General features: G+C 46.8%; 31 protein-coding genes. 17 read left to right on the top strand and 14 right to left on the bottom strand.

Annotated features, from left to right (window positions below):
* Positions 1-526 precede the first annotated feature (526 nt).
* On the top strand, positions 527-1,192 hold the full coding sequence (locus ACTQ53_RS11925; RefSeq protein WP_441933139.1) for a B3/B4 domain-containing protein: 666 nt from the start codon (positions 527-529) through the stop codon (positions 1,190-1,192).
* Positions 1,193-2,053: 861 nt separating this feature from the next.
* Here the strand turns inward: ACTQ53_RS11925 and ACTQ53_RS11930 are convergent.
* From ACTQ53_RS11930 to ACTQ53_RS11940, 3 genes are all read right to left on the bottom strand, one after another.
* Entirely contained in the window at positions 2,054-3,688 is a 1,635-nt protein-coding gene (locus tag ACTQ53_RS11930) for a RagB/SusD family nutrient uptake outer membrane protein (protein WP_441933140.1), read from the bottom strand.
* A 21-nt stretch (positions 3,689-3,709) separates the two neighbouring features.
* The gene (locus ACTQ53_RS11935) at positions 3,710-6,913 is read right to left on the bottom strand and encodes a SusC/RagA family TonB-linked outer membrane protein (RefSeq protein ID WP_441933141.1); all 3,204 of its coding nucleotides are present in this window, start codon (positions 6,911-6,913) and stop codon (positions 3,710-3,712) included.
* A gap of 185 nt (positions 6,914-7,098) precedes the next feature.
* Positions 7,099-7,911, bottom strand: coding sequence for a Cof-type HAD-IIB family hydrolase (locus tag ACTQ53_RS11940; RefSeq protein ID WP_441933142.1), 813 nt, complete (start codon positions 7,909-7,911; stop codon positions 7,099-7,101).
* A 243-nt stretch (positions 7,912-8,154) separates the two neighbouring features.
* Here ACTQ53_RS11940 and ACTQ53_RS11945 point away from each other — a divergent pair, with 243 nt between their 5' ends.
* The 5 genes from ACTQ53_RS11945 (at position 8,155) to ACTQ53_RS11965 (ending at position 14,383) form a co-directional block, all read left to right on the top strand.
* Positions 8,155-9,063, top strand: a complete 909-nt coding sequence (locus tag ACTQ53_RS11945) for a FimB/Mfa2 family fimbrial subunit (protein WP_294971792.1) — start codon at positions 8,155-8,157, stop codon at positions 9,061-9,063.
* A gap of 170 nt (positions 9,064-9,233) precedes the next feature.
* Positions 9,234-10,742 (top strand): TolC family protein, encoded by a 1,509-nt coding sequence (locus tag ACTQ53_RS11950; protein ID WP_441933143.1) that lies wholly within the window; start codon positions 9,234-9,236, stop codon positions 10,740-10,742.
* 145 nt (positions 10,743-10,887) lie between these two features.
* Positions 10,888-11,871, top strand: coding sequence for an HlyD family secretion protein (locus tag ACTQ53_RS11955; protein ID WP_153122223.1), 984 nt, complete (start codon positions 10,888-10,890; stop codon positions 11,869-11,871).
* Between the two features lie 5 nt (positions 11,872-11,876).
* Positions 11,877-13,040 (top strand): ABC transporter permease, encoded by a 1,164-nt coding sequence (locus ACTQ53_RS11960; protein WP_294971785.1) that lies wholly within the window; start codon positions 11,877-11,879, stop codon positions 13,038-13,040.
* 77 nt (positions 13,041-13,117) lie between these two features.
* Complete coding sequence (locus ACTQ53_RS11965; protein ID WP_441933144.1) at positions 13,118-14,383, top strand: ABC transporter permease; 1,266 nt, start codon at positions 13,118-13,120, stop codon at positions 14,381-14,383.
* Positions 14,384-14,792: 409 nt separating this feature from the next.
* On the opposite strand, the gene ACTQ53_RS11970 is transcribed toward ACTQ53_RS11965, so the two are convergent.
* Entirely contained in the window at positions 14,793-15,893 is a 1,101-nt protein-coding gene (locus tag ACTQ53_RS11970) for an Mrp/NBP35 family ATP-binding protein (RefSeq protein WP_217761458.1), read from the bottom strand.
* Positions 15,894-16,054: 161 nt separating this feature from the next.
* Between ACTQ53_RS11970 and ACTQ53_RS11975 the strand changes: the two genes are divergently transcribed.
* The gene (locus tag ACTQ53_RS11975) at positions 16,055-18,181 is read left to right on the top strand and encodes a glycosyl hydrolase 115 family protein (RefSeq protein WP_441933145.1); all 2,127 of its coding nucleotides are present in this window, start codon (positions 16,055-16,057) and stop codon (positions 18,179-18,181) included.
* 458 nt (positions 18,182-18,639) lie between these two features.
* Here ACTQ53_RS11975 and ACTQ53_RS11980 read toward each other — a convergent pair whose 3' ends face one another.
* From ACTQ53_RS11980 to ACTQ53_RS12005, 6 genes are all read right to left on the bottom strand, one after another.
* Positions 18,640-19,089, bottom strand: a complete 450-nt coding sequence (locus ACTQ53_RS11980; RefSeq protein WP_441933146.1) for a PIN domain-containing protein — start codon at positions 19,087-19,089, stop codon at positions 18,640-18,642.
* Between the two features lie 3 nt (positions 19,090-19,092).
* Positions 19,093-19,326 (bottom strand): hypothetical protein, encoded by a 234-nt coding sequence (locus ACTQ53_RS11985; RefSeq protein WP_441933147.1) that lies wholly within the window; start codon positions 19,324-19,326, stop codon positions 19,093-19,095.
* 149 nt (positions 19,327-19,475) lie between these two features.
* The gene (locus ACTQ53_RS11990) at positions 19,476-20,492 is read right to left on the bottom strand and encodes a branched-chain amino acid aminotransferase (RefSeq protein WP_153079366.1); all 1,017 of its coding nucleotides are present in this window, start codon (positions 20,490-20,492) and stop codon (positions 19,476-19,478) included.
* 311 nt (positions 20,493-20,803) lie between these two features.
* Positions 20,804-20,998 carry an exodeoxyribonuclease VII small subunit gene (xseB, locus tag ACTQ53_RS11995; RefSeq protein ID WP_089544660.1) on the bottom strand — a complete coding sequence of 65 codons (195 nt, stop codon included), beginning with the start codon at positions 20,996-20,998 and terminating at the stop codon, positions 20,804-20,806.
* 34 nt (positions 20,999-21,032) lie between these two features.
* A complete protein-coding gene (gene xseA, locus ACTQ53_RS12000; protein WP_294972287.1) occupies positions 21,033-22,343 on the bottom strand; it encodes an exodeoxyribonuclease VII large subunit in 1,311 nt (436 codons plus the stop codon).
* Positions 22,344-22,587: 244 nt separating this feature from the next.
* Positions 22,588-24,045, bottom strand: a complete 1,458-nt coding sequence (locus ACTQ53_RS12005) for a S8 family peptidase (protein ID WP_441933148.1) — start codon at positions 24,043-24,045, stop codon at positions 22,588-22,590.
* Between the two features lie 247 nt (positions 24,046-24,292).
* On the opposite strand from ACTQ53_RS12005, the gene ACTQ53_RS12010 reads away from it, so the two are divergent.
* From ACTQ53_RS12010 to ACTQ53_RS12030, 5 genes are all read left to right on the top strand, one after another.
* Positions 24,293-25,666: an MATE family efflux transporter gene (locus ACTQ53_RS12010; protein ID WP_441933149.1), complete on the top strand. Its 1,374-nt coding sequence runs from the start codon at positions 24,293-24,295 to the stop codon at positions 25,664-25,666.
* Between the two features lie 26 nt (positions 25,667-25,692).
* Positions 25,693-26,310: a cytidylate kinase-like family protein gene (locus ACTQ53_RS12015; RefSeq protein ID WP_295346419.1), complete on the top strand. Its 618-nt coding sequence runs from the start codon at positions 25,693-25,695 to the stop codon at positions 26,308-26,310.
* A 4-nt stretch (positions 26,311-26,314) separates the two neighbouring features.
* Positions 26,315-27,496, top strand: a complete 1,182-nt coding sequence (gene purT, locus ACTQ53_RS12020) for a formate-dependent phosphoribosylglycinamide formyltransferase (protein WP_217761464.1) — start codon at positions 26,315-26,317, stop codon at positions 27,494-27,496.
* Positions 27,497-27,572: 76 nt separating this feature from the next.
* Positions 27,573-27,989 (top strand): sugar 3,4-ketoisomerase, encoded by a 417-nt coding sequence (locus ACTQ53_RS12025; RefSeq protein ID WP_294971634.1) that lies wholly within the window; start codon positions 27,573-27,575, stop codon positions 27,987-27,989.
* Positions 27,990-28,019: 30 nt separating this feature from the next.
* A complete protein-coding gene (locus tag ACTQ53_RS12030; protein WP_441933150.1) occupies positions 28,020-29,015 on the top strand; it encodes a GNAT family N-acetyltransferase in 996 nt (331 codons plus the stop codon).
* 135 nt (positions 29,016-29,150) lie between these two features.
* On the opposite strand, the gene ACTQ53_RS12035 is transcribed toward ACTQ53_RS12030, so the two are convergent.
* From ACTQ53_RS12035 to ACTQ53_RS12045, 3 genes are all read right to left on the bottom strand, one after another.
* The gene (locus ACTQ53_RS12035; RefSeq protein WP_264950661.1) at positions 29,151-29,729 is read right to left on the bottom strand and encodes a LutC/YkgG family protein; all 579 of its coding nucleotides are present in this window, start codon (positions 29,727-29,729) and stop codon (positions 29,151-29,153) included.
* A 63-nt stretch (positions 29,730-29,792) separates the two neighbouring features.
* Positions 29,793-31,166, bottom strand: a complete 1,374-nt coding sequence (locus ACTQ53_RS12040) for a lactate utilization protein B (RefSeq protein WP_441933151.1) — start codon at positions 31,164-31,166, stop codon at positions 29,793-29,795.
* Complete coding sequence (locus ACTQ53_RS12045) at positions 31,163-31,900, bottom strand: (Fe-S)-binding protein (RefSeq protein ID WP_294971626.1); 738 nt, start codon at positions 31,898-31,900, stop codon at positions 31,163-31,165. Before ACTQ53_RS12045 ends, ACTQ53_RS12040 begins: the two co-directional genes overlap by 4 nt.
* 293 nt (positions 31,901-32,193) lie before the next feature.
* Here ACTQ53_RS12045 and carB point away from each other — a divergent pair, with 293 nt between their 5' ends.
* The 3 genes from carB (at position 32,194) to porE (ending at position 40,311) form a co-directional block, all read left to right on the top strand.
* Positions 32,194-35,424 carry a carbamoyl-phosphate synthase (glutamine-hydrolyzing) large subunit gene (gene carB / locus ACTQ53_RS12050; protein ID WP_294971624.1) on the top strand — a complete coding sequence of 1,077 codons (3,231 nt, stop codon included), beginning with the start codon at positions 32,194-32,196 and terminating at the stop codon, positions 35,422-35,424.
* 511 nt (positions 35,425-35,935) lie between these two features.
* Positions 35,936-38,041: a DNA topoisomerase 3 gene (locus tag ACTQ53_RS12055; protein WP_441933152.1), complete on the top strand. Its 2,106-nt coding sequence runs from the start codon at positions 35,936-35,938 to the stop codon at positions 38,039-38,041.
* A gap of 194 nt (positions 38,042-38,235) precedes the next feature.
* Positions 38,236-40,311: a PorE family type IX secretion system protein gene (porE, locus tag ACTQ53_RS12060; RefSeq protein WP_441933153.1), complete on the top strand. Its 2,076-nt coding sequence runs from the start codon at positions 38,236-38,238 to the stop codon at positions 40,309-40,311.
* A gap of 69 nt (positions 40,312-40,380) precedes the next feature.
* Here the strand turns inward: porE and ACTQ53_RS12065 are convergent, their stop codons facing one another.
* On the bottom strand, positions 40,381-43,203 hold the full coding sequence (locus ACTQ53_RS12065; RefSeq protein WP_441933154.1) for a DEAD/DEAH box helicase: 2,823 nt from the start codon (positions 43,201-43,203) through the stop codon (positions 40,381-40,383).
* A gap of 290 nt (positions 43,204-43,493) precedes the next feature.
* Here ACTQ53_RS12065 and ACTQ53_RS12070 point away from each other — a divergent pair, with 290 nt between their 5' ends.
* Together ACTQ53_RS12070 and ACTQ53_RS12075 are read left to right on the top strand one after the other, a co-directional pair.
* A complete protein-coding gene (locus tag ACTQ53_RS12070; RefSeq protein WP_089542550.1) occupies positions 43,494-43,748 on the top strand; it encodes a hypothetical protein in 255 nt (84 codons plus the stop codon).
* On the top strand, positions 43,745-44,050 hold the full coding sequence (locus tag ACTQ53_RS12075) for a type II toxin-antitoxin system RelE family toxin (RefSeq protein ID WP_441933155.1): 306 nt from the start codon (positions 43,745-43,747) through the stop codon (positions 44,048-44,050). The genes ACTQ53_RS12070 and ACTQ53_RS12075 overlap by 4 nt, the downstream gene beginning before the upstream one ends.
* Positions 44,051-44,385 lie beyond the last annotated feature (335 nt).

The raw sequence follows: 44,385 nt of genomic DNA on the forward strand, positions 1-44,385 counted from the left end.
AAGCAATCGGTGTTTGTTGTCTGTACTTAGGACGAATATCCTTTTCGTTTATTGAAGCTTAGTAAACCTGACTTGTCAATTGCTTGACGGTTCGTTTCTTTTTACCCAGTCTCTTCATACTCCCTATTATAATTAAGGTGTAATCCAAAACCGCTTCTTGTACTACTTGTCTGTTTATGTAAAATCTTTCAAAGAACTCTTTCTTTAATGCTTGAGATATTGTATTTCTCAAAAGCGAGTGCAAAAGTACGAACATTTTCCGAAACCACCAAATATTTCCAAGAAAAAGTTTAGAAATTAACAGTATTTTAACACTTCCACTGTGTTTATCGTATTTTTTCTGATATTTCACTTTATTATATACATGCAGGCAATGCGCATGCGTGCGGGCGCACACTCATTGTCAGTATTCATCAAATGATACTTAAAAAATGACATTTCCTTGGTGATTACATATATTATTAGTAATTTTGCCGTGTCAAAATATAATGGAAGAACAGTACATATAAAAAATACAATTCAGAATATGAAGATAATAGTATCGGAAGAAATAGAATCAGTATGCCCTACCTTTGTAGGGGCATGCGTGGAAGCTAGAGTAGAAAATACTCCATACAGCAAAGAACTATGGGATGAAATCAATTCACTAGGTGAGAAATACAAAGAAACGCTCACCACAGAGTCTCTGAAAGAGATAAGCGGAATTGCAGCAACCCGAAAAGTTTATCGTGCTTGTGGCAAAGACCCATCCCGTTACCGTCCGGCTTCAGAAGCCCTTATCCGAAGAATGCTGCAGGGCAAGGAACTCTATCAAAGAGATACGCTGGTGGATTTGGTCAACTTGGCGAGTATCGCATACGGTTATAGCATCGGTGGTTTCGATGCCGACAAGTTTGAAGGAGATACGCTGACACTAGGTGTCGGGAAGGCAGACGAACCTTACGAAGGTATCGGCAGGGGTATGATCAATATCGAAGGTCTTCCTGTTTATCGGGACAAGATTGGTGGCGTAGGAACTCCTACCAGCGACAACGAACGCACAAAGATGACTATTGACACGACCCATCTGGTGGTTCTCATCAACGGATATGATGGAGATGAGCAACACGTGCGCGAGAATGCCGAGTTCATTCTGGACCTTCTGAAGAAATACTGTAAAAGCCACGAAGGGAGCTATTTTATTTACCAATAGAATAAAATCTCTCAGTAGCAGAGAAAATTACGTCGGGACGTTTCAATCTGCGCCCTTCCATGGCAAAACATTGCCCTTACTGGAGCAATATTTTGCCATGGAAAGGCACTTTTCGTTACATCGGGATACATTATATTCAATAACTACAAGGAAGAAGAAAGATACGGAAGAATTCCTCTAACACTCTTCACTCTTCACATTTTACTCTTAAGCACCTGTAAACCAGGCGATTCAATGGGTGAAGAGTAGGACTGTCTCTTCACCACTCTTCACCCACTCTTCACCCCGATGGATTTTCATACAGCTTAGCCGTGAGAATATCCTGAGCTTCTATAAAAACTGGAATAAGGCTTAAGTAAACTTTAATAGAGCCATAAGTAAAGTTTATCTAAGGCTCAAAACAAGTCCAAAGATAACTTATTCTAAAAACAAAAGAAACTTAAAACAAACCTAATAGAAGCTTAAAACAAAACACTAGAAAGGCTTAGAGTGAGCAATGATAGAAGCCAAAGGACAAGCCATGATAGAAGCCGCTTACTTTTAAAAGGTGAAGAGTGGTGAAGAGACAGCCCCACTCTTCACCTACCGATTTTCCTGATTTATAGCGACTTAAGAACTAAATGTGAAGAGTGAAGAGTATTTTTGAATTTTATTTTTTTTCAAATAGTAAAACAGGACAGCGGACAGCTATCCCCATACAACCGCAAAAAGGGGACCGGCCACCGCCAGTCCCCAAAGACGAGAGAGATATAAGTGTTGACTTGGTCAACAACGAGGCAAATCACTTTGCCTTATATCCTATAATTTACTTTATAGAATCATTCTATAAACACTATATATCATTCATTATTCACTTTAACCTTAGTCAGTAACTCCATCACGAAGTCCAGGATTCTGTCCTGCTTCAGGAAGAGAACCACCAGTATTATTAACGATACCCTTATTGTTATCAGTCTCAGACTGTGGGAATCTCATGTTCAACCATGGATCATCTGCGCTAATATTGAACTGGAATGCATCAGAAAGGTTAGACTCCTTGTCAGCATGGAACCGAACAATGTTCTTACCCAAACGTCTAGCATCAGCAACGAAGAAGCCCTCGCCCCAAAGCTCGACACGACGCTGGAACCAGATTTCGTCAGCCAAAGAACGGCCGCTGGCAGATACGCTGTAAGAAGGATCACGGTAAGTCTTGACAAAGTCCTCAAGAACCTGCTTAGCCTTAGCCTCATTACCACTCTTCGCAAGACCTTCAGCCTGGATGAGAATCATCTCTTCTACACGCATCAATGGCCAGTCGTTATTGTTCAAAGTACTGCCTATACCAGACTTCATACCAAACTTGATATTGGTATAAGCTGGGAATCCGACCTTGCTACCATCATCCAAAATCAATGATGCGATCTCATCACCTTTGGCACCACCCCAAGTAAGGTTAGCCCAGTTAGGAGAATGAAGGTTCTCATCAAGCCACCAGCCTTTACGAACATCGGTAGCTGGAATCTTATCATACAACAAATTGTTGATACACATATTAACACCACAGGCAGCAGCATAACCATCACCACTGAACGAGCTAGCCCAAGAAGCTGATGTTGCATAACCAGAACTAGAAACCTGAGCATCTGTAATATCAATGCCCCAAATCCAGTTGCCAGCCTCGATATCGTCGAAACCAGGAACACTTACATCAGCGATAGAAGCAGGAGTGAATCCCTGCATTGCCTTTTCTGCATCCTCGGCTGCCTTTGCGTATTCGCCCATTGCCAGATAGGCGCGGGCACGAAGACCGTAAGCCACCTGCTGGTTAACCTGAGCCTTATCTGTACGCTGATATCCAGCCAAGTTGTCAATAGCTATATTCAAGTCAGAGATTATCTGATCATAAACCTCAGCTACAGTAGCACGAGGGTTATTGGTAGCATCGCCGTCAGCCTTAATCATAGGTACGCAAGGCTGATCCTTGCAGGAAGCATAGTTGCCCTGGAAGTATGGAGCCAACGACATATAATCGAAAGCACGAATGGCATAAGCCTGAGCAGCCTTATACTTAGCAACATCCTCGGCAGTTGCCATATCTACAGAATTGATAATCTCATTAGCTACACCTATCTGACGATAAGGCATTGTATATCGCATATATGGATTGGCATAGTTTGGATTACGGGTTGAGTATGCACAGGCTGCAGAGAACCAGTTGTAACCATTGTTGGCAGATGTAGCATCAGCACCCTCCAAATCCAGAGAAATGGCAGCAGAGATAAAACCGAAATCGTCAGCACGGGCACTACGAGAACCATATACAGCATACGGAGCACCCATCATGGTGTACATACCAGAAAGCGTTGCATCCATACGAGAAGGTACCGCATCCTGAGATTCCTGCTTCTGGTCAGCCAGCAGATTACCTCCTTCTGGATATTGCTCGTCGATATCAGAACATGATGCTAATGTCAAGGCACCCAACAATAAAAGTGAAATCTTATCTAGTTTCATATTCAAAATCTTTTAAATTTGTTAGAATGTAAGTGAAATACCTGCTGTGACAGAACGCAATGAAGCATAACTACCACTTGACAAACCAGAACCATAGGTCATAGAACCCAAACCGTAGTTGTATCTTGGATCCAAGCCCTTACGCTTTGTCAGCACGAAGAGATTCTCGCCTGCAACATATATTCTAAGGTTGTTTAATGCGAGAGGACGAATCAATGACTTAGGGAATGTATAACCCAATGTCAAGTTGTTCAAACTCAAATAATTTGAACTGGTCAGGAAACGGTCCTGTGATGTCTGAGAGTCGAAACCTGCATCATCACCAGCAGCATTACTCAAACGAGGAATGTTAGAATTCTTATTATCCTCGCTCCAGGCATTCAACAAATCCTTATGCATTGCACTACCGGCAGAATAACCATTGTGCATCAAGCTCTGGTACATACCATCATAGATTTTACCACCCAACTGATAAGAGAACTGAGCAGACAGGTCGAAACCATAAGCAGAAAGGCTGGTACCGAAACCACCCACTACAGTAGGCAATGTTGTACCCAAATCATAAGATGTAGCCTCAGTAATATCTGTTGTAAGTTCCTGAGTTGTAACACCCTTATCATCAGTAACATCCTTATACCACTGTGCTTCACCAGTCTCATGGTTTACACCAGCATACTTCTTCATATAAGCCTCGTATACAGAACCACCTACCTTCAGGATCTGATAGCTATATTTCAAACCACCTTCATCGATAGAAGGGTCAAGTTCAGTAATCTCATTATGGTTGAATGTAGCATTGAAGTTCAAATCCCACTGAATATCATTGGTCTTGATAGGTGTACCCTGCAATGAGAACTCGAAACCACGGTTTACCACAGAACCAATATTAGTATAGTAAGAAGATACTGAAATACCTGAAGACAGTGGAAGAGTCTTAGCCAACAACAAGTCCTTTGTCTTCTGATGATAATACTCGATAGTACCACTCAAACGATTCTTGAAGAAGCCGAAATCAACACCAAGGTTCCAGTCGTCATGGGTTTCCCAAGTCAGTTTATCATTACCCTTCTGAGACATGGTGATAGAATACTGCTTGGTGGATTCGTTATACGATGTAGTATATCGATCAGCCCAATAGTAATAACTACCCAAGTTATCATTACCGACAGAACCGTAGCTTACCTTCAATTTCAAGAGGTCAATCCACTTTGCATCCTTCAGGAAGTTCTCCTTGTTCATCTGCCAAGCCACACCAATACTACCGAATGTACCCCAACGGTTACCTGGAGCGAAAGCAGAAGAAGCATCACGACGAAGAGAAGCATTCAAGAAATACTTATCATTGTAATCATACATCAAACGACCGAAGAAACCTTCTGTCATATAGTTGTCTGTGTAGGAAGAAACACTCTTCTGGCTTGTACCACATGCATTATCCAACTCACCGATAAATGGATCATAGAGGTGGTCATTGTATCCATAGAGATACTGGTACTTATATTTATACTGCTCATAACCAACCAGAATATTGAAATGATGAACCTCAGCCAAAGTCTTGTCATAGTTGGCAGTAAAACGCTGGTTATTGGTGAAGGTACGAGTTGCATTTACTGCAGTTCCACCATCAGTACTTAAGCTGGCACCGAACTGGCTATACAAACCATTCCAACGCATATTGTCAACAAAGACATTCAAGTTAGCATCCAATACCAATCCCTCAATAGGAGTAATCTGAGCATCCCACTGTCCCTGGAAGATATCCTTGAAAGTCTTACTTCTGTTGTATTCGTTATCACGAACAGCATTACCAATCACAGAAGGACGAACGAAATTTGTCTGGTTAGAATCATACACCTTACGTCCAGACTCCATCTTGATAGAACCATCAGCATTACGTACGTAAAGCGGATAGATAGGACCCATAGAGTTGGTTACATAGAACAAGTTACCAGAACTTGCCCATGAAGAATCATCATAGGAAGGAGACTCAGAATCAGTATGAGTATAGCTCAAACCGGTAGAAAGTTTCAACCACTTCTTTGCCTGATAGTCTACAGTTGCACGAGCAGTATAACGCTTCAACTCAGAGTTGTCAACGATACCGCCATCCTGCAAGTAACCACCACTGGCGAAATAATTCATCTTACCAGATGAACCAGTTACGTGAGCATTATATTCCTGGCGGAAAGAGTTGTGATAAGTCTCATCATACCAGTTATCAGGAGTATAGTAATAAGTACCGTCGCTGTAACCCAAGGTAGCATTAGGATTAATCTTGAAATCACGACCAATCAACTGCTCGCCGGCAGGTATGGTGTAAACCTGATAACCCAGACCCTTATTGCTAGTATTGTACAAGTTCTTGCAAGCGTAAGCATAAGCCTCATCAGCAGTCTTGCCATGATAATACTGAGAATTATACATAGCCTTGAAATGAGTCTCATAATACTGAGCAGGGTCAGAGATTACGTCGTACTGAGGAATCAAGCGAGAGTTAGAACCCCACTTAGCATCGAAAGTAACACGGGCATCCTGGCCATCACGTGCTTTCTTGGTAGTGATAATGATAACACCATTAGCACCACGGGCACCATAGATGGCACTTGCAGAAGCATCCTTCTGAACAGAAATGCTCTCGATATCAGCAGGGTTGATGTTAGAAATACCAGCTTCGTAAGGAGCACCATCCACAATATAGAGAGGTGCAGAGCTGGCACTGACAGAGCCAATACCACGAATACGGATTACAGGGCTGCTACCTGGTTCACCACAAGAAGATGTAGCCTGAATACCAGCAACCTTACCCACCAAGGCACTTGTTGCAGTAGAAGTAACGTGAGCAGAAATCTCATCAGATTTGATTTCAGCAGCAGAACCGGTAAAAGCTGATTTCTTGGTCTTACCATAAGCGATGACCAAGACATCATCCAAAGCCTGATTGTCCGGATCCAAGATAACCTTCATATTCTTGGCTATCTTCATCTTTTTTGGCAACATACCCAAGTATGTTACCTCTACAGTTGAATTTGCAGGCACATTCAAGGTAAAGTTACCATCAATATCAGTAACAGTACCTGTATTGGTACCAACTACCTTGATGGAAGCACCAACAACTGGAGAACCATCGTCTGCAGAAGTTACCTTACCTGTAACAGCAGTCTGCGCGAGAGCCATTCCTGTTGAAAGAACAAGCCCTCCCATTAACATGGTTAGTCTTTTTGTCATAATTTCTCTCTCTAAAAATTAAACAACTTACAATTATCGGATGCAAAGATACACTCTTTTTATAAAATAAACAAATTTTTAGCTAACAAAATGCAAGTCAAAGTGCACTTTTCCCTACTTTTTACATATTTTCTGCATATTTCCCAACTTTTAGATAGATTTTTATGACTAAAGACAACAAAATGTTAGTTTTCAGCAATAACACCATACTTGATGAGGGCATTCTTCACTCCATCTTCATCCACATGGGTGGTAATGAAATCGGCTACCTGCTTCAGATCTTCGCCGGCATTGCCCATTGCCACACCCACTCCAGCTTCCTTGATGATGGAGATGTCGTTGCCGCCATCACCGAAAGCCATGGTTTCTTCAATGTTCAAACCCAGATAATCAGCCATGGCATGAAGTCCCTTTCCCTTGTCGGCTCCACGCGCCGTGATGTCAGTAAAGGCAGGATGCCATCTGCCGGAAGTGCAGTTTTCGAGCGTAGGCATCAGGAGCGCTTCCTGCTCTACGGTACAGAAAGGAGTGACCTGCAGAATTGGCTCTTCGCCCAAATCGTTTACATCCGTAATGAAGATACTGCTATCCACTCCCAGTCCCTTGCAGAAAATCTCATAAACCTCGTCGGTATAATGATGGATGGCAAAACGGCTCTCGCTTACCACGATGGCAGGATAGTTGTCTCTATCAGCAGCATCGATGATCTTCTTCACATCCGAAGGAAGGATGGCATGCTGACTCACCACCGTATCCTGGACAAAACAGCGGGCACCATTGGTTGTGATGTAACCGTCGATGAGATGCTCTATCTGACCAAGATTATTGATAATCTGCTTTGGGCGACCTGTAGAAATATAAATCTCTACCCCATTCTTCTTTGCCTGTTCCAAGGCATCTACCGTGCTTTGCGGAATCCTGTGGGTTTTGAAACTCACCAAAGTGCCATCAATATCGAAGAACAAAGCCTTCACCTTTTTATTCTCTTTCTTATCCATATATCATACAATAATTTTCCTTTTATTATAATAATGCTATATATATAATAAGGTGTAATCATAAAAAAACACTTATTATCGGGTACAAAATTACAAAAAAACGGATAATTCACAAAAAATATAAAGAATTATTTGATTTTACTTGCAATCATCAAATAAAAAATGTAAATTTGCAATGACTTCCATGCACAGGAAAAATTCTTGATTCATGCAAAAGGAAGAAAGCTAACTAACAAGAAAACTATGAAGAAGGAATGCTACAAATTATTGGCAGCAATCATTTTGATGCTAGTAGCGACGTTCACTTCATGCGAAAAGTTTTCTCTCGATGAATCGGGCCAAAGCTCAACACATGACGCAAACGCCAACGTAACGGTGCGCATACACCAAGTTCAGAACCGCACTATCGGAAAAGTTACCAAGGCAACAACTTCGGGAACAGCTCTCCAGGATGTATGTTCCAGAGTTTCCTTTGTGGTCTTTGATGGCGAAGAGAAAATAGAGACCATCAACCAAACCAGCGATGACGCGAATTTCGGCATTGCCAGTTTCAGTCTGGATGAAGGCGAATACAGACTCGTTGTCATTGCCCATAGCGGCAAGGGCAACTGCACGATGAGTGTGCCCGAAAAGGTAAAATTCACGAGCAACAAGCTTACCGACACCTTTTATTATTATGGCAGATTGAGCATCAAGAGCGATAAGGTAGAGGCAGATGTGAAGCTGCAGCGAGCCGTAGCAGCCTTCAAGCTTCATATTACTGACGAAACGATTCCGGAAGAAGTCAGGAGCATCAAGTTCTACTATACCGGAGGAAGCAGTACGCTGGATGCAACCACGGGATATGGCTGTGTAAACAGTCGGCAGACGGAAATCTTCAATTTCACAGACAACAACAGAGACTTCACCGTATATACTTTCCCGCACGAAGAGAACAAGGCTATCAAGATGACCATCAGCATCTTAGATGCCGATGCCCATGCCATCAAAACCTTTACCAAGTCTGATTTAAAGATGAAAAGAAACGAAATCATCAAGACAGACATTTCGCTTACGAAATCATCAGGCGGAAGTTTAGATGAAGACGATGACAGAAATGTAGGCTTAACGGTTGATGCCGACTGGGGTGAAGAAACCGTTGTACGTTTCTGAGAAAAGGGAAAAAGTAACATGCATCATAGTAGGAAAACTATGATGTATGTTCCATTTTTCCACAATATAAGATTTTTTTTATTTCTTAAAGATTTCATAAATAAATTTTCTTTGATATTTAAGAATAATTCGATAATTTTGCATCCGATATTATATAATATTATATAAGGATGAAAAAAATAATAACTATTTTCATGATGATGGGAGCATTGATTCCTGCCGGGGCACAAGCGCAAGCGTTAAGTCTCGACAGTTGCCGTGCTATGGCTCTGCGCAACAACAAGCAGATCAATGCCTCGAAGCTCAAGAAAGACGTGGCGTATAACCTGAAGAAATCGGCACGCACGAAATACTTGCCTAAGGTGGACGCCTTGGGTGGATATGAATGGTTCAGCAAAGAGATTTCCCTGCTGAACAGTGATCAGAAAGCAGCATTCAGCAATTTGGGTTCCACTCTAGCTGGTGGAATCTCAGGGAATGCCAGCAATCTGATGGGACAGTTGGTTGGTCAGGGCATCTTGACGCCAGAACAGGCACAGAAGATAGGAGACTTGCTTTCTGATAAATTGGCTTCTGTCCAGCAGCAGGGCAATGCTATCGGACAAAATGTAGTGGATGCTTTCAAAACTGACACCCGAAACATGTGGGCAGGAAGCGTGATGGTAAGACAGCCTATCTATATGGGCGGTGCTATTATTGCAGCCAACAAGATTGCCGACATCGGAGAAGAAATAGCTGAGAACGATCTGGATCATCAGACCCAGCAGACTCTCTACGCCATCGACCAGGCTTACTGGCTGGCAGTTTCGCTCAAACAGAAGCATAAGCTAGCCACCAGTTACCGCGACCTGGTACAGAAGCTCAATGATGATGTTCACAAGATGATCAAGCAGGGTGTTGCGACGAAGGCTGACGGCTTGAAGGTAGACGTAAAGGTGAACGAGGCAGAGATGAAGATGACTCAGGCAGAAGACGGACTGGCTCTTTCCAAGATGCTGCTCTGCCAGCTCTGCGGAATCCCGATGAATCAGGAAATCACACTTGCTGATGAAGATAAGGAGACCTTGGCTCTTTCAGGAACACCTGTCGACACAGAACAGCAAAGAGTAGCAGCTGCCGACTCAGCGATGAATACCCGTCCGGAATTGAGAATGCTCCAGAATGCACTCGATATTTCCAAGCAGGCTACCAATCTGGTGAGAGCCATCTACATGCCACATGTAGCTCTGACCGGTGGCTACACCATTTCAAATCCTAATGTTTTCAATGGATTCCAGAAGAAATTCACAGGAGTATGGAACGTAGGAATCATCGTCCAGGTGCCAGTATGGAACTGGTTTGACTGCGCCTATAAGGTGAGAGCATCTAAGGCAACCACCAATATCGCCCAGATGAACCTGGATGATACGCGCGAGAAGATTCACCTTCAGATTGCGCAGAGCCAGTTCAAGGTGAAGGAAGCTCAGAAGAAGCTCAATATGGCGATGAGAAACATTGCCAGCGCTGAGGAAAACCTCAGATGCGCCAACCTCGGATTCAAGGAAGGCGTAATGGAGGTTACCGATGTGATGGCTGCACAGACTGCCTGGCAACAGGCTCAGAGCCAGAAGATTGACGCCGAAATCGACGTGAAGCTGACACAGGTTGGGCTCAACAAGGCGCTCGGTATCCTGCAATAACGGCACCGGGGGCAGAAATCCTGGGGGCGGAAATCCTGGGGGCGGAAATCCGATGGAATCGGATTTAACGGTGACTAGAGGGGGGATTTTTTCCTCAGTTTCATCTTTATAAAAGAAGTTTTTTAAAATTCAAATTCAGATAAAAATGTCTAAGAAATCACAGCATAACAACATATTACTCGCTGTCATCGGATTTACGGCGGTAGTTATCCTAGTGGGTGTCATCGGTTTCTTTACCTTGGAACAGAAGGACGACACCATCCAGGGCGAGGTAGAAGTTTCAGAATACAGAGTATCCTGCAAGTTGCCTGGCCGTATAGTAGAATTGAGAGTGAAGGAGGGCGACTATGTTCACGTAGGCGATACTCTCGCCATCCTCGAAGTTCCTGAGATGAAATCACAGGAGCAGATGCTTCAGGCAACCAATGCTGCGGCAGAAGCCATGAAGGATTTGACCGATGCCGGTGCACGCAAGGAGCAAATTCAGGGTGCTTATCAGCTGGTTCAGCAGGCAGAAGCTGCTGCAACCATCGCCAAGAAGACTTACGACCGCATGCAGAACCTCTACAACGAGGGCGTCATCAGCGGTCAGAAGCGCGATGAGGCTTTCGCAGCCTACAAGGCAACAGAGGCTCAGGTGGCTGCAGCCAAGAGCCAGTATGAAATGGCCAAGAACGGAGCACGTGAGCAGGAGAAGCGCATGGCTGCCAACAACACCCAGGCTTCCAAGAGCGCCGTGGATGTAGTGAAGAATCTCCTGAAGGAGACGGTTCAGATTGCCCAGTGCGAAGGCGAGGTAAGCAATGTCTATCCAAAGGTAGGCGAGCTGGTGGGTCTTGGTTCTCCTATCATGAGCATCTCTATCATGAGCGATATGTGGGGAACCTTCAATGTCCGCGAAGACCATCTCCAGGGCTTGAACAAGGGTGATGAATTTACCGCTTTCGTCCCAGCCTTCAACAAGGATATCAAGATGAAGGTTTATTACCTGAAGGACCAGGGTTCATACGCAACCTGGAAGGCAACCAAGGACAATGGCGATTACGACCGCAAGACTTTCGAGGTAAAGGCCCGTCCTATCACCAAGCTCGAAGGATTGCGCCCGGGAATGTCACTCATCATTAAATAACTTCTATGTTCAAGAGATTATATCATATTGCCCTCAGAGAATGCGGCATCATGTGGAAGAATCCTATCTATCTCTTCTGCATGGTCATCTTCCCCATCGTGGTGGTGATTTTCTTCACTACCCTGATGCAGGGAGGTGTGCCTACCGACATGCCTGTGGGCATTGTTGACCAGGACAAATCTCATACCTCCCGCCAGCTGGTGCATAAGCTCGACGCTTTCCAGACCACCAAGGTGGTGGCTCACTATGAGAACATAGCTGAGGCAAGACATGCTATCCAGAAGAACGAAATCTATGCCTTCCTGGTGATTCCTAACGGAACGGAGGCAGGATTGATGGCTCAGAAACAGCCTAAGATTTCCTTCTACTACAGCAGCGTGTCGCTGGCGGCAGGCTCCCTGCTCTTCCGCGACTTGAAGACCATTTCTACCCTGGGAGGAGCAGCGGCAGGAATGGCGAAGCTGTCGGCACTGGGAAAGACGAATGATGAAATCATGACCTTTCTGCAGCCTATTGCTGTAGATTTGCACATGATAGGCAATCCATATGCCAACTACAACTACTATCTCTCCACGGTGATGGTGCCGGGACTCATCATGCTGTTCATCTTCCTGATCACACCTTATTCTATAGGAACGGAGTTGAAATTCAACCGGGCAAAAGACTGGATGCGAATGGCGAACAACAATCCTTATCTCGCCATCGCCGGCAAGATGCTTCCTCAGACGCTCATCTTCCTGAGCATCTTCCTGCTGTTCGAGTTCTATATCTATCATGTACTGGATTTCCCTCATCCGGGCGGTGCGCTGCCTATCATCCTGCTGGGCATTCTGAGCGTATTATCCTGCCAGTGCTTTGGCATTTTTGCCTTCGGACTGATGCCTTCGCTCCGTATGTCGATGAGTATCTGTTCGTTGTGGGGCGTGGTTAGTTTCTCCATCTGCGGAGCCACTTATCCGCTCTTCGCCATGGATTCGCCTATCCAGGCCATCGGACAGCTCTTCCCTATGCGCCATTACTACATGATTTACCAGATGAACATCTTCAATGGTTTCCCGATGAGCGATGCAGTATTGCACTGGGGTGCGATGGTGCTCTTCTGTGCCCTGCCAATGCTCACTATCTGGAACATCAAGAAGGCAATGCTGGTTTACAAGTACCTGCCGTAGGAAAGTGAAGAGTGAAGAACGAAGAATTCAACAGCTTTACGAATCATAAAGTTCAATGTTCAAAGTTAAAGAGTTCAATGTTAAAAAGTAGTTTACTATATAAGATTATCAATGGTATCTGGGACATGTGCTTCATCTGGAAGACGGAAATGCGCAATGTGTTCCGTGACGAGGGTGTGCTCATCTTCTGTATCCTGGTGCCGCTGGGCTATCCGCTGCTCTACTCGTGGATTTACAACAACGAGGTGGTGAGAGAGGTGGATACGGCGATTGTCGACCTCAGCCACAGCCATACTTCCCGCGAGTTTATCCGCGATTACGATGCCTCTCCTGATGCCAAGGCAACGTATTACTGCAACAGTCTTGATGAGGCGAAGCAGCTGGTACAGAAGCAGGCTGTGCATGGAATCATCTATATTCCTTCCGATTTCGACACCAAGCTGAATCGTGGCGAACAGGCGCATGTGGGCGTTTATTGCGATATGAGTCTGATGCTTACCTATAAGGCAATTTATCAGACGGCGCAGGGCGTGGCAAGCCATATCAATTCGGGCATTCAGATTTCTAAAGGTGGCGGATTCACGAATAGAGACGATGAGATTACCACCGAGCCGCTGGCTTTCGATGAGGTTCCGATTTTCAACACAACCGGGGGATACGGAAATGCGATTCTTCCGGGTGTTCTGGTGCTGATTCTGCAGCAAACCATGCTGTTGGGCATCGGAATGGCGGCAGGAACATCAAGAGAAACGAACAGAAATCGCGAACTGATACCGGTAAGCAAGCATTATGGCGGTATTTTCCGCATCGTTTTCGGTAAGGCGATGGTTTATTTCATGGTTTATGCCGTGATGGGAATGTATCTTACGCTGGTAGTTCCGAAACTGTTCGGATTTGTCAGCATGGTAACGTGGACCACCATTCTTGGTTTCCTCTTGCCTTATATCCTATCGTGCATTTTCTTCGGTTTTATGCTGTCATGTCTGGTAAAATATCGTGAAAACGTGATGCTTCTGGTGGTATTTACCTCCGTTCCATTGCTTTTTATGACGGGAATTTCATGGCCACAGAGCAATATTCCGGGCTTTTGGCAAGGATTTTCGTGGGTTTTCCCATCCACTTTCGGCATCCGGGGATTCCTCAGAATCAGCAGTATGGGAGCATCTCTTGCTGATATTCTTCCGGAATTCAGGGCGCTCTGGATACAGACGGGCGTCTATTTCCTGGCTACCTGCCTGGTTTTCAGGCAGCAACTGCGTTCTGCAAGACTCAAGGCAAATCTTACAGCTGAAGTAGCAGAAGAAGAGGATGAGGCGGAAGAAATCGTTAATAATGTACAATGAATAATGTATAATTCATAATTTCGGGGTGACCATGCAAAAAACAGCTGTTAACTGTTAACCTGTTAACTCCTGAGAAAAAAGGGGGTGTCAAAAGCGCACCCCCGCCAGGCGTCCCGGCGGATTTGAAATCCGCCGTAAAAAAAGTTCGACCTATTAAAACCGGGGATTTACAATCCCCCAACATAAGGTAAAGCATACTCCTTTGCTGCGGATTGCAAATCCGCAGAGCCTAAATAGGTTAGGACATTTTTTAATGCCGGATTGCAAATCCGGCAGGACGCCAGGGGTGACCATGCAAAAAACAGCTGTTAACTGTTAACCTGTTAACTCCTCTGATAAAAATAAAGCTAGGACTGCTTGAGGGCAATCCTAGCTTTTTATTTTATACCCTTATCAAATAGGATATTTACTACTTGTGTGTACTTACAATCTTGGTTGGAGCCTTCTCGGCATTTCTGCGGTTCACCACTGTCACGATGCTCTGGGCAAGGCTCAGGAAAGCCTGACCGGTGATGGAATCAACCTTGGTTGCAGCAGGAGCACCATCATCTCCACCCTCGCAGATGCTCTGGACGATAGGAATCTGGGCAAGCAATGGCACGTTCATCTCCTTGGCAAGATTCTTGCAGCCCTCCTTACCAAAGATATAATACTTATTCTCAGGCAACTCAGCAGGAGTAAAGTAAGCCATGTTCTCGATAAGACCGAGGATTGGCACGTTCACCTTGTCATTCTGATACATGTCAATACCCTTACGGGCATCAGCCAGAGCCACCTGCTGAGGAGTACTTACGATAACCGCACCCGTGATGGCAAGCGTCTGGAGCAGAGTAAGATGAATATCGCTTGTGCCAGGAGGAGTATCAAGGATGAAGTAATCCAACTCGCCCCAGTCAGCATCAGCAATCAACTGCTTCAAGGCAGAGCAAGCCATACCGCCACGCCACAAAGTAGCCGTGGTAGGACTTACGAAGAAACCGATACTCAGGAGCTTAACGCCATATTTCTCGATAGGTTCGATGAGGTCTCTTCCGTCCTTGTGAACAGAATAAGGACGCTCCTCCTCAACACCGAACATCTTAGGCATGGAAGGACCGAAGATATCAGTATCGAGCAAACCCACCTTATAGCCCAGCTTAGCCAGGGCAATGGCGAGATTGGCAGAAACGGTACTCTTGCCTACTCCACCCTTACCGGAGCTTACAGCGATGACGTTCTTCACCTGTGGCAGCATCTTGCCCACCTCAGGACGAGGAGCCGACTTGAATTCAGTAACTATCTCAACCTCAACCTCCTTGGAGATATGATAATGGATGGCAGCCTCAGCCGCCTTCACGGTACTCTTCAGGAAAGGATCAGTATCACGAGGGAAGAGCAAGACCACCTTCACCTTCATACCATTGATGCTAGGCGTATCAGCCAGCATCTCGCTCTCGATGAGGTTCTTCTTCGTACCCGGGTAGATGACCGTAGCAAGAGCCTCTTCTATTAATTTCGGATATAATGTCATAATTCTTCTGTTTATTTGTGCAAAAGTAACAATAAATAATGTAATAAGCAAATAAAAACTAAATAATTTCAGATATTAAACACTTTTATGTATCTTTGCAGATTAGAGAAATGTGGAGATTTCACACTTATCCACGACCAACCCGTTTAAAACGCAAAGAAATGAACTATAAAAAGATTATTATAGGTGCTGCATTGACCTTGGCCTGCTTCTCTTGCCTTCCTGTCAATGCCCTAACCTCAAACAGAAGCAAGAAAACAGAAGCACAGACCGTTGCCCCAAAGGTTTACTGGACCGACAGCAACGGCAGAGTGACCTACTCCATCAACGCCACAAAGGCACCCGTGGTGAAAATAGCGCTCAGAGAGTTTGCCAACGACATGAAAGCGATTACCGGCTTAGAAGCTAGGGAGAAATCGAATGCTCCGATACAGATTTATCAGCTCGATTTACTTTCGAACAAGGAATTTTCAGCTGTTGAAAAACTCAAGATTCCGCTGCATCAGTTCATAACCGCCAAGGACGCCTTCTACATCGGAGTGAGGAAGAACCGCCTCATCGTGGTAGGAAGCAACGCCCGAGGCACCGCCTACGCCATCATGCAGCTGTCTCAGCTGGCTGGCGTCACTCCCTTCATGGCGTGGCACGACCTTCAGCCTCAGCCACACAGCTCCATCTCTACCCCTTCCAAGCAGGAATGGCTGGAGATTCCGAGAATAGAATTCAGAGGACTGGCGCTCAACGGAAGCCAATGGATGAACCCGAAGAACTATAGCCGCATCGCACGACTGATGCTGAGACTGAAATGCAACACCCTCTGGAAGGTAGACGGAAAGCACGATGCTGCCTATAATAAAGCCGTCGTAGACAGCTTTGACATCTGTCTGGCGGACAACTACAAGGTGACGGAACTGACGGGCAAAAAGCACAAGAAGAAGCGCAGAAAGACCATCGAGAACGTGAAGATGGTTTGCGACAACAGCCAGATGGAGATGGGACAAACGGCTCCGGGACTGCTGCTCGAAATGCTGAACAACAGGGATTACCTGGAGACCAAGAACGGTCATCGCAACAAATCGCACCGCTCTACAGTCCACAACGACGAGGATTGCGCCTGGATAGCCAACATATCCAATCCGCTGACAGCATCGCTGCAACTGTCGATGATGATGGATCTGGCATGGGATAAAAACGCGCTGACAAAGGATTGCAAGAGCTATCTGGACAATTGGCTCAGCAACCTTTTTGGAGCCGCTACAGGCAAGAAAATCGCGCCTCTGATGGAAGAATACTATCGCCTTACCAGCATCCGCCAGCCGGCTTATATGATCATGCCTTACGGCGATACAGAATTCCATTCGGGAGAGTTCGGCAATGAGCTGGAGCGCCATCTCTACTATTTCGAACAGCTGAAGGCGAAGGCTGTAGCCATCGAGCGTACCCTGCCAGCCGGTCAGAAAGACGGTTTCTTCGAGATTGTGAAGTATCCTATCTTCTCTGCAGCCCTTATCGCCGAGAAGGAATTAGAGGCGCAGGAAGCCCGCCAAATCGCCCGTCCGGGACTTTTCTACAAGGACGATGAAGCGAAGACAGCAGCAGCCGTCAGCCTCAACGCCTACAATACGCTGAAGCAGCTCAATGCCTATTACGCCAGGATTGGCAAGGGGAAATGGGCGAACTTCATCGACAACAAAGCCTCAGAGATGCAGGCTCCGCAGCTGCCGGGCACGCTCAGAGCCAACGAAATCAAATCGCTGATGGCAGATGCCTTCAACCGGAATACCGATTTCCTCGCGCTCTCTACCTACACCAACGACATCATCGCCAAGAATGCCTATGAGTGGCAAAAGGGCTATAACGCCCCTCAGAGCCAGGGAAAGGACGCTGAGCGCATCAAGTTGATTCCGCTCCTGGGACACAGCAACAAGGCCGTTAAACTGCCTAAGGGAGCCACGCTCAACTATACTTTCTATTGCAGAAAGAGCGGGGATGCGAGATTTACGCTGGCTGTAATACCAAGTTATCTGGAAAATGTGAAGAACATGAGGGTAAGCGTGAGCATAGATCGTGCCGAGCCGGTAGTGTGCCAGATGAAGGAAATTTTCAATTCAAAGGAATGGAAATTCGATCATTGGAGGGGTCAATCCCTCAAGAATTTCTATGTTACGCTGTCTAGCGGCAACCACACCATCGAAATCAAGGCATTGGATGATAACGTGATTATCGACCAGTGGGTAGTGGATTTTGATGTGGATAGAGAATATTATGTATTCCCAGTATCGAGATAAATACAAGCCTCTGCTTCAAAGCAGGGGCTTCTTTTATGGTCTAGGCTTGCCACAAATGATGACCAGGGCTTGCCATAAATGATGGCTAAGGCTCTACATAAGAGACGGTTAAACAGCGCTTCCGTTCCTGCTTACCAAGCAATAATAAAGGCAAAAATACATTAAATACACTAACTCATAGTTTCTTCCCTCCCATCTCTATGAGTTGACCATCAGGAAGCATAGAGTAAGCACGAAAGAGGGGCAGGGTTAACAGGGTTAACAGTTAACACCCCAAAAATGCATACCCCCACCCCTACACATATAAAAATAAGTATATATATATTTATTATTATATAAGGTACGCGAGGGGGAGGTAGGAAAAAACAGCTGTTAACTGTTAACTCTGTTAACCACCTCTCTTGCCTTAAAAAGAAAAAGCCTCTCAGCAAGGGGGAATGCTGAAAGGCTATGGTATTTTATTCGAGATACTTCTCAACAAATTCCTCAGGAGTCAAAACTTCCGGTCTTTGTCCTAATACGTTTTTATAATCTTTGATGTTGATAGTCAACAGAACATCACAATCATTCTGCAAGGCACAATGATACTGAAAACTATCCTCTATGTCGGTAAAGCGCTCGTCATTGATAGCTTCCAGAATTGTATTTTGAGAACAATCTATAACCTCAGCCAAATCGATCAAGCCATTAAGTCCAAATCTAACTTTTTCATTTAACTCCGGCTGATGAATATTTCTTTTCTTAAAGACACGAGTCAATAAATACGCAATAGTGTACATACCGCCAACAGAAACAGCAGCAGTGAATTTACCTTTTTTGATAGCCTCAAAAATAGTAAATGTTAGAGTTTCCTGCTTACGATGAGCCACAAACTCCATGAATATATTTGTATCTAAAAAAACTTTCATGAGCTATATTCCGTATTTATCCTCTAAATATTCATCCAACAATTCTTCGTCCGAAGCATCTGTCTGGGCGAATCCACGCAAAGCCTCAAAAGCGTAATGCTGTTTTTCAGCCTTAGCCTTTGCCTTAGGCTTAGCTTTAGCCACTAATTTCTTAGCATACTCTGTCAGCTCCTGCTTCAATGTATCCAACTGATAAGACTGAGGTACATCCAATGATATGTTGATAGTTGTCTGCATAATCTTTCCTTTCTTTTAAGAAGTTATATTTTCTGTGGGCAAAGATACGATATTTTTATGAAACTCCAAGGGAAAAAGCTAAAAAAAGCACTCCAAGAAGCGAAAACTCCTCAAAGTGCTCTGAACGAAATATTATCTCTTATTGGTTTTTACTCAATAACTACGGTTGTCCAACCGTGCTTGTCCTCGATGGTACCATACTGGATTCCACGGAGGGTATCATAGAGGTGCTTAGAGATAGGACCTGGCTTCTCACCGAAGTTGTAGCGCTTGCCAGTATCCAAGTCGTCAATGTAGCTGATAGGACTGATTACGGCAGCTGTACCGCATGCACCAGCCTCCTCGAATGTATCCAGCTCATCCTCAGGTATCTGACGGCGCTCTACCTTCATACCGAGATCCTCAGCCAGCTGCATCAAGCTCTTGTTGGTGATAGATGGGAGGATAGAGGTACTCTTAGGAGTAACGTATGTATTGTTCTTGATACCGAAGAAGTTGGCAGCACCACACTCATCCATGTATTTCTTCTCCTTGGCGTCGAGATAGAACTCGCAGGCATAACCCTTCTCGTGAGCAATATTGTTGGCTCTGAGGGAAGCAGCATAGTTTCCACCCACCTTATAGATACCTGTTCCGAGAGGAGCAGAGCGGTCGAAATCGCGGATGATGACGTATGGGTTGGTAGAGAATCCACCCTTGAAGTATGGACCCACTGGAGTTACGAAGATGAGGAAGCAATACTCCTTAGAAGGATGCACGCCCACCTGAGCACTTGTACCGATGAGCAGCGGACGGATATAGAGCGTAGCACCGCTCTCATAGGTAGGAATCCACTCCTGGTTGAGGCGGACCACCTTTTTCACCATTTCCTCGAACATTTCTGTAGGCACCTCTGGCATCAGAATGCCACGACATGTGCTCTGCAAGCGCTTAGCGTTCTCGTCCATGCGGAACACGCGCACCTTGCCGTCTGGGCAACGATAAGCCTTCAAGCCCTCGAAAGCCTCCTGACCATAGTGCAAGCAGGTTGCAGCCATGTGCAATTTCAAATACTCATCAGAGCAAACTTCTATTTCGCCCCATTTGCCGTCGCGATAGTAACAGCGAACATTGTAGTCAGTCTGGCGATAACCAAATGACAAATTAGACCAATCTAAGTCTTTCATAACATCTATATTTTTAATGTTCTACTAATATTTTGAATGCAAAAGTACAAAATATTCTATTAATCTGCAACTATTTTGCAATCTTTTTAGTGAAAACGTTATCATTTTATTCATTTCTGCCATATTAAGGCATAATTTTACCAAATTTATGGGCTATTTTATTCTTGCGCCGGTCCTTTTAGCGGATTACAAATCCGCAATAGTTACCTGTACGGCGGCGGATTGCAAATCCGCCGAAACAAGCGGGGGCTTCAATCCTCCGTAGGCGTTCCTGCGGATTTGAAATCCGCCGAAACTGGTGAGAGGGGGAATTAATCTTCGCTAAGGAGCTTCTTGATTTCCTCATCGGTCTTGGTGAGTTTGTCCTTGCAGAGTTTCACCAGGGTCTTGGCACGCTTCAACTGCTCGGAGAGCTGGTCGATATCGAGCTCATCATTCTCCATTCTTTCTACAATCTGCTCAAGCTCTCTTACGGCTTGCTCATATTTCATTTCTTCTTTTGCCATAATTTAATTTTGTTTGGAGTTAACAGGTTAACAGTTAACAGTGGATATTTTGCACTTCCGACTTCACATTGCCCTCGGCGAACCTCGTTTCAATGATATCGCCACTCTTCAGTTCTGAGGCAGAACGGATGCTCTTGCCATCTTTCAGCGTGATGCTGTAGCCACGTTTCAGCAACAACTCGGGGTCCTGCGCCTGAATGCGCTGAGAGAGGAGCTGCAGACGATGACTCTCGTTGAGCATTTTTCTTTCCAATACCGGCTGGATGTTCTGCGAGAGAATCTCCAACTTGCGCTGGGCATTCGAAACTTTCGACTGGACATTCGAACTGAGACGACTCATCAGACGGTCGAGATAAGCCCCCTGCCGCGTCTTTACCAGCGAGAACTGAACCGGAATGGTGTTGCTCAACCTTTCAAGTCTCATCTTCTCCACCTGCAGCCGGTGCTTCACGTTCTGCACGATAGCCTCCTGCGCATTCATCACCCGGGCATAGACCTCGGTAAGATGATTGATGAGGAAGGCAGCGGCAGCCGTAGGCGTCTTCACACGCTGGAAGGAAATCATATCAAGCACACTCTCATCCCTCTCATGTCCAATTCCCGTGATGATAGGCAGCGGGAAATTCGCCACATTCTCGGCAAGCGCCAGAGTATCGAAACCGGAAAGGTCGCTGGTGGCTCCTCCACCTCGGATGATGACCACGCAATCGAACTCCTCCCATTCGGCATTGATGCAGTCCAGGGCTGCGATGACACTCTGCTCCACCCCTTCGCCCTGCATCGTGGCAGGAAAGAGACGGGTGGTGAACTGCAAACCATAGTCGTTATCGGCAAGCTGATTGCAGAAATCGCCATATCCGGCAGCCGTGGCACTCGAAATGACGGCGATGCGCTGGCAGAACATCGGGAGCACCAGCTCCTTCTGGAGTTCGAAAACGCCCTCAGCCTTCAGCGTATTGATAATTTCCAACCGCTTGCGTGCCATATCTCCCATCGTATAGTTGGGGTCGATATCGTCTACAATCCATGAGAAGCCGTAGTTCTCATGAAACTGTGCATGAACCTTGAGGAGCACCTTCATGCCTGCATGAATGCGCTGTCCGGTGATCCGTTCGAAGTTCGGCTTGATGAGCATCCATCGGTTTCGCCAGCAGGCGGCGTGCGCCTTGGCTATCGGCGTATTGGAGCGCTCGTCCTTTTCGATGAGCTCCAGATAGCAGTGCCCACCATAGCCCTCGCGAGCCTCAGAGAGTTCCGCTTCCACCCAATAGCTGTCGGGCAAGGACATCGAAATGATTTCGCTGACTATCGAGTTTAATTCATAGAGAGACAATCTTTGCTTCATACTCTTATATTTTTGGCACTGAATTATTTTTGGGGCACGGTATTTTTTTAGGCACGGATTACACGGATTACACGGATTTTTTATCAGAGAACAAGGGCGCGAGCCTCCGTGTAATCCGTGCCTTATTCTTTTTTCTCAGTGCCTTATTCTTTCTTCTCCGTGCCTTATTCTTTTTTCTCCGTGCCTTATTCTTTCTTCTCAGTGCCTTATTCTTTCTTCTCAGTGCCTTATTTTTTCTCCGTGCCTACTTAATCGCTTTCCCCGTTTGATAAGCTTTCCAGAAATCAGGAACACCGTAGCCGAAGACATTATCGGGGTGCTGCTGGTTGTTGCCAGCCAATCTCACGAGCTTGATAATCTGCTTGGCAGTCTTGTGGGGGAGCGCCTGCCAGAGACAGGCCACCATGCCCGCAATCAGCGGAGAGGAGAACGAAGTACCGTTATCATTGATGATGCTTCCCCTGCCCGTAATCACCGCAGTAGGACTACCATACGCCATCACATCAGGCTTGATTCTTCCGTCAGCCGTAGGTCCTACGGCACTGAAAGCCGCATTCATCCCCATTTCGTTGATGCTTCCTACGGTAAGAATATCCTTGGCATCGGCAGGGAAATTAATCTTCTTCCAACTGCCCATACCGTCGTTTCCGGCAGAGTTGACGCAGACGATTCCCTTATCGGCACACATCGAAGCCGAACGCGAGATAAGGGCCGTATTTCCATCCTGCTCATAATAATGATGATTCATCTTCGCATCATCAAAACCATGATAACCCAGGGAGGAATTGATAATATCCACACCGCAGCTGTCAGCATATTCCGCAGCCTCAGCCCAGTAATCCTCCTCGGCAAGACTCTCCGTGCGCTCGTCCTCGCAACGCACCAGCAGATACTGCGCATCCGGAGCCACACCGATATAAACTTCAGGCAGATTGGCAGCCATCGTAGAGAGGACCATCGTTCCATGCTCCATCTCAGCAAAGACATTCTTTGATTCAGGCACCACGAAATCACGGATGCCTGCCAGATGAATGCCATGAAGCGCCGGAATCTTATCCACATTCATGAATCCACCGTCAAAGACAGCTATCATCAAGCCCTTGCCCCGATAGGCATTGGCATGGAGTTTCTCGCCATTCAGGGCTTTCAGCTGATCCTTAGCCGCACCGTATTCGCCGGAAGCATCGCTCGTCCAGTCGTTATTTCCCTTTCTAACAGAAGAACGCACACGCTGGGTAACGGAATCGGGCGCCTCAAAGACCTTCCGGGTCTGGGTGATGAAATCCAATCCCTCCAGTTTCCGCAGTTCCTTCTCCTTGTGGATGCGGACCAGCAGAGTATTGTTCCACTTGCTCTTGCCCACAATCTCAATGCCCGCATCGCTCACGGCCTTGAGATAGGCAGGAGCTACGGGCAGGTCGGTCACGTCGACGGGAAGCCCCTGACGCTTGCGGCGCTCTATGGAACGGGAAGAGAGAAACTCCTCCGGACGCTCTACGGAATAAGGCGTATTCATCAAATCCTTATCCTTGAGATAGAGACGATACATCATGCACTTGCCACCAGGGAAAGACACCATATCAGTCTCCGTGATGCGAGGCAACCGCATCATCTGCTCAAAATTTGTAACCCTGTCATCATGAGCCAGCAATGAAAGGGTGGTCATTAAGAATGCATATAGCATTAAATATTTTTTCATCATTATAGGTCAATCCGGCTTGATTCGCCGGCTGTCATTGTTTATTGTTATTGTTTATTCTAAAGTGCAAAAGTACAGAATTTGTACGAAAACTCCAAAAGAAAAGGGAAGTTTTTATCAGTAAATGCAAGTTTTTCTTATATATATAATAAGGTATCAGATATTTTTTGTACTTTTGCAGACAAGTAGTCGACGCTGCTGCTTTCTGAAAGCAGCAGGCGATGGGCTATGAGGCAAAAAACAGATATAAATGGAAAATAAACAAGCGACATTAGAATTAGGTACCAAGCCTGTGGGCAAGCTGCTGGTTCAATACGCCTTGCCGGCGATGATTGCCATGACAGCCTCTTCGCTCTACAACATCGTAGACCGAGTATTCATCGGTCAGGGTGTGGGAGCCATGGCCATCTCAGGACTTGCCATCACCTTCCCCTTCATGAACCTCACCGCTGCCTTCGGAGCCGGTGTGGGCGTAGGAGCGTCTACAGCCATCAGCGTGAAGTTGGGACAAAAGGATTATACCACAGCGCAGAACATTCTGGGTAACACGATTTCACTGAATCTCATCATCGGTATCGGACTGAGCATCATCTGTCTGCTCTTCCTCGACCCTATCCTGAGATTCTTCGGAGCCAGCGACCAGACACTCGTCTATGCCCACGAGTACATGGTCATCATCCTGCTGGGCAATGTGGTGAGCCACATGTATTTCGGCATGAACGCCCTGCTCAGGGCGGCGAGCAAGCCCAAGCAGGCAATGTACGCCACCATCTTCACGGTGGTGATGAACGTGATACTGGATGCCCTCTTCATCCTCGTGTTCAAATGGGGAATACAGGGCGCCGCCATCGCCACCATCCTATCGCAGCTGATGGCTATGATGTGGCAGTTCAAGCTCTTCAGCAACAAGAATGAGCTGCTCCACTTCAAGAAAGGCATCTACAAACTGAAGAGAAAACTCGTGGATAATATACTTGCCATCGGCATTTCGCCCTTCCTGATGAACGTATGCGCCTGCATCATCGTTATCTTCATCAACAACCAGCTGGTAAGATTCGGAGGCGACCTCTCTGTAGGTGCCTACGGAATAGCCAACGGTATTGCGATGGTGTTCGTGATGTTTGTGTTCGGCGTTAACCAGGGAATGCAGCCTATTGCAGGCTACAACTATGGAGCCCAGAAACTGGACCGACTGATGCGCGTACTGAACCTGAGCATCATTGCCGCCACCGCCATCATGGTGGTAGGATGGCTGATAGCGATGTTCCTGCCTTACTACTGCGCAAGAATGTTCACGACCGATAAGCAGCTGATAGACCTGGGCATCAAGGCAATCAGAGTGGTGATGTTCTGCTTCCCGGTCATCGGTTTCCAGATGGTTATCACCAACTTCTTCCAGTGCATCGGAAAGGTGAAGATCAGCATCTTCCTCTCGCTCTCGAGACAGTTGCTCATTCTTCTGCCGCTCCTGGCTTTCCTGCCGATGATATGGGATATTGACGGTGTATGGTACAGTATGCCTATCTCCGATTTCTCAGCCGCAGTCATCGCTGCCATCGTGATGGTGTGGTACATGAACAAGTTGAAAAGACAACATAGAGAAAACATGAAAGTTAACAGTTAACAGTTAACAGCTAAAATTTTATACTTATGACCAAGATTATCATAAACGTAGGTCGCCAGATAGGAAGCGGCGGCCATATCATCGCCGAGAAGCTGGCGGAAGAATTCGGTTGCAAATGCTACGACCGTGAGCTGCTGAACCTGGCAGCCAAGGAGAGCGGATTCTCCGAGAAATTCTTCGAGCAGAACGATGAGCAGAAGGGATTCTTCAAGTCTCTCTTCCATACTCATCTGCCATTCCTTAGCGATAACAACTTTTATCATAACGACTTCTCACAGGAAGGCTTATATAAATTCCAGAGCGACGCCATCAAGAAGGCTGCCGATCAGGGCAACTGCGTTTTCGTGGGCAGAACCGCCGATTATGTGCTCCGTGACTACAAGAATGTAATCAACATCTTCATCACAGCCAATATCAACGACCGCATCAAGGCAGTCTGCAAGCGAAAGGACATCGACAGAGCCTCCGCTCGCAAGTTTATCGAAAGCCACGAGGAGCAGCGCGCCTCTTACTACGATTACTATACAGGCAAGAAGTGGGGCCACAGCGAAAGCTACGACCTCTGCATCAACAGCAGCCATCTGGGAATCGAAGAGACAGCCAAGTTTATTGCAGAATTCATCAGAAAGAAATTTAACTTATAATATAATGAAGAAGATTATGCTTTTGGGCTCAGGCGAACTGGGCAAAGAGTTTACCATCGCCGCAAAGCGAGCAGGACAGTATGTCATCGCTTGCGACAAGTATGACAATGCACCAGCCATGCAGGTAGCCGACGAGCGAGAAGTGTTCTCAATGCTCGATGGCGACGCATTGACCGCAGTGGTAGAGAAACATCACCCAGACATCATCGTGCCTGAGATTGAAGCTATCCGCACCGAGCGACTCTTCGACTTCGAGAAGGAGGGCATTCAGATTGTACCTTCTGCCCGCGCCGTGAACTACACCATGAACCGCCGTGCTATCCGCGACCTGGCTGCCAAGGAACTGGGTCTGCGCACAGCCAAGTATTTCTACGCAAAGACCTTCGAGGAGTTCAAGAACGCAGCCGACGAAATCGGCTTCCCATGCGTAGTGAAGCCTCTGATGAGTTCAAGCGGTCATGGACAGAGCTATGTTCACAACGACGATGAGCTGAAGGAGGCTTACAAGGAGGCAATGGAAGAAGGTCGCGGTGACGTGAAGGAAGTTATCATCGAGGAATTCATCGACTTCGATTCAGAGTTCACCCTCCTCACCATCACCCAGAAGAATGGTCCTACCCTCTTCTGCCCACCTATCGGCCATGTACAGAAAGGCGGTGACTACCGAGAGAGCTGGCAGCCATTCCAGATTCCTGAGGAGGCTTTGAAGAAGGCTGAGCACATCGCAGGCGAAGTGACCAAGGCTTTGACCGGTGCCGGCCTCTGGGGCGTAGAGTTCTTCCTGAGCAAGCAGGGAGAGGTTATCTTCTCTGAGCTGAGTCCTCGTCCACACGATACAGGTATGGTTACTCTCGGTCACACTACCAACCTGAGCGAGTTTGAGCTCCACTTCCGTGCCGTGATGGGCTTGCCTATCGCCGGAATCCACCTGGAGCACGTAGGCTGTTCTGCCGTCATCCTCTCACCGGAAGAGAGCACAGAGCCATTGAACTACAACATGCTCGATGCCCTGAAGGAAGACCACACCCGCATCCGCATCTTCGGTAAGCCAGAGGCTCACGTGGGTCGCCGCATGGGTGTCGTTCTCTGCTACGGCGAGAAGGGCGATGACCTCAACCAGCTCCGCGACAAGGCAAAGCGCCTGGCAAAGACCGTATTGGGTACCGACCCATATATGAAGAAATAAACAATACATATAATATATAATAGGTACAGGAAATGGGGAAACTTCTGTTTTCTGTATCTATTATTTCCTTAGACGAATGAAAGAAATCGGAAAAATCATCGATCTACCCCTGGAAACAACTTCTACCGGTGAATTCGTATCTATTGACGACAAGAAGCAACAGATTCCCTTCCGGGTGAAACGGGCCTACTGGATATATGGAGTGCCTCAGGGAGAAAACCGGGGTGGACATGCTCACAAGCAGCTCCGACAGGTAATCATTGCTGCCAAAGGCTCCTTTACGGTCAATCTGGACGATGGACACGAGAAGAAGCAATACCATCTGACCCGTCCCGACCAAGGCTTGTTTCTGGATACGGAAATCTGGCGCACCCTCGACAACTTCTCGCCAGGAGCTGTCTGCCTTGTACTCGCCTCAGAGCCTTACGATGCCGATGATTATCTATATGAATATGAAGAGTTTCTGGATTACATCTCTTCCCGAAAGAGATAATCCGAGAATCCTATTTAATCCACTACAGGAATGATAACTGTCAAAAGATACACCCCAGAAAACCATCAGACTTGGAATGAATTCGTAAAGCAATCCCGACAGGGAACCTTCCTGTTTGATAGAAACTATATGGATTATCATCAGGATCGATTTCACGACCATTCCCTGATGATTTATTATAAGGACAAGCTCTATGCCCTGCTGCCAGCCAACGAGGTGGTTTCTGATTCCGGCAATAAGGTGGGTTCTGATTCTGACATTGAGATTTCTCTAAAAGAACTGGTTTCCCATCAGGGACTTACGTATGGCGGTCTGCTCACCTGCAACAAGATGACAGCAGCGCTTACCTGCGAAACCTTCGAAGCCATCGGAAACTATCTGAAGCAGGAAGGCTTTTCGAAACTCACCTATAAGGCAATCCCTTGGATTTATCACAAGATTCCATCCGAGGAAGATCTCTATGCCCTTATCCACACAGGCAAGGCTAGTCTCAGCACCAGGGAAATATCCACCACCATTCCGCTGCAGAACAAGCTCAGATTCTCTGAACAGAGAAGAAGAGGAATCAGAAAGGCAAAGAGAAACCAGCTCATCATCAGACAAAGTACCCCCGAAGATGTACTTGCCTTCTGGAACATCCTCGACAACAATCTGCAGCAGAAATATCATACCCGTCCCGTACACAGCAACGAGGAACTGCAGCTTCTGATGAGCCGTTTTCCGGAAAACATCATCGGCTATTCTGTTCTCAAGGACGAGGAAGTCATTGCAGGAACCATCCTCTTCATCACTCCACAAGTAATACACACCCAATACATCGGAGCTTCAGAAAAGGGGAAGGAAGAGGGAGCCCTGGACCTGCTTTTCGATTACATCATCAACCAGAAGAAATGGAACGCCCCATTCATCGACTTCGGTAAATCGACCGAAGACAGAGGAAACTACCTCAATGCCAACCTCATCCACCAGAAGGAAGGTTTCGGAGGAAGAGGAGTGGTTTATGATACGTATGAATGGAGATTATAAGAAAATATAAATCCCGAAATTCCACATCAGGAACTTCGGGATTTGTCTATAGAGTTAACAGGTTAACAGTTAACACCTGTTTTTTGCATACTTACCTACTATTATACTTTATTTATAAATGCAGCATTCTGCCTCTTACAAGAGTATAACAGTCACACCACGAGCAGCCTGCGCACCCATAACCAAAGCCTGCTCAATATCGGCAGTCTTGGAAGGACCACTGATGAAAGTACCGAAATTATACTTCGGATCCATCTCAATACGGGCATAAGCCTCATGCATATTGTTCACAATCTTGGATTTTTCGAGGAAAATTACAAGATATTCCGAGATGAAAAGCACCGCTTTCTCCTTCATGGTCTGAGGAATCCAGACGCAACCGTTCTCAGCCACGCCCACTTCACCACGAACAATACCCACATCGGTACCATTCAGGTCGTTGGCCTCAGCCACGGTATCAGGATTCTTCTGCGCGATGGTAATCTCAGGCAGATGAGAAGCAAAGACCTTGGCTTCCGGATAAGCCTTCTTCACCAGCTCATCCAGGCTCTCGCCTTCCTTCGCCTCTATCACGTGTCCACCCACAGACTCAGTCATCTCAATAAACTGCTTCAAGGTATCCTCATACTGGATTCCCTTGACATCTACGGCAGGCATATCGAATTGAACGTGCGTATTCTTACGCAACTTGTTCAGGAAATCTTCTTTATTCATTGAAATTTGAACTTTGAACTTTATAATCAGTAAAGCCGTTGAATTCTTCACTCTTCACTTAAATCACTTCACCTTTCCTTCTTTCCAAAGCTGATGGAAACTCTTCTTTGCAAACTCAGGCTTGGCGTGACCGATACCCCAGGCATTCCAGTGGCTGAAGTGCGTGCAGCACTCTGGAACCAGATTGACAAGCGGAGCAAACTTCAGGGCGGTAGTGTAGAGCGCAGGACGATCGAAGAGATATTTCATACCATTCGACATCGCCTTCTTCACAGAATCTGCCTTGCCCAACTTGTCCAGGCTCTGGCGCCAAGCGTAAATCTGCGAGCCAGGACCTACCTTGGAAGGGCAGACGTTATCGCATGACAAGCACAAGGTACATGCCGAAACATTGTCGCTGTACTTCTGCGGATTCTTCAGCATACCCAGGTTCACACCGATAGGACCCGGAATGAAATAGGTGTAACTGTAACCGCCCGAACGGCGATAAACCGGACAGGTGTTCATGCAGGCTCCACAGCGCATGCACTTCAAGGTCTGCCAGTGGTCCTTGTCGGCGAGAATATCGCTTCTGCCATTATCCACCAGAACCACATGCATCTCAGCACCCGGACGAGCCTGACGGAAATGAGAAGTATAGGTAGTGGTAGGCTGACCGGTTCCACAGCGGCAGAGCAGGCGCTGGAATACAGCCAGTGACTTATAGTCAGGAACCAGCTTCTCGATACCCATCGCTACGATATGGAGCTTAGGCATGGAAGTAGTCATATCGGCATTACCCTCGTTGGTGCAGACCACACAATCGCCGGTAGCAGCCACACCGAAGTTACAGCCGGTCATACCTGCTCCAGCTTCCATAAACTGGTCTCGGAGATGATGACGGGCACAGCGGGTCAGGTAAGTAGGATCGTAGTTTCCGATTTCCTTGGAGATTCCCTTCTCCTCGAACATCTTTCCCACTTCCTCACGCTTCAGGTGGATGGCAGGCATCACGATATGGCTAGGCTTCTGACCCAGAAGCTGGATGATACGCTCACCCAGGTCGGTCTCCACCACGTCAATGCCGTGCTGCTCCAGATAAGGATTCATCTCGCACTCCTCGGTGAGCATCGACTTCGACTTCACCATCTTCTTCACGTTATGGTCTTTCAGAATACCGAGCACAATCTCGTTGAACTCCTGTGCATCCTTTGCCCAGTGCACCTTCACCCCACGGCTCTCCAGGTTCTTGGAAAACATATCGAGGTAATCGGCAAGATGGGTGATGGTGTGCATCTTGATTTCAGACGCATGCTCGCGGAGGTCTTCCCACTCAGGAAGTTCCTGCGCCATCTTATCTCTCTTCTGACGAACAGACCAGAAGGTAGCATCGTGCCAGGTGGTCTTCTCTACGTTCTGCGTAAACTTCGCAGCTCTTTTGGAATGTTCTGTACTCATAGTCCTGCAGCTAAAATTTGAACAACATGGATAAACTTGATCGGCATATTCTCCTTCTTGGCAATACCAGCCATGTGCATCAGGCAGGAAGAATCCGGTCCGGTAACATATTCGGCACCCGTAGCCATGTGACGCTTGATCTTGTCCTCGCCCATACGGGTAGAAACGGCAGGCTCCTCGATAGAGAACATACCACCGAATCCGCAGCACTCATCCTTGCGCTCCGGTTCGTGGATGGTAATACCTTCCACCATATTCAACAGGTCGATAATCTTATTGAATGGCTTGATGTGTCGCTCAGAAGGAGACGATAATCCAAGCTCGCGCACACCATGGCAACTGTTGTGCACACTGACCTCATGCGGGAATTTGCCAGGCACATGATCAACCTTCAGCACATCGTGAAGGAACTCCACAACGTCCATAATCTTTTTAGAGGAAACACACTCGTGCTTACCCTCAAGAATCTTAGGGTAATACACCTTCACGTAAGCAGCACATGATGCAGAAGGAGCTACGATGTAATCGTAATCCTTGAACAGTTCATCAAATGTCTCAATGACCTTCTCCGACTTGTCCTGAAAACCAGCGTTTGCCATTGGCTGACCGCAGCAAGTCTGTTTTTCGGGATAACCCACGTCCAGTCCGTAATGCTTGAGCAACTTGTATGTAGCCACACCCGCTTCAGGGTATAAGGCATCTACATAGCAAGGGACGAATAATCCGACTTTCATTGTTGTATATTTATCTTGTTTGCTATTTTTTATTCTTTTTCTACATGACCAAAAGTCGCTGCAAAAGTAACAAAATAATTGCAAAAATACGACATTCTAGAGAAGAAATAATAATAATTGATGTTATTTAACTGTAAAGATTTGCAGAAAATTTGGAATAATCAAATAAATAGCGTAACTTTGCAACTCGAAATAGTGTGTCTACCATTTGTGAACTAACGCAAATACAGTTTAGTTGCTAAAAACATAAATAATAAGACATATAAAGAACAAACTTATAGTTATATAACATGATGAAGAAACAGCTTAAGAAAGTCCTCGTACTAGGTTCTGGTGCTTTGAAGATTGGCCAGGCAGGTGAGTTTGACTATTCCGGTTCGCAGGCTCTCAAGGCCTTGCGCGAGGAGGGTATTAGTTCCGTCCTCATTAATCCAAATGTTGCTACAATTCAGACAAGTGAAGGTATTGCTGACAGGGTTTATTTCTTGCCGGTGACACCTTTTTTTGTAACTGAAATTATCAAGAAGGAGCGCCCTGACGGCATTATGCTCGCTTGGGGTGGACAGACTGGTTTGAACGTTGGTACAGAACTTTACCTCAACGGTGTGCTCAAGGAGTACGGTGTGGATGTGTTGGGTACTTCGGTAGAGGCAATCATGAACACAGAAGACCGCGACCTCTTCGTAAAGGAGCTCAACAAGGTTGATCTCAAGGTTCCAGTAAGCCACGCTTGCGAGAACATGGAGGAGGCTGTGGCTGCGGCACGCAACATCGGCTACCCTATCATGATCCGTTCTGCCTATGCGCTGGGTGGTCTCGGTTCTGGTGTCTGCAAGACTGAAGAGGAGTTCAAGGAGATTGCTGAATCTGCCTTCACTTTCGCACCTCAGGTGCTCGTTGAGGAGAGCCTGAAGGGATGGAAGGAGATTGAGTTCGAATGCATCCGTGATGCCAACGACCGTTGCTTCACCGTTGCCTCTATGGAAAATTTCGACCCACTCGGTATCCACACTGGTGAGTCTATCGTAGTGGCTCCTACCTGTTCTCTTACCGACGAGCAGGTGAAGATGTTGCAGGACATCGCCGTGAAGTGTGTCCGTCACCTCAACATCGTGGGTGAGTGCAACATCCAGTATGCTTTCAATGCTGAGACCAACGACTATCGTATCATCGAGATCAACGCTCGCTTGAGCCGTTCTTCTGCCCTCGCTTCTAAGGCTACAGGTTATCCGCTCGCCTTCGTTGCAGCTAAGATTGCCCTCGGTTATACACTCGACCAGATTGGCGAGATGGGTACTCCTAACTCAGCTTATGTGGCTCCATCACTCGACTATATGATCTGTAAGATTCCTCGTTGGGACCTTACCAAGTTTGCTGGTGTAAGCCGCAAGATTGGTTCTTCCATGAAGTCTGTAGGCGAAATCATGTCTATCGGCCGCTCATTCGAGGAGATGCTCCAGAAGGGTCTCCGTATGATTGGCCAGGGAATGCACGGTTTCGTTGGCAACGACCACACCAAGTTCGATAACCTGGATGAGGAGCTTTCCAACCCTACCGACCTACGTATCTTCGCCATCGCCCAGGCTTTGGAGGAAGGCTACACCATCGAGCGCATCGAGGAGCTGACAAAGATTGACCCTTGGTTCATCGAGCGCATGAAGAATATCGTAGATTACAAGCACAAGCTTTCTGAATATAATACTCTGGAGGAGATTCCTGCCGAGGTATTGCGCGAGGCTAAGGTATTGGGCTTCTCTGACTTCCAGATTGGCCGCTTCGTATTGAAGACCAAAGATACCAACATGGAGAAGGAAGTGCTCACAGTTCGTGCTCTGCGTAAGAAGTTGAACATTCTTCCTGCCGTAAAGCGCATCCCTACTGTGGCAAGCGAGCATCCTGACCTCACCAACTATCTCTACATGACTTACGCCGTAGAGGGTTACGACATCAACTACTATAAGAACGAGAAGTCTGTCATCGTTCTCGGTTCGGGTGCTTACCGCATCGGTTCTTCAGTAGAGTTCGACTGGTGTTCAGTAAACGCCATCAATACAGCCCGCAAGTTGGGTTACAAGTCAATCATGATCAACTACAATCCGGAGACCGTATCTACCGACTACGATATGTGCGACCGTCTCTACTTCGATGAGCTTTCATTCGAGCGTGTACTCGATGTCATCGACCTGGAGTCACCACGTGGTGTGATTGTTTCAGTAGGTGGTCAGATTCCAAACAACCTGGCTATGAAGCTCCATCGCCAGTCTGTGCCAATTCTGGGTACATCTCCTGTCAACATCGACCGTGCAGAGAACCGCGGTAAGTTCTCTGCCATGCTCGATAAGCTCGGCATCGACCAGCCTAAGTGGAGCGCCCTCACCTCTATGGAGGATGTTCAGAAGTTCATCGACGAGGTAGGCTATCCTGTGCTCGTTCGTCCATCTTACGTTCTTTCCGGTGCAGCCATGAACGTTTGTCACGATGATGATGAGCTGCGTCGCTTCCTGGAGGCAGCTTCTGAGGTTTCTAAGGAGTACCCAGTGGTTATCTCTCAGTTTATGACAGAGACCAATGAAATCGAGTTCGACGGTGTGGCTCAGAACGGTGAGATTGTAGAGTATGGTATTTCAGAGCACGTAGAGTATGCTGGTGTTCACTCTGGTGACGCAACCATGACCTTCCCTGCCCAGCAGATTTCCTTCGCTACAGCCCGTCAGATCAAGAAGATTTCACGTGCCATCGCCAAGGAGCTCAACATCTCTGGTCCTTTCAATATCCAGTACCTGGCTAAGGGTCGCGATGTGAAGGTTATCGAGTGTAACCTCCGTGCATCCCGTTCATTCCCATTCGTGAGCAAGGTATTGAAGCGCAACTTCATCGAGACGGCTACCCGCATCATGCTCGACGCTCCATACCAGAAGCCAGACAAGTCTGCCTTCGATATCGACCGCATGGGTGTGAAGGCTTCACAGTTCTCATTTGCCCGCTTACAGAACGCCGACCCTGTTTTGGGTGTAGATATGAGTTCTACCGGTGAGGTAGGTTGTATGGGTGATACTTTCGAGGAGGCATTGCTCAACTCATTGATTGCCACCGGCTACAAGATTCCTTCAAAGGATAAGGGCATCATGCTTTCAAGCGGTGGTGCTAAGGAGAAGGCTTCTCTGCTCGATGCAGCCCAGGCACTGGTGAAGAACGGTTACACCATCTACGCTACAGCCGGCACAGCGAAGTTCCTGAACGAGAACAACGTGAAGGCTACTGCTGTAGGATGGCCTGATGAGGACCACAAGGATATCCCTAACGTGATGCAGATGATTGCCGACCACAAGTTCGACCTCATCGTCAACATCCCTAAGAATCACACCAAGCGTGAGCTCACCAATGGTTACAGAATCCGTCGTGGCGCCATCGACCACAACATTCCTCTGTTCACCAATGCCCGCCTGGCTTCCGCCTTCATCGAGGCATTCTGCACATTGAGCCAGGACCAGTTGCAGATTAAGAGCTGGCAGGAGTACGAGTAATCTCGTTGTTTTTTAGGCACGGATTACACGGATTTTTATGAGAGATGATTATCTCCGCTAGGCGTCCCGCCGGATTTGAAATCCGCAGCAAAGGAAGGCGTCCCGCCGGATTTGAAATCCGGCGCTAAAAAATGTCCTAACCTTTTTAGGCTCTGCGGATTTGAAATCCGCAGTAAAGGAGTATGCTTCTCCTTTTGTTGGGGGATTACAAATCCCCCGGTTTTAATAGGTCGAACATTTTTTGACGGCGGATTGCAAATCCGCCGGGACACCATAATCTCACGCAAGGATTTACCCAAACGCCCAGAAAGGGCAGAATTTCCTAGCCCAGGGCAATCGTCCTGGGTTAGATAACAATCAGCAAAGTCGCCCTGTAAGGGCAAAAGCTTTGAAAACAAAAAGCTTTTGCTCTTACAGGGCTTTTTTATTCTCTACCATGAGAAAAAAAAGCCGAAATGATGGCTTTCTCATTATTTTATTGTACCTTTGCAAAGAGAAATTAGAATAAAGAATGATAGTTTGTATAGCAGAGAAACCGAGCGTGGCTAAGGACATCGCCCGAATCATCGGGGCTACCACGGCACGCGACGGTTATATGGAAGGTAATGGTTACCAAGTAACATGGACCTTCGGCCACCTTTGTGAGCTGAAGGAACCGGATGATTATACTCCGATGTGGAAGCATTGGAGCCTTTCGGCGTTGCCGATGATTCCACAGCGCTTCGGCATCAAGCTCATCAACGATGAAGGCATCAAGAAGCAGTTTGCCACCATCGAGAAACTGATGCAGGCTGCCGACAGCATCATCAACTGCGGTGACGCCGGACAGGAAGGAGAGCTCATCCAGAGATGGGTGATGCAGAAGGCGCAGGCAAAATGCCCCGTCAAGAGACTGTGGATTTCATCCATGACCGATGAAGCCATCAAGCAGGGATTCCAGGAACTGAAAGACCAGGGGGAATATCAGTCGCTCTATCTTGCCGGACTTTCCCGTGCCATCGGTGACTGGATTCTCGGCATGAACGCCACCCGACTTTATACATTGAAATACGGTCAGAACAAACAGGTGCTCAGCATCGGCCGGGTGCAGACCCCTACCCTTGCCCTGATCGTAAACCGCCAGAAGGAAATCGACAACTTCGTTTCCGAACCTTACTGGGTACTCGCCACCATCTACCGCGACACCCAGTTTACGGCAACCAGCGGCAAGTTTACCAGCAAGGAGGAAGGAGAGAAAGCATTCAGTACCATCGCCGGCAAACCCTTCACAGTCACAGATGTAAGCAAGAAGAAGGGAAACGAGGCGCCACCTCATCTCTACGACCTCACCTCGCTGCAGGTAGATTGCAACAAGAAGTTTGCTTACTCTGCCGATATCACGCTGAAACTCATCCAGAGTCTCTACGAGAAGAAGTACACCACTTATCCTCGTGTAGATACCCAGTTTCTGACAGACGATATCTATCCGAAATGTCCGCAGATTCTGAATGGTGTGAGCCAGGCAAAGATAGCCAGTCAGCAGAAATATCTGCCGCTCATCCAGCAGCTCGCAGCCACCGGCAAGAAGCTGCCGAAGAGCAAGAAGGTGTTCGATAACAGCAAGGTAACCGACCACCACGCCATCATCCCAACCGGTGTTCCGCCAACCGGACTCACCGATATGGAGGCGAATGTCTATGACCTCATCGCCAAGCGCTTCATCAGCGTGTTCTATCCGGACTGTAAATTCTCTACCACCACCGTATTGGGCGAAGTAATCAACGAAGATGGTCCAAAACCGGAAAAGATAGAGTTCAAGGTGAGCGGCAAGGAGATTCTCGAACCGGGCTGGCGAGTAGTCTATGCCAAGGATGCGAAGAATGCCGATGACGACGATGCATCAGATAACACCAACGGAAACGATGGCGGAAATGCAGGCGATGGAACCGGAAACGGTGCCAAGAAGGAAGTGGTAGAAGAAAGAACCCTCCCCTCTTTCGTGAAAGGCGAATCGGGAGATCATCAGCCTACACTGACGGAGAAATGGACCACGCCACCTAAGTATTATACCGAGGCAACCCTGCTCCGTGCGATGGAGACAGCGGGTAAATTCGTGGAAGACGAGGAACTTCGTGCAGCATTGAAGGAGAACGGAATCGGTCGCCCATCCTCCCGTGCCGGCATCATCGAGACCCTCTTCAAGCGCCACTATATCCGTCGCCAGCGCAAGAACCTGATGGCAACTCCTACAGGTATCGAACTAATCGACACCATCCACGAGGAACTCCTGAAGAGCTGCGAGCTGACCGGTATCTGGGAGAAAAAGCTCCGAGACATCGAGCACAAGACCTACGACCCTGCAGAATTTATCAACGGCTTGAAAGAACAGATCAATCAGATTGTCATCGATGTTCTATCGGATAACAGCAGCCGGAGAGTAACCATCATGACGGAGGAAGATCTCAAGAAAAAGCCAGCAAAGAAGAAAGCTACAGCAAAGAAGGCTCCAGCCGACCAAATGGTAGGCAAGCCATGTCCGCTCTGCGGAAAGGGCGTTATCATCAAGGGTAAGACCGCCTATGGTTGCAGCAACTGGAAATCAGGCTGTCAATATCGCCAGCCATTCTCGCAGATGTAATAAGATATAGCTCAAGTTCGCAAGTTCAGGAGTTAAAGAAGTTAAAGGAGTTATCGCTCCCTACGGTCGCTGAGGAGTTAAGACAATAGTCTTTTTGGCGAAGTTTTTAAGCTGAAAGACATACGTCTTAACTTCCTTAACTCCTTAACTTCCTTAACTCCTTTAACTTCCTAATATGCGAAAGTTTAATCAATATGAAGCAAATAAGACTTTATCAATTCATAACAGCACTCTGCTGCCTTCTTCTGATAAGCTGCGGCATTGACAAGAACCTTAAGAAGGGAGAGAAGTTCCTTTCTCTGGGCGAATACTACGATGCTGCCGACCAGTTCAAGCAGGCTTATACCAAAACTCCAGCCAAAGAAAGAGACAATCGAGGAAAGATTGCCTTGAAGATGGCTCGCTGTTATGAGAAGATCAATTCTACACCAAAGGCGATTGCCGCTTATCGCAATGCCATCCGTTACAACCAGGCATCATTGGACGACCGCCTGGCTTACGCCCGTATGCTCTTGAAAAACGGTGAATACAAACAGGCAGAAAAAGAATTCAGAATCCTCGTAGATTCAATGCCCGACAATGTTCTTGCCAAAAACGGATTGAAATCTGCACAGAAGGCTCCCATCTGGAAGAAAGAAGGAAGCCGATACAAAATAAAGAAGATGGACGTATTCAACTCCAGAAGAGACGACTATTCACCCATGCTCCTGGGCGATGAATACGACCAGCTCTATTTCACCTCTACCCGGAATGAGGCAGAAGGTGATGAACTCAGTGGAATCACCGGCACCAAAGCCGGCGACATCTTCTTGTCAGAAAAAGACGATAGGGGAAAATGGAGCAAACCCGAAGCCATTGGTGGTGGACTTAATACCGCCTATGACGAAGGAGCCTGTTGCTTCACTCCTGACGGAAAGGAAATGTATCTTACCCTGTGCACCACCGACCCATCCTCTCCCCGCTATGCTCAGATAGTAACCTCCTCTCGCTCGGATGCAGCCTGGGGCAAGACATCCCAACTGCAAATAACGAGAGATACGCTGAGCAGCTATGCCCATCCTGCCATCAGTCCCGATGGCGAATGGCTCTATTTCGTATCAGACATGCCGGGAGGTGTAGGCGGCCTTGACATTTGGCGTATCCGTCTTACGGCTGCCGGTCTTGGCGGTGTAGAGAATCTCGGTGAACCCATCAACACACCGGGCGACGAGATGTTCCCTACCTTCCGTCCCAATGGCGACCTTTACTTCAGTAGCAATGGTCATGTAGGCATGGGCGGTCTCGACATTTTTATCGCCAAAGTAGACAAGAAGACTCGCAGATACAAGCTGGAGCATCCGGGTTATCCGCTCAATTCAGAAGCAGATGATTTCGGAATGACATTCGAGGGTCCACACAACCGTGGTTTCTTCTCATCCAACAGAAAGGACGGACGAGGCTATGACCACATCTATTCATTCGAGAACCCGGAGATAGTCACCACGATGAAGGGTTGGGTCTACGAGATGGACGGCTATGAACTGCCAGCAGCCCAAGTGATGGTGGTAGGTAATGACGGAACCTACAAGAAATTGCCGGTGAAGAGCGATGGTTCCTTCTCCATGGTTATCAACACGAAGGTAGATTATCTGGTAATGGCTTCCTGCAAGGGATTCCTCAATCATAAGGAGGAATTGAGAGTAGATACGGCTAAGGAGAGCAAGGAGTATGTACTCCAGTTCCCATTGGCTTCCATCACTGCCCCCGTACTCATCGACAACATCTTCTATGAGTTTGACAAAGCTACCTTGACGTCAGCCAGCACCAAGGCACTTGATAAACTCGTGGAATTGCTGAAGGAGAATCCAAACGTAACCATCGAGCTGAGTGCCCATTGCGATTACAAGGGAAATGCCGAATACAACAAGCGGTTGTCTCAGCGCCGTGCCCAGTCTGTAGTAGATTACCTGATAGCCCATGGCATCGAGAAGGAGCGCCTTACCCCAATGGGATATGGCAAGGAGCGACCAAAGAAGGTTCGCAAGAAGCTGACCGAGAAATATCCTTGGCTCAAGGAGGGCGACGAACTCACCCAGGAGTTTATCCTCAAGCAGAGCAAGGAGCATCAGGAAATCTGCAATCAGTTGAACCGCCGCACCGAGTTCATCGTACTTCGCACTACATACAATATGTTTGACGAGAAGGGCAACCTGAAGAATCCTCCGAAACCAAAGCCAAAGAAGGAAGAATCCAATGGCAACGGCTTCGATTTCGAATTTGACTTGGAATAAAAAGAACGGATATAGATTAGGCACGGATTACACGGATTGTAATCCGTGCCTAAAAACAGCAAAGAACATTTACCCTTTTACCTTTAAAAGATTGATTGTCTGTGTTTTTCCCGTGATGCCTGTTACCACGGCGATTCCATTGTCACGAATCTCCACCTTCTCATATTTGGCATCAACAATCACTTTTCCTTTCAATGTCATAACGCCCCAATGTCTGGGAACCTGTTCAAAGGCGCAATAGGCACCGACAGGTAGCGCTATACTGCAGTAGAGGGGTGGCACGATAACTTTACCATCTATCTTCACGCCCCATTTCTTTCCTGCTTGGTACAATTCCACATGTCCTGCCTCTGACTTCTCATGCAAAAGAAGCATCTCGTTTGCTTCCATTTCCTTCTTTTGCAACATCGCCTCATGATAGTATTTCTTGCCAAGGCGAGGCATCACGACATTCAAATCTTCCTTCTCATTCTTTGGATTATTGCATCCTATATAAGTCTTCTTCAAATTTGAATCCACCAGGTAGTAGTCCTGCTTGCTGTCCATAACAACGATACAATCACCATACAGGACAGCACATAGCCAATACACATGTTCGTAATCATTACGCAGGAAACATACATTCCTGCTCTCTTCATTGCTCATGCGCATCTTCCCTTCATCACCCTCACAATAGTACCATACTTGACAACCGATAGCAGAAGGTCTGAATCTGAATATCATATAATACCCATAATTCAGAAAATCATATTGTGAAGGACGATATGGCAGAGAAAAATTTTCTTGGGTTCGAGACATGAAGATGTCGTTATATTCTATAAACTCCCATCCTTTTATGTTGACCACCTGGGGAGCCTCTGCTACGTTAGTGCCATCGTCGATGACTGCCTTTGCCAACAGGTCATAATAGCATTTCGCCTTTCTGCGAGGTCGGTAGAACAGGATGTTTCCGTTCAGTAGTTTCATGTCATAGTAATCGCCCGGCTCCAGTACCTGCTCTCCTTGTCGGTTCACTACTGTCATCTTTCCATCAGGCAACTTGATGATAGCGAACTCCCCTTTGCTATCCACAAACTCACGATACTGTAGTGTTTGGAGCAATTCTTCATGGCTCATCACCATCATCATTTCCGAGTCTGGATGAATCCGAATACCGTCTTGTTCCTTGTTCATCAGGAAAAACTCTCTTTCCTTCGGAGTCTCCATTTTCTTGCCCACTTTCAGCTTTCCTTCGAACATAGCATTCCAGTTCCATACTTGAGAAGGCAACCCAAACACCCGATACAGTCCCACATTATCTATAATCACGCAGCTCTTCTTCCCCTTAGCCACTCGCAATCCACGTCCCACCATCTGCAGATACTTGGCAAGCGACAATGTTGGTCGAGCCAACTGTACAAACTCCACATCCGGACAGTCAAATCCCTCCGAGAAGATATCCACATTCACCAATACTTGTATAGGAGCAAGTCCATCAGCAAGGCGGTTTACACTGCACAAACAATCTGGCGAATAACCTGAAACCTCCTTTGATGCGCCAGCCAACAAAAAATCTGGCGAGACCTTTGATGGTCCGCCATCCTTAGAGCGTAGCGGTTCCGAGCGACGAGGAGGAGCGGTTACATCCCCGCTTCCTGAGGAAGAGGGGCTTGGGGAGAAAGTGGAGCCCTCTTTGGAAAGAGGGACGGGGTGATTCGAAAAATCTCCTTCTTTAAGGGTAAAGAGGGTTTCTGTCCCCGAACGGGGGAACCGAAGGGGGTGTAAAGACCATTGAGGGTGGGTTTTCGAAAAAGATAAGGAAGAAGCTTTAAACCTTTCAATTAGTTCTTTTCGTAAAGAACTTGGCGTTTTACTGTCAATAGCAACAGCCGCTATGCCGTGTTCTCTGTAGAACTCGGCAATAGCATTAGCATGACTGATATTGATAGCATACACGATGCCCTTTCTGTCTTTACCAAATTCTTCCAAGCTCCGATAGAGCCTTTCGATACTCGGTTTCTTATTCAGCAACATATCCATTTCCTTGTTTTGGTAGTCACCATCTGCCCCTCGCTTCTGCAAGGAGTCGATGAGCCGTTGCGTCACACCATCCGATTTGATGCTCACGAAATCGTATGTCGCCAATCTTCCCTTGCTGATAAACTCGGGAATATCCCATGACTGCACCAAGACATCAAACAGGTCAGTGAATCCCTTTCCGTTCAATCGGCAAGGAGTAGCCGTCAGTCCCAGGAACTTAGCCTTCGGGAATCTCTCCCACATCTCCTTATAGGTCTTGGCAAGCGCATGGTGCGCCTCGTCAATCACGATCATCCCCGGTTCTTCCTCTATCTCATCATAGTGTTTAACCAACCATTGTATCGACACCGCCTTGATAGGAACATTGAATGCGCCAGCCGACAAACAATCTGGCGAGATCTTTGATGCTCCACTCATCCCCAGGCGGTCCCATCCCGCACAATCTGGCGAGACCTTTGATGGTCCGCCAACCTTAGAGCGTAACGGTTCCGAGCGACGAGGAGGAGCGGTTACATCCCCTGTCCCCTGAGGGGAAAGGGGCTTGGGGAAAGCGGTGGAGCCTCCCTTAAGGGTAAGGGAGGACGGGTGGGTTTTCGAAAAAACCCCTTCTTTGGCTAAAGAGGGACGGGGTGATTCGAAAAAAACTCTTTGAATCGTTTCTCGAATCTGAGAAACCAACTCCCTTCTATGGGCAACAATCCAAACATTACAATCGGAATGTTCCCTCAAAAACGATTCTACGACCGAAGCGAGTAGAACCGTTTTTCCCGTACCCGTTGGCATTTGTGCCATCACGGACCGATGAAGGCGCAACGCCTTCTCAATCCGTTCCTTCATATCCTCTTGGTAATCAAAAAGCTTGATTACATTCATATTTTCAAATTATAATTAAATATTGTTATATTTTCGCCATATTGGTTGACTACTCCGGATAATATCAGCGATACCAATAGATTCTCTTTGAGAATGCCATGACTACAGCTCTAGGTAGTAAACTCATCAGCATAGCCCATTGATTGGTCTATGCTAATAAACATATTCTAAAACGGCAAGAAATTCCTTCAACTTTAAATCTTTGTTAATTTTACATAGAGATATATCATATATATAGAATATATTATGTATCTTTGCAAAAAAGTAGAACCATTTAAATAAATACATTTATGAGTACAGTTTCAGTAACACCTTCCAAAAGAAAAATCATCGACTTAAAAGATGATACTTTTAAGACCCTATCCATAATGGCTATTCAGAAGGGAACCAACCTCAAAAACTATATTGAGGATATACTTAATGGTATAGCCGAGGATTACGAAGATGCAAAGCTCTATGCCAAATTAAGAAAAGAGCAGCCAGAGGGCCTCATCCGTGCCAACAAAGAAGAACAAGAAGATTTTGAAAAGTGGTTAGGCGTATGAAAGTCGAATTTTCTAAAGCCTTTATCAAAGCTTCCAAACATCTTTCCGGTAAGATGCTCGATTCTTTAAGACGTACGATAGCAGAAGTTAAAGCAGCCAAAGACATTCAAGATATCACTGACTGCAAGGAACTTGTTGGGTATCGTAATATATATAGAATTCGTTTAGGAGACTATAGAGCACTATTTACTCTAGAAATCGAGTTTTCTGGCAATACTATATTCTTTCAATATCTTTCTCCACGAGGCGAAGCCTATGGAAAAAAGATGAAAACAGATCTTAAGCGAATAGACAAAGAATAATTATATTCTTCTGTCTCCCCCTTTCCCCCGGCGGTCCCATCCCGCACAACCATGGCGAGAGCTTTGAAGTTAAACAGGTCTCCACCTTTCCCCCGGCGGTCCCATCCCGCATAAAATGGCGCAGACCGCTTTGGTCCGCCAACCTTAGAGCGAAGCGGTTCCGAGCACCGGAGGGCGGTTACATCCTTCCCTTTTCGAGAAGGGTAAGCATCCAACCCCTATGACAATACAACTCCATCCCCAGTGTTTACTGGGGATACAGAGTATTTTAAGAAATTGGACTTTTCTGATTTTTAAACAGGTTTAACTAAAAGTGCCTCTGTCATCAAGGCATA

Origin of the sequence: Prevotella sp. Sow4_E9_plate (genome assembly GCF_052116205.1) — a bacterium.
In the GTDB taxonomy this organism is placed as follows: domain Bacteria; phylum Bacteroidota; class Bacteroidia; order Bacteroidales; family Bacteroidaceae; genus Prevotella.

Coding starts and splice junctions, on each gene's coding strand:
- ACTQ53_RS11925 (WP_441933139.1), top strand. CDS start 527: ATGAAGATAATAGTATCGGAAGAAATAGAATCAGTATGCCCTACCTTT.
- ACTQ53_RS11930 (WP_441933140.1), bottom strand. CDS start 3,688: ATGAAACTAGATAAGATTTCACTTTTATTGTTGGGTGCCTTGACATTA.
- ACTQ53_RS11935 (WP_441933141.1), bottom strand. CDS start 6,913: ATGACAAAAAGACTAACCATGTTAATGGGAGGGCTTGTTCTTTCAACA.
- ACTQ53_RS11940 (WP_441933142.1), bottom strand. CDS start 7,911: ATGGATAAGAAAGAGAATAAAAAGGTGAAGGCTTTGTTCTTCGATATT.
- ACTQ53_RS11945 (WP_294971792.1), top strand. CDS start 8,155: ATGAAGAAGGAATGCTACAAATTATTGGCAGCAATCATTTTGATGCTA.
- ACTQ53_RS11950 (WP_441933143.1), top strand. CDS start 9,234: ATGAAAAAAATAATAACTATTTTCATGATGATGGGAGCATTGATTCCT.
- ACTQ53_RS11955 (WP_153122223.1), top strand. CDS start 10,888: ATGTCTAAGAAATCACAGCATAACAACATATTACTCGCTGTCATCGGA.
- ACTQ53_RS11960 (WP_294971785.1), top strand. CDS start 11,877: ATGTTCAAGAGATTATATCATATTGCCCTCAGAGAATGCGGCATCATG.
- ACTQ53_RS11965 (WP_441933144.1), top strand. CDS start 13,118: ATGTTAAAAAGTAGTTTACTATATAAGATTATCAATGGTATCTGGGAC.
- ACTQ53_RS11970 (WP_217761458.1), bottom strand. CDS start 15,893: ATGACATTATATCCGAAATTAATAGAAGAGGCTCTTGCTACGGTCATC.
- ACTQ53_RS11975 (WP_441933145.1), top strand. CDS start 16,055: ATGAACTATAAAAAGATTATTATAGGTGCTGCATTGACCTTGGCCTGC.
- ACTQ53_RS11980 (WP_441933146.1), bottom strand. CDS start 19,089: ATGAAAGTTTTTTTAGATACAAATATATTCATGGAGTTTGTGGCTCAT.
- ACTQ53_RS11985 (WP_441933147.1), bottom strand. CDS start 19,326: ATGCAGACAACTATCAACATATCATTGGATGTACCTCAGTCTTATCAG.
- ACTQ53_RS11990 (WP_153079366.1), bottom strand. CDS start 20,492: ATGAAAGACTTAGATTGGTCTAATTTGTCATTTGGTTATCGCCAGACT.
- xseB (WP_089544660.1), bottom strand. CDS start 20,998: ATGGCAAAAGAAGAAATGAAATATGAGCAAGCCGTAAGAGAGCTTGAG.
- xseA (WP_294972287.1), bottom strand. CDS start 22,343: ATGAAGCAAAGATTGTCTCTCTATGAATTAAACTCGATAGTCAGCGAA.
- ACTQ53_RS12005 (WP_441933148.1), bottom strand. CDS start 24,045: ATGATGAAAAAATATTTAATGCTATATGCATTCTTAATGACCACCCTT.
- ACTQ53_RS12010 (WP_441933149.1), top strand. CDS start 24,293: ATGGAAAATAAACAAGCGACATTAGAATTAGGTACCAAGCCTGTGGGC.
- ACTQ53_RS12015 (WP_295346419.1), top strand. CDS start 25,693: ATGACCAAGATTATCATAAACGTAGGTCGCCAGATAGGAAGCGGCGGC.
- purT (WP_217761464.1), top strand. CDS start 26,315: ATGAAGAAGATTATGCTTTTGGGCTCAGGCGAACTGGGCAAAGAGTTT.
- ACTQ53_RS12025 (WP_294971634.1), top strand. CDS start 27,573: ATGAAAGAAATCGGAAAAATCATCGATCTACCCCTGGAAACAACTTCT.
- ACTQ53_RS12030 (WP_441933150.1), top strand. CDS start 28,020: ATGATAACTGTCAAAAGATACACCCCAGAAAACCATCAGACTTGGAAT.
- ACTQ53_RS12035 (WP_264950661.1), bottom strand. CDS start 29,729: ATGAATAAAGAAGATTTCCTGAACAAGTTGCGTAAGAATACGCACGTT.
- ACTQ53_RS12040 (WP_441933151.1), bottom strand. CDS start 31,166: ATGAGTACAGAACATTCCAAAAGAGCTGCGAAGTTTACGCAGAACGTA.
- ACTQ53_RS12045 (WP_294971626.1), bottom strand. CDS start 31,900: ATGAAAGTCGGATTATTCGTCCCTTGCTATGTAGATGCCTTATACCCT.
- carB (WP_294971624.1), top strand. CDS start 32,194: ATGAAGAAACAGCTTAAGAAAGTCCTCGTACTAGGTTCTGGTGCTTTG.
- ACTQ53_RS12055 (WP_441933152.1), top strand. CDS start 35,936: ATGATAGTTTGTATAGCAGAGAAACCGAGCGTGGCTAAGGACATCGCC.
- porE (WP_441933153.1), top strand. CDS start 38,236: ATGAAGCAAATAAGACTTTATCAATTCATAACAGCACTCTGCTGCCTT.
- ACTQ53_RS12065 (WP_441933154.1), bottom strand. CDS start 43,203: ATGAATGTAATCAAGCTTTTTGATTACCAAGAGGATATGAAGGAACGG.
- ACTQ53_RS12070 (WP_089542550.1), top strand. CDS start 43,494: ATGAGTACAGTTTCAGTAACACCTTCCAAAAGAAAAATCATCGACTTA.
- ACTQ53_RS12075 (WP_441933155.1), top strand. CDS start 43,745: ATGAAAGTCGAATTTTCTAAAGCCTTTATCAAAGCTTCCAAACATCTT.